This is a genomic window from Roseovarius carneus, assembly GCF_020141465.1.
Lineage (GTDB): Bacteria > Pseudomonadota > Alphaproteobacteria > Rhodobacterales > Rhodobacteraceae > Roseovarius > Roseovarius carneus.
In genome coordinates, this window is sequence record NZ_JAHSPD010000001.1 from 2794802 (window position 1) to 2852472 (window position 57671).

51 protein-coding genes, 3 tRNA genes, 1 pseudogene and 1 CRISPR repeat array (2 of these 56 running past the window's edge) are annotated in these 57671 nt (G+C 59.1%); of the genes and pseudogenes, 32 read left to right on the forward strand and 23 right to left on the reverse strand.

Going from position 1 to position 57671, the window contains the following annotated elements; genetic code table 11:
• A protein-coding gene (locus tag KUD11_RS13850) for a hypothetical protein (RefSeq protein WP_109384149.1) crosses the window boundary here: on the forward strand, positions 1–127 show its final stretch. Its footprint begins 143 nt before the window's first position; 127 of the gene's 270 nt are visible here — the last part of the coding sequence; its start codon lies beyond the left edge, outside the window; it ends in the stop codon at positions 125–127.
• Between the two features lie 14 nt (positions 128–141).
• On the opposite strand, the gene KUD11_RS13855 is transcribed toward KUD11_RS13850, so the two are convergent.
• Positions 142–813 carry a L,D-transpeptidase gene (locus KUD11_RS13855; protein ID WP_109384148.1) on the reverse strand — a complete coding sequence of 224 codons (672 nt, stop codon included), beginning with the start codon at positions 811–813 and terminating at the stop codon, positions 142–144.
• Between the two features lie 226 nt (positions 814–1039).
• Here KUD11_RS13855 and KUD11_RS13860 point away from each other — a divergent pair, with 226 nt between their 5' ends.
• Positions 1040–1876: a GNAT family N-acetyltransferase gene (locus KUD11_RS13860; protein WP_109384147.1), complete on the forward strand. Its 837-nt coding sequence runs from the start codon at positions 1040–1042 to the stop codon at positions 1874–1876.
• A 69-nt stretch (positions 1877–1945) separates the two neighbouring features.
• Here the strand turns inward: KUD11_RS13860 and fabA are convergent, their stop codons facing one another.
• Positions 1946–2455, reverse strand: a complete 510-nt coding sequence (gene fabA, locus KUD11_RS13865; protein WP_109384146.1) for a bifunctional 3-hydroxydecanoyl-ACP dehydratase/trans-2-decenoyl-ACP isomerase — start codon at positions 2453–2455, stop codon at positions 1946–1948.
• A 186-nt stretch (positions 2456–2641) separates the two neighbouring features.
• On the opposite strand from fabA, the gene irrA reads away from it, so the two are divergent.
• Both irrA and KUD11_RS13875 read left to right on the forward strand, forming a co-directional pair.
• Positions 2642–3091, forward strand: coding sequence for an iron response transcriptional regulator IrrA (gene irrA / locus KUD11_RS13870; RefSeq protein ID WP_109384145.1), 450 nt, complete (start codon positions 2642–2644; stop codon positions 3089–3091).
• Positions 3091–4077: an NADPH:quinone reductase gene (locus KUD11_RS13875; protein WP_109384144.1), complete on the forward strand. Its 987-nt coding sequence runs from the start codon at positions 3091–3093 to the stop codon at positions 4075–4077. The genes irrA and KUD11_RS13875 overlap by 1 nt, the downstream gene beginning before the upstream one ends.
• On the opposite strand, the gene KUD11_RS13880 is transcribed toward KUD11_RS13875, so the two are convergent.
• Positions 4074–4502, reverse strand: a complete 429-nt coding sequence (locus KUD11_RS13880; RefSeq protein WP_109384143.1) for an FKBP-type peptidyl-prolyl cis-trans isomerase — start codon at positions 4500–4502, stop codon at positions 4074–4076. The genes KUD11_RS13875 and KUD11_RS13880 overlap by 4 nt on opposite strands.
• Before the next feature lie 180 nt (positions 4503–4682).
• Between KUD11_RS13880 and KUD11_RS13885 the strand changes: the two genes are divergently transcribed.
• The 8 genes from KUD11_RS13885 (at position 4683) to KUD11_RS13920 (ending at position 12642) form a co-directional block, all read left to right on the forward strand.
• A complete protein-coding gene (locus KUD11_RS13885) occupies positions 4683–5372 on the forward strand; it encodes a haloacid dehalogenase type II (RefSeq protein WP_109384142.1) in 690 nt (229 codons plus the stop codon).
• A complete protein-coding gene (locus tag KUD11_RS13890) occupies positions 5372–6202 on the forward strand; it encodes an alpha/beta fold hydrolase (RefSeq protein WP_109384141.1) in 831 nt (276 codons plus the stop codon). Before KUD11_RS13885 ends, KUD11_RS13890 begins: the two co-directional genes overlap by 1 nt.
• On the forward strand, positions 6199–7182 hold the full coding sequence (locus tag KUD11_RS13895; RefSeq protein WP_109384140.1) for a threonine ammonia-lyase: 984 nt from the start codon (positions 6199–6201) through the stop codon (positions 7180–7182). The genes KUD11_RS13890 and KUD11_RS13895 overlap by 4 nt, the downstream gene beginning before the upstream one ends.
• Before the next feature lie 145 nt (positions 7183–7327).
• A complete protein-coding gene (locus tag KUD11_RS13900) occupies positions 7328–8500 on the forward strand; it encodes an MFS transporter (protein ID WP_397545220.1) in 1173 nt (390 codons plus the stop codon).
• Between the two features lie 78 nt (positions 8501–8578).
• A complete protein-coding gene (locus KUD11_RS13905) occupies positions 8579–9670 on the forward strand; it encodes a zinc-binding dehydrogenase (protein ID WP_109384138.1) in 1092 nt (363 codons plus the stop codon).
• A gap of 25 nt (positions 9671–9695) precedes the next feature.
• Positions 9696–10838, forward strand: a complete 1143-nt coding sequence (tmpA, locus tag KUD11_RS13910; protein WP_109384137.1) for a 2-trimethylaminoethylphosphonate dioxygenase — start codon at positions 9696–9698, stop codon at positions 10836–10838.
• Positions 10835–11416: a (R)-1-hydroxy-2-trimethylaminoethylphosphonate oxygenase gene (tmpB, locus tag KUD11_RS13915; RefSeq protein ID WP_109384136.1), complete on the forward strand. Its 582-nt coding sequence runs from the start codon at positions 10835–10837 to the stop codon at positions 11414–11416. The genes tmpA and tmpB overlap by 4 nt, the downstream gene beginning before the upstream one ends.
• A complete protein-coding gene (locus tag KUD11_RS13920) occupies positions 11413–12642 on the forward strand; it encodes a mandelate racemase/muconate lactonizing enzyme family protein (protein ID WP_109384135.1) in 1230 nt (409 codons plus the stop codon). Before tmpB ends, KUD11_RS13920 begins: the two co-directional genes overlap by 4 nt.
• A 26-nt stretch (positions 12643–12668) precedes the next feature.
• On the opposite strand, the gene KUD11_RS13925 is transcribed toward KUD11_RS13920, so the two are convergent.
• Genes KUD11_RS13925 through KUD11_RS13955 form a run of 7 tightly spaced genes read right to left on the reverse strand, consistent with a single transcriptional unit; the run spans position 12669 to position 19080 of the window.
• Positions 12669–13598, reverse strand: coding sequence for an AEC family transporter (locus tag KUD11_RS13925; protein ID WP_109384134.1), 930 nt, complete (start codon positions 13596–13598; stop codon positions 12669–12671).
• A 5-nt stretch (positions 13599–13603) separates the two neighbouring features.
• Positions 13604–14416, reverse strand: coding sequence for an MBL fold metallo-hydrolase (locus KUD11_RS13930; protein WP_109384133.1), 813 nt, complete (start codon positions 14414–14416; stop codon positions 13604–13606).
• On the reverse strand, positions 14413–15219 hold the full coding sequence (locus KUD11_RS13935; protein ID WP_109384132.1) for a TatD family hydrolase: 807 nt from the start codon (positions 15217–15219) through the stop codon (positions 14413–14415). Before KUD11_RS13935 ends, KUD11_RS13930 begins: the two co-directional genes overlap by 4 nt.
• A 26-nt stretch (positions 15220–15245) precedes the next feature.
• A complete protein-coding gene (locus tag KUD11_RS13940; protein WP_109384131.1) occupies positions 15246–16367 on the reverse strand; it encodes a DNA polymerase III subunit delta' in 1122 nt (373 codons plus the stop codon).
• Positions 16364–17011: a dTMP kinase gene (tmk, locus tag KUD11_RS13945; RefSeq protein ID WP_224380253.1), complete on the reverse strand. Its 648-nt coding sequence runs from the start codon at positions 17009–17011 to the stop codon at positions 16364–16366. Before tmk ends, KUD11_RS13940 begins: the two co-directional genes overlap by 4 nt.
• Positions 17008–18189 (reverse strand): D-alanyl-D-alanine carboxypeptidase family protein, encoded by a 1182-nt coding sequence (locus KUD11_RS13950; RefSeq protein ID WP_397545221.1) that lies wholly within the window; start codon positions 18187–18189, stop codon positions 17008–17010. The genes tmk and KUD11_RS13950 overlap by 4 nt, the downstream gene beginning before the upstream one ends.
• A gap of 3 nt (positions 18190–18192) precedes the next feature.
• Positions 18193–19080, reverse strand: coding sequence for an SPOR domain-containing protein (locus tag KUD11_RS13955; protein WP_109384129.1), 888 nt, complete (start codon positions 19078–19080; stop codon positions 18193–18195).
• 240 nt (positions 19081–19320) lie between these two features.
• Between KUD11_RS13955 and KUD11_RS13960 the strand changes: the two genes are divergently transcribed.
• The 6 genes from KUD11_RS13960 to KUD11_RS13985 all read left to right on the forward strand — a co-directional run bounded on the left by KUD11_RS13960 (position 19321) and on the right by KUD11_RS13985 (position 23826).
• Positions 19321–19410, forward strand: a tRNA-Ser gene (locus tag KUD11_RS13960).
• 578 nt (positions 19411–19988) lie between these two features.
• Positions 19989–20759 (forward strand): FkbM family methyltransferase, encoded by a 771-nt coding sequence (locus KUD11_RS13965; RefSeq protein ID WP_109384128.1) that lies wholly within the window; start codon positions 19989–19991, stop codon positions 20757–20759.
• A 21-nt stretch (positions 20760–20780) separates the two neighbouring features.
• Positions 20781–21731, forward strand: a complete 951-nt coding sequence (locus KUD11_RS13970; RefSeq protein ID WP_109384127.1) for a glycosyltransferase family 2 protein — start codon at positions 20781–20783, stop codon at positions 21729–21731.
• Positions 21732–21741: 10 nt separating this feature from the next.
• Positions 21742–22848, forward strand: coding sequence for a DegT/DnrJ/EryC1/StrS aminotransferase family protein (locus KUD11_RS13975; RefSeq protein WP_109387763.1), 1107 nt, complete (start codon positions 21742–21744; stop codon positions 22846–22848).
• A gap of 23 nt (positions 22849–22871) precedes the next feature.
• Positions 22872–23576, forward strand: coding sequence for a WbqC family protein (locus tag KUD11_RS13980; RefSeq protein WP_109384126.1), 705 nt, complete (start codon positions 22872–22874; stop codon positions 23574–23576).
• A gap of 52 nt (positions 23577–23628) precedes the next feature.
• Complete coding sequence (locus KUD11_RS13985) at positions 23629–23826, forward strand: hypothetical protein (RefSeq protein WP_109384125.1); 198 nt, start codon at positions 23629–23631, stop codon at positions 23824–23826.
• Between the two features lie 19 nt (positions 23827–23845).
• On the opposite strand, the pseudogene KUD11_RS13990 reads toward KUD11_RS13985, so the two are convergent.
• Positions 23846–25014, reverse strand: a pseudogene (locus KUD11_RS13990) (IS3 family transposase).
• A 912-nt stretch (positions 25015–25926) separates the two neighbouring features.
• Here KUD11_RS13990 and KUD11_RS14000 point away from each other — a divergent pair.
• The 7 genes from KUD11_RS14000 to KUD11_RS14030 all read left to right on the forward strand — a co-directional run bounded on the left by KUD11_RS14000 (position 25927) and on the right by KUD11_RS14030 (position 33880).
• Positions 25927–26142 carry a GNAT family N-acetyltransferase gene (locus tag KUD11_RS14000; protein WP_109384124.1) on the forward strand — a complete coding sequence of 72 codons (216 nt, stop codon included), beginning with the start codon at positions 25927–25929 and terminating at the stop codon, positions 26140–26142.
• A 116-nt stretch (positions 26143–26258) separates the two neighbouring features.
• Positions 26259–27542: a flavin monoamine oxidase family protein gene (locus KUD11_RS14005; protein WP_181375238.1), complete on the forward strand. Its 1284-nt coding sequence runs from the start codon at positions 26259–26261 to the stop codon at positions 27540–27542.
• Positions 27543–27855: 313 nt separating this feature from the next.
• A tRNA-Ser gene (locus KUD11_RS14010) sits at positions 27856–27945 on the forward strand.
• Between the two features lie 117 nt (positions 27946–28062).
• The gene (locus tag KUD11_RS14015; RefSeq protein WP_181375237.1) at positions 28063–29481 is read left to right on the forward strand and encodes a site-specific integrase; all 1419 of its coding nucleotides are present in this window, start codon (positions 28063–28065) and stop codon (positions 29479–29481) included.
• 300 nt (positions 29482–29781) lie between these two features.
• On the forward strand, positions 29782–30645 hold the full coding sequence (locus KUD11_RS14020; protein ID WP_181375236.1) for a ParB/RepB/Spo0J family partition protein: 864 nt from the start codon (positions 29782–29784) through the stop codon (positions 30643–30645).
• A 578-nt stretch (positions 30646–31223) separates the two neighbouring features.
• Complete coding sequence (locus KUD11_RS14025) at positions 31224–31790, forward strand: recombinase family protein (protein ID WP_109384120.1); 567 nt, start codon at positions 31224–31226, stop codon at positions 31788–31790.
• A 689-nt stretch (positions 31791–32479) separates the two neighbouring features.
• Positions 32480–33880, forward strand: a complete 1401-nt coding sequence (locus KUD11_RS14030; protein WP_224380255.1) for a tyrosine-type recombinase/integrase — start codon at positions 32480–32482, stop codon at positions 33878–33880.
• On the opposite strand, the gene KUD11_RS14035 is transcribed toward KUD11_RS14030, so the two are convergent.
• Positions 33877–34143 carry a helix-turn-helix domain-containing protein gene (locus KUD11_RS14035; protein ID WP_397545222.1) on the reverse strand — a complete coding sequence of 89 codons (267 nt, stop codon included), beginning with the start codon at positions 34141–34143 and terminating at the stop codon, positions 33877–33879. The two genes, KUD11_RS14030 and KUD11_RS14035, sit on opposite strands and share 4 nt — an antisense overlap.
• A 108-nt stretch (positions 34144–34251) precedes the next feature.
• On the opposite strand from KUD11_RS14035, the gene KUD11_RS14040 reads away from it, so the two are divergent.
• Positions 34252–35280, forward strand: a complete 1029-nt coding sequence (locus KUD11_RS14040) for a hypothetical protein (protein WP_146190813.1) — start codon at positions 34252–34254, stop codon at positions 35278–35280.
• A gap of 1021 nt (positions 35281–36301) precedes the next feature.
• Here KUD11_RS14040 and KUD11_RS15325 read toward each other — a convergent pair.
• From KUD11_RS15325 to cas9, 4 genes are all read right to left on the reverse strand, one after another.
• Positions 36302–36682 carry an IS630 transposase-related protein gene (locus KUD11_RS15325; protein ID WP_109384115.1) on the reverse strand — a complete coding sequence of 127 codons (381 nt, stop codon included), beginning with the start codon at positions 36680–36682 and terminating at the stop codon, positions 36302–36304.
• A gap of 92 nt (positions 36683–36774) precedes the next feature.
• Positions 36775–40766: direct repeats of the CRISPR family, unit length 36 nt; unit sequence GTTGCGGCTGGACCGCGGATTTTGAACAGCTACAAT.
• A gap of 73 nt (positions 40767–40839) precedes the next feature.
• Positions 40840–41184, reverse strand: coding sequence for a CRISPR-associated endonuclease Cas2 (gene cas2 / locus KUD11_RS14050; protein WP_224380256.1), 345 nt, complete (start codon positions 41182–41184; stop codon positions 40840–40842).
• The gene (gene cas1, locus KUD11_RS14055; RefSeq protein WP_109384114.1) at positions 41181–42092 is read right to left on the reverse strand and encodes a type II CRISPR-associated endonuclease Cas1; all 912 of its coding nucleotides are present in this window, start codon (positions 42090–42092) and stop codon (positions 41181–41183) included. Before cas1 ends, cas2 begins: the two co-directional genes overlap by 4 nt.
• A gap of 68 nt (positions 42093–42160) precedes the next feature.
• On the reverse strand, positions 42161–45376 hold the full coding sequence (cas9, locus tag KUD11_RS14060) for a type II CRISPR RNA-guided endonuclease Cas9 (RefSeq protein WP_109384113.1): 3216 nt from the start codon (positions 45374–45376) through the stop codon (positions 42161–42163).
• A 1184-nt stretch (positions 45377–46560) separates the two neighbouring features.
• Here cas9 and KUD11_RS14065 point away from each other — a divergent pair.
• The 5 genes from KUD11_RS14065 to KUD11_RS14085 are packed head-to-tail and all read left to right on the forward strand — an operon-like array spanning position 46561 to position 49435.
• Positions 46561–47046, forward strand: a complete 486-nt coding sequence (locus KUD11_RS14065) for a hypothetical protein (RefSeq protein ID WP_224380259.1) — start codon at positions 46561–46563, stop codon at positions 47044–47046.
• A 53-nt stretch (positions 47047–47099) separates the two neighbouring features.
• Positions 47100–47711, forward strand: coding sequence for a MotA/TolQ/ExbB proton channel family protein (locus tag KUD11_RS14070; protein WP_109387755.1), 612 nt, complete (start codon positions 47100–47102; stop codon positions 47709–47711).
• Between the two features lie 28 nt (positions 47712–47739).
• Complete coding sequence (locus KUD11_RS14075) at positions 47740–48090, forward strand: biopolymer transporter ExbD (protein WP_109384112.1); 351 nt, start codon at positions 47740–47742, stop codon at positions 48088–48090.
• Positions 48087–48473 (forward strand): ExbD/TolR family protein, encoded by a 387-nt coding sequence (locus KUD11_RS14080; RefSeq protein WP_109384111.1) that lies wholly within the window; start codon positions 48087–48089, stop codon positions 48471–48473. The genes KUD11_RS14075 and KUD11_RS14080 overlap by 4 nt, the downstream gene beginning before the upstream one ends.
• A complete protein-coding gene (locus KUD11_RS14085) occupies positions 48470–49435 on the forward strand; it encodes a cell envelope integrity protein TolA (RefSeq protein WP_109384110.1) in 966 nt (321 codons plus the stop codon). The genes KUD11_RS14080 and KUD11_RS14085 overlap by 4 nt, the downstream gene beginning before the upstream one ends.
• 24 nt (positions 49436–49459) lie before the next feature.
• Here the strand turns inward: KUD11_RS14085 and KUD11_RS14090 are convergent, their stop codons facing one another.
• The 4 genes from KUD11_RS14090 to KUD11_RS14105 are packed head-to-tail and all read right to left on the reverse strand — an operon-like array spanning position 49460 to position 53298.
• Positions 49460–50248 carry a heme ABC transporter ATP-binding protein gene (locus tag KUD11_RS14090; protein ID WP_109384109.1) on the reverse strand — a complete coding sequence of 263 codons (789 nt, stop codon included), beginning with the start codon at positions 50246–50248 and terminating at the stop codon, positions 49460–49462.
• Positions 50245–51315 (reverse strand): FecCD family ABC transporter permease, encoded by a 1071-nt coding sequence (locus KUD11_RS14095; protein WP_109384108.1) that lies wholly within the window; start codon positions 51313–51315, stop codon positions 50245–50247. Before KUD11_RS14095 ends, KUD11_RS14090 begins: the two co-directional genes overlap by 4 nt.
• Before the next feature lies 1 nt (position 51316).
• Entirely contained in the window at positions 51317–52189 is an 873-nt protein-coding gene (locus KUD11_RS14100; RefSeq protein ID WP_109384107.1) for a heme/hemin ABC transporter substrate-binding protein, read from the reverse strand.
• 32 nt (positions 52190–52221) lie between these two features.
• Positions 52222–53298 carry a hemin-degrading factor gene (locus tag KUD11_RS14105; protein WP_109384106.1) on the reverse strand — a complete coding sequence of 359 codons (1077 nt, stop codon included), beginning with the start codon at positions 53296–53298 and terminating at the stop codon, positions 52222–52224.
• 226 nt (positions 53299–53524) lie between these two features.
• On the opposite strand from KUD11_RS14105, the gene KUD11_RS14110 reads away from it, so the two are divergent.
• The gene (locus tag KUD11_RS14110; RefSeq protein WP_224380260.1) at positions 53525–55525 is read left to right on the forward strand and encodes a TonB-dependent receptor domain-containing protein; all 2001 of its coding nucleotides are present in this window, start codon (positions 53525–53527) and stop codon (positions 55523–55525) included.
• Positions 55526–55787: 262 nt separating this feature from the next.
• Here KUD11_RS14110 and KUD11_RS14115 read toward each other — a convergent pair.
• The 3 genes from KUD11_RS14115 to KUD11_RS14125 all read right to left on the reverse strand — a co-directional run.
• Positions 55788–55877: transfer RNA gene (locus tag KUD11_RS14115), tRNA-Ser, on the reverse strand.
• Between the two features lie 79 nt (positions 55878–55956).
• Complete coding sequence (locus tag KUD11_RS14120; RefSeq protein WP_109384104.1) at positions 55957–56676, reverse strand: alanyl-tRNA editing protein; 720 nt, start codon at positions 56674–56676, stop codon at positions 55957–55959.
• Positions 56673–57671: the end of a DUF3772 domain-containing protein gene (locus KUD11_RS14125; RefSeq protein WP_224380261.1), read on the reverse strand. It continues 1422 nt past the right edge of the window; 999 of the gene's 2421 nt are visible here — the last part of the coding sequence; its start codon lies off the right edge, out of view; it ends in the stop codon at positions 56673–56675. Before KUD11_RS14125 ends, KUD11_RS14120 begins: the two co-directional genes overlap by 4 nt.

Sequence of the window (57671 nt, forward strand, 5' to 3'; positions counted from 1 at the left end):
CGATGCCGTGCGCGTGCGCGAGGATGGGTGCCTCTGGTATCGCCATCAAGGCCCCGTGGAGACCACAATGCTGCCCCTGCGCACGGGCGAAGGTCGCCCGATCTGCACACAGACCGCAGAGGGCTGATCCCTCAGCTCATCTCAGCTCTGGGCGGTGGCGTAGGTCTCGGACGGGTAGAGAACCGCCGTCGATCCAGTCTGCACCTTGCCGTAGAGCCCGTTGATATGGGCCATCACCATGCGCACGCAGCCCGAGCTTGCCCGCCCGCCGATAGACCGTGGGCTTGGCGTTCCGTGGATGCGCAGATAGGTGTCGCGATTGCCCACATAGAGATAGAGCGCGCGGCTCCCCAGAGGGTTGGTCGGCCCGCCCGGCACGCCATCGGCGAATTGTTCATATGTGGCTGGCTCGCGCTTGATCATGGACGCGGTGGGCGTCCAAGTGGGCCATTTGGCCTTGCGCCGGATCGTATAGGTGCCGGGCTCATAAAGGTTGCCGCGCGCAATCGCCACGCCATAGCGCATCGCAGTCCCTTCAGGCTCGATAAAGTAAAGATAGCGGGCAACCGCGTCCACATGGATATCTCCAGGGCGCAGGCCAGCATTCGCCTCCACCCGCGTGGGTAGGAAACGCGGTGCGATGCCCCAAGGGTTCGACGTCTCAGGCACGTAATTGGCGGGCGTGACGCGCGCATCCCATTTGGACCAGCTTCCTTGGGCCGAAGCAGACGCAGCGCTTGGAAGGATGCCCGGCAAAGCCGCTGCCCCGAAAAGCGCGGTTGATGTCTGGATGAAATGGCGTCTGGTCAGCATTGGGTCGTCTCTCCTTGCCCGTTTCGGGCGTCATATGGGCATTTTGAGCGTTATAGCCCAGTTTACGCCGATTCGCTGAATAACGGGCAAGACTCACGCAATTGTGCGGCTGAGGGTGGCGGATTGGCCATATTGGAGCGGCTCTGACGCATCAGGAGCGGGTGCTTGGCACGCAGATCGCCCCCAAGGTTCCCTTTGACGCTCACGGCCAAGCTGTGCAGTGTGATTGAAATTCATCGCGCGGGGTCATGCAGTGGCGCAACACGAGGTCTTTGGGGCCGCCGATCAACAAGCCGTGCTGAGGCGCGGCCGGGCGATGGCCGAAGTGCTCGGCGATGACCCCCGCTTCAGTTATTATGGCCGCGTCGTGGGTTTGGTCGGCCCGGATGACGGGCCTATTGATCAACTCGCGGCATTGTCCATCGTTCAGGGCAATTCGAACTATTCCGCCGTGCCAGCGCATCAGGCTGCATCGGTGGTGGCCGATCTGGAACGGCGCGGCCTTATCCCGATGCACTATGCCAAATGGGAGGGCGGCACCGAGAGCTTGGCGGCGACGCGCGCCGTGATAGACGCCTTTCCCCTGCCACAAGACTTGAGGTTGACCCGCCTGGAGGCCTCAACACCGGGTCACCACCTCGCATCCATGGCCGAAATGGCGTTGCGCTGCGGGGTATTGCCGCTCTGTGGTGAGGTTCTGCGCGGCCTCTACAAACCAGCCGTTTGCATGATCGCCCTCGACAAGGACGACAAGGTTGTGTCCTGCGCCGCCACGTCCGCCTTCGCGCAGGCCTCCCACGCCACACTTGGCCAGCAGGCATGGTGGGGGATGCTCGCCACCGATCCTGCGCGGCGCGGAGAGCGGCTTGCGCTCATTCTGGGCGCTCATGCGATGCTGGAAATGGAGGCGCGCTTTGGCTTTCAGGACGTCATGACCGGGGTGGAGCCGGGAAACGCACCGTCGGAGGCGCTGTGCGCCCGGATGGGGATGGCGCCGGGTGCGTTCGCAATCATCAGCTGCGCCGATCCGCGTGCGCTGACCTCGGGGCGCATGACGAAATAGCGCCTTTGAAGTCCGCTCTGGCAATACGAAGGGCTGGCCCGCGTCATTCAGGACGAAACCCCTGCCCGCTCAACTTTCGCTGAGCGCGACTTTCATATCCTTGACCATATAAATCACCTCACCATCCGCCTCAACGATGCCATCGGCCACACCCATCGTCAGGCGACGTGTCTGGATCGCCTTGGTGAAATCAATCTTGTAGGTCAGCATCTTGCGATCAGGCCGCACCATGCCCGTCAGCTTGACCTCACCCACGCCCAGCGCATAGCCCCGCCCCTGCCAGCCACGCCAGCCGAGGTTGAAGCCCGTAAGCTGCCACAGACCATCAAGGCCAAGGCAGCCGGGCATGATCGGGTTGCCGGGAAAGTGGCAATCGAAGAACCAAAGCGACGGGTCGATATCGAACTCGGCCAGAACATGCCCTTTGCCATGTGCGCCGCCATCGCCGGAAATCTCGGTGATGCGGTCCATCATCAGCATGGGCGGCTCGGGCAATTGCGCGTTGCCGGGGCCGAAAAGTTCGCCGCGCGCACATTTGAGCAGGTCTTCTTTTCCGAAAGAAGTGGGGTATTCGGACATGGAGGAGGCCTTTCTGGTGGTGTCTTGAATTGCTCCTCCCCCTCTAGCACCGCCCCCAGCACAGGAGCAAGCCCGCCGGAACGCGCGGAGGCATAGCAGCGGCCCATACGTGCCCTCGCAGCGTCACGGCGCGACATTTGAGAATTTTATTTGAAATCCACCCCCTAAGCGCCCTATATCTATCTCATGGAAGATATTGCTCAAAACACCCTCGCGGACGGCCCACTGACCCCATCCGAGCGCGGAACCGCGTGGCTGGCGGGGGCAGGGTTGCGCCCGACACGGCAGCGCGTGGCGCTTGCCGCCCTTCTGATTGGCGATGGGCAGCACCGTCACGTCACGGCCGAAAGCCTTTTTGGCTCGGTGCAGAGCGAGGGGGAAAGCGTGTCATTGGCCACGGTCTACAACACCCTGCGCGCGTTTTGCGATGCGGGGCTGATGCAGGAAGTTCTGGTGGACGGTGCCAAGAGCTATTTTGACACCAACACGCATGATCACCCCCATTTTTTCTGGGAGGATGAGAACCGGCTGACCGACGCGCCAGCGGATCAGCTTGAGATTACGCGCCTGCCCGATGCGCCCGAGGGGGCAGAGATTGCGTCAGTTGATGTGGTGATCCGCCTGCGCCGCCGCTGATGCGCGCAGCGAGTTATGCGCGCTTTGGCGCAGCCTCCGACGTTCTAGAAATCACCGAGATAGAGATGCCGACACCCGGCCCCGGTGAGGTGCGCGTGCGGCTGGCCTTCAGCGGCGTGAACCCGTCGGATGCCAAGGCCCGCGCCGGGGCGCGTCCCGGTGTGACCAAGCCCGCCTTCCCGCGCATCATCCCCCATTCCGACGGCGCGGGCGAGATCGATGCCGTGGGCGCAGGCGTGGACGCCGCGCGCATCGGCAGCCGCATTTGGATCTGGAACGGTCAGTGGCAGCGCGCCTTTGGCACGGCGGCGCAGTTTATCTGCCTGCCCAGCGCCCAAGCCGTGGATATACCCTCCAGCGTCTCTCTGGAAACCGGGGCCACTTTGGGTATTCCCGGCCTCACGGCGGCGCAGGTTGTCTTTGGCGGCGGCGATATCGCCGGCAAGACCCTGCTGATCTCTGGTGGAGCGGGTGCTGTGGGCCATAACGCTGTGCAACTGGCCAAATGGGGCGGGGCCAAGGTCATCGCCACGGCGCGCGGTGCAGGTCTGGCCCGCGCGCTGGAGGCGGGCGCAGATTCGGCGCTGGATTACACCAACGCCGATCTCGCGGCGGAAATTCTGGAAGCCTCAGGTGGTGGCATAGACCGCGCCATCGAGGTGGAGTTTGGGGCCAACATCCCGCTTCTGGCTGAAGTAATGCGCCCTCTTGGGACCATCGCGGCCTATGGCTCGGGCGCGGAGATGATGCCCACGCTGCCCTTTGGCCCGTTTCTCTTCAAGGCGCTCAAGATTGATATCACGCTGATCTATCTGCTGCCCGAAGCAGAGCGTGCGGTGATCATAGAGCGGTTGCACTCTGCGCTCACCACAGATGCGCTGCGACCAGCGATCCAAGCGGTGCTGCCGCTTGAGAACTGCGCCGAGGCCCATGACGCCGTGATGACGCCGGGCAGATCCGGCGCCATCCTGTTGGACATGGCTTAACCGATCGCCACGACCTCAATCGCGAAGGTCAGGTCTTTGCCCGCAAGCGCGTGATTGGCGTCAAGCGTCACTTCCGTTTCCGTGACCTCCACAACCGTCACAGGCATGACTTGCCCCTCTTGCGTCTGCACCTGAAGCATCGTGCCTGGATCGAGCGGGATATCGTCGGGGATACCCTCACGCGGCACGACTTGCAGCGCCTCGGGGTTGGTGGGGCCGTAAGCCTCATCGCACGGCACCTCGACCACTTTCTTGTCGCCAAGGGTCATGCCCGGAAGCGCCTTGTCGAGACCCGGAATGATCTGGCCCGAGCCCACCTCAAAGCGCAGCGGATCGCGCCCCTCGCTGCTGTCAAAGACGGTTCCGTCCTCCAGCGTGCCTTTATAGTGAATTTGCACAGTATCGCCGGGTTTCACCTCGGACATGGTCACTCCAGTTCTGATTGGGGGATGGGTTGCAAGGCCGCGCCGCGCGCAGGTGCTTGGATTCGCAACACGCTAACAAGCGTGCGCGCGGGATGCAAACCGGCCCTTCCATCGCCTCGCGCGCCGTGCAACTCTACGCGTCAAACACCCCCCGGAATTGCGCCAGAAGGGAAGGCCCGGATGCCCATCACCACCTGCATATTTGACGCCTATGGCACGCTTTTTGATGTGGCCGCGGCCGCCCGCAACGCCGCCGCCGAGCCGGGGCGCGAGGCGTTTGCCGCTAAATGGCCCACGATTGCCGAGCATTGGCGGCTCAAACAGCTGCAATATTCATGGCTGCGCGCGATCACGGGAGAGTATTGCCAATTCTGGCAGGTCACGGAAGAGGCACTTGATTGGACGCTGGAGGCCGAAGGGTTGGACGGGGACGCCGCTCTGCGCGACCGGCTTTTGCAACTATACTGGGAGCTTGAAGCCTATGCTGAAGCCCCGGCGATGCTCATGGCCCTGAAAAATGCAGGCCTGAACAGAGCGATCTTGTCCAACGGATCGCCCGCCATGCTGGGGGCGGCGGTGCATTCAGCAAAGCTCGGCGATCTGTTGGATGGCACCTTGTCGGTGGAATCTGTGCGCATCTTCAAGCCCGCCGCACTCGTCTATGACATGGTCGGCACGCGCTTCGGCTGCGCCCGCGACGAGGTGCTCTTTGTATCAGCCAATGGCTGGGACGCGGCGGCGGCGGCGGGATATGGCTTTCACGTCGCATGGATCAACCGCAAGGGCGAGCCTGTGGACCGCCTGCCCGCCCGGCCCGGCCATGTGCTGCCCGATCTCAGCGGCATTCCCGCCCTCGCAGCGGCGCTGTAATGGCAGGCTTTACCACTTCCGACGGGCTGCGCCTGCATTACACTGACGAGGGCACAGGCGATCCGGTCCTGTGCCTTGCGGGCCTCACGCGCAACAGCGCAGATTTCAAATTTGTCCTGCCGTTTCTTGCCGGGCACCGCGTCATCCGCATGGATTATCGCGGGCGGGGCCTGTCAGATCATGCGCAAGATTACATGACCTACTCCATCCCGCAGGAGGCGGCAGATGCCGTGGCCCTTATGGATCATCTGGGGGTGGCACGCGCCACGATCCTCGGCACGTCGCGCGGTGGCCTTATTGCCATGGTGCTGGCCGCAACTGTGCCGGACCGTCTCAACGGGGCAATCCTCAATGATATCGGCCCCGAGATATCCCCCGAGGGGATGGAGCGGATCATGGATTATCTGGGCACACGGCCCCGGTTCGCGGATTACGATTCTGCCGCCACGGGGCTCCGCACCGCTTATGCCACGCAGTTTCCCGGCGTGCCCGAGACACGCTGGCGCGTGCAGGCCGAGATGATGTGGTGCGAGGCCGAGGATGGTCTTGATCTGCGCTATGATGCCCGCCTGCGGGACGCGATGGTTGCGCAGCGGGATGCCGGGCCTGCGCCCGATCTCTGGCCGCTTTTTGATACGCTCGCGTCTGGCCCGCTGACCGTGATCCGGGGGGCGAACTCGGACTTGCTGACGGCCCAAACCCTCGCCAAAATGCACGCCCGCGCGCCCAGTATGCGCAGCGCCACGGTGCCGGATCGCGGCCATGTCCCGTTTTTGGACGAGGCAGAGGCGCTGGCGGCCATCCATGAGCATTTGAAGGATTTTGCATGAATATCGAGCGTATCCGCGCGGCGGCCACCCGGCTTGCGGGCCATGCCCGGCAAACCCCGCTCCTCGGGTCGCCCTTTCTGGACGAGATCGCCGGGCGGCGGGTCTTGGTGAAGGCGGAATGTCTGCAACATACCGGCAGTTTCAAATATCGCGGCGGGCGGGCGGCAGTCTCGGCCCTTGGCTCAGAGGTCCGCGCGCGCGGCGTGCTCGCGTTCTCCTCGGGCAACCATGCCCAAGGTGTGGCGCTGGCGGCCCGCGAAATGGGTGTGCCTTGCGTGATCATCATGCCGATGGATGCGCCCGCGCTCAAGATTGCCAACACGCGCGCCCTGGGGGCCGAGGTGATCCTTTATGATCGCGCAGGCGGCGAGAGCCGCGAAGCCTTGGGCGAGGCGGTCCGAACCGAGCGCGGCATGACCCTGATCAAACCTTATGACGAGCCGGAGGTGATCGCGGGCCAAGGCACCACAGGCCTTGAGATCGCAGCCCAAGCCGCGACGATGGGCATCCGCGCGGCGGAGGTTCTCGCGTGCTGTGGTGGCGGGGGCCTAACCTCCGGGATCGCGATGGCGCTGGAGGCGGACGCGCCCGAGATGCGTGTGCGACCAGTGGAGCCTGAAGGGTTTGACGACGTGGCCCGCTCGCTTAAATCAGGCCAGATCGAGAGCAATGAGGGTCCGGCGAAAGGCCTCTGCGATGCGATCCTGACGCCTGCGCCGGGCGAGATCACATTCCCCATCATGCAGCGCCTCTGCGCGCCGGGGATCGTGGTGAGCGACGACGAATGCCTGCGCGCCATGGCGCTGGCTTGGGGGCGGCTCAAACTGGTGGTGGAGCCGGGTGGCGCTGCTGCGCTGGCCGGTGCCTTGTTCCATAACGACAGCTTTGAAGGCGATACCGTGATTGCAACCATCTCTGGCGGCAATGTCGATGCGGATGTGTTCCAGACCGCGCTCACACGCTTCGGCACGCTCGTCTAGGGCGCCCCCATGCCTGCGGCGTACCCCCACGTGGACGCCCGCGCCCGGTTGCAAACATCCCCGCCCACCCGCATAACGGGATGAGCGCAGCCGCGCGCCGCCCGGAGCCTTGATGCAATCCCGCCTGCCCCTCCTCTTTATCCTGATGACTGTGACGATAGATTCCATGGGGATCGGCCTGATCATGCCCGTGATGCCGGATCTGATAACCGAGGTGAACGGCGGCACATTGGCCAATGCGGCGATCTGGGGCGGGATCCTCTCAGCCAGCTATGCGGTGATGCAATTTGTCTTCGGGCCAATATTGGGCAGCCTCTCGGATCGCTTTGGGCGGCGCAGGGTGCTGCTCGTGTCGCTTGCGGTGATGACGGTGGATTACGTTGTGATGGCGCTGGCGGGCTCAATCTGGCTTTTGCTCCTTGGGCGGCTCATTGGCGGGATCACAGCCGCCACGCAGGCCACCGCAGCCGCATACATTGCCGACATCACACCCGCCAATGACCGTGGCGCACGCTTTGGCCTCTTAAGTGCGGCGTTTGGGATGGGCTTCATCCTCGGCCCGCTCATCGGCGGCCTGTTGGGGGATCTGGGCACGCGTGCGCCGTTTTGGGCGGCAGCGGCCCTTGCGGGCGCGAACCTTATATTCGGGATGATCATCCTGCCCGAAACCCTAAAACCTGAGAACCGCCGCGCCTTCTCGCTTGCCCGCGCCAATCCGCTGGGCGCGCTGCGCAGCGTGCGCAAGCTGCCGGGGCTCGCGCCGCTTTTGGTAGTGCTTTTCCTCTATCAGGTCTCGTTTCACGTCTACCCGGTGATCTGGTCCTATTTCACCCAAGCACAGTTCAGCTGGGACCCCGGCATGATCGGCCTGTCGCTGGCCGCTTTTGGCGTCTCTATCGCAATCGTTCAGGCGGGGGTGATCCGCCTCAGCCTGCGCCACTTGGGCGAGGTGGGCACGGTCATCGCAGGGCTTTGCTTTGCGGCGCTGTCTTTTGTGCTGCTGACGGTTGTGACAAGTGGCGCACTGGCCCTTGCGCTTACGCCCATTGCGGCGCTTGCTGCCATTGCCACACCTGCGCTGCAATCCATCATGTCGGCCAAATGCGCCGATGATGCGCAGGGCGAATTGCAAGGCGTGATCGCCTCGGTCAATGCGCTCGCGCTGATCACCTCGCCCTTGTTGATGACAAGTGTGTTCGCAAAATTCACGAGCCCCGGCACAGCGTATTACCTGCCCGGCGCGCCGTTTCTGGCCTCGGCCGCGCTTTGCGTCTTGGGCCTTGCGCTTTTCCTGCGGGCGCGGCGGCGCAAGGGCTGAGGCGCGGGTCGTCTCAATTCCTCCTTGCAGCGGCGCGCGAATCCGGGTCAGCCTTGGGCAACAGCATACGGAGACATCATGCGCACAATCAAAGCCGCCGTTTGCCACGCCTTCTCCTCCCCTCTTGTGATCGAGGATGTAGCCCTGCGCGCCCCCCTTGCAGGCGAGGTTTGCGTCGATCTCTCCGCCGTAGCTATATGCCACTCGGATATTTCCTTTGCGGAAGGTGCGTGGGGCGGCTCTCTCCCTGCGGTGTACGGCCATGAGGCGGCGGGTCGCGTGAGCGCGATCGGCCCCGGTGTGCAGGGGTTTGCGCCGGGTGATCCGGTGGTGGTGACGCTCATCCGCGCCTGCGGGCAATGCGCAAGCTGTGGCGGCGGCGCGCCCACGGCCTGCGAAACGCCTTATGATGGCGACCAGGGGCCGCTGAAAACAGCCCAAGGCGGCATGCTCCATCAGGCGATGGCCTGCGGCGCTTTTGCCGAGGCGGTCGTGGTGGATCAAAGCCAGATCGTACGCATCCCCGAGGACATGCCAATGGACGCGGCGAGCCTCCTGAGCTGCGGTGTGATCACCGGCGTGGGCGCGGTGGTCAATTCAGCGGGCCTGCGCGCGGGCCAAGACGTGGTGGTAATCGGTGCGGGCGGCGTGGGTCTGAACGCGATCCAGGGCGCGCGGATCGCAGGCGCGCGGCGCATCGTGGCGGTGGATATGAGCGACGAGAAGCTGGCGACAGCGCAGGAGTTTGGTGCAACCGACGGCGTTTTGGCAACGCAGGGCAAGCCTTGGCAGGCCGCGCGCCAGGCGATGGGACGTGGGGCCGATGCGGTCATTGTCACCGTGGGTGCGATCCCGGCCTATGACCAAGCGCCCAAATACCTCGCTTCCGGGGGGCGCGTGATCATGGTGGGCATGCCCCATTCCGGCGCGCAAGCCTCGTATGAGCCGGTCAATCTCGCCGCAACGGGCCAGGGTATGATCGGCTCCAAAATGGGTGACGCGGTGATCCGGCGCGATATTCCGTGGATGATCGACCTCTATGCCCAAGGGCGGCTGAAGCTCGATGAGCTGATCTCGGGCCGCTGGGACCTTGCGCAGATCAATGAGGCCATCGCCGACACCAAGACCGGTGCTGCGCGGCGTAATGTCATCACTTTCGAGCGCACCTGAACCCCGGCCACCAAAGGAGCCCGCCATGCCCGAGATTTCCGCAACCCTGGACGAGGCAGGGCATGTTTTGCGCCTTGCAAATGCAAGCGCCGAAGGCGGCGATCTTAGGTTTCACGCGATCTGGCTACGCGACAATGCGCTGGACCCCGCGACGCGCGATCCGGGCAACGGCCAGCGGCTGATCACGCTTGGCGATATCCCAGAAGAAACCCACCTGACCGAGGCGCGGATTGAGGCGGGCCAAGTCCTCTGCCGGTTTGCCCCCGATGGTCACGCTTGCGCCTTTCCCATCGCATGGCTACGCGATCACGCGTATGACCATGCGCCCGCACGCGGGCCTGGCGCGCTGCCCGAGGGGGCCGAAACTTGGGATAGCTCCTTTAACGGGGACGTCCCTACCGAAGCCCTACCCGCGCTCCAATCGGGCGGCGTGGCTTTGCACACATGGCTGGACGGAGTGCGCCGATACGGCGTGGCGCGGGTGAGCGATATGCCTGCCGTGCCCGGCACACTCTTTGATCTGGTCGCGACCTTCGGCCATGTGCGCGAGACGAATTATGGCCGCCATTTCGAGGTCCGCACCGAGGTGAACCCCACCAACCTCGCCTATACGGGCCTCGGGCTTCAGGCCCATACCGACAACCCCTACCGCGACCCAGTCCCGACCCTCCAAGTGCTTGCCTGCCTTGAGAATTCTGCCGAAGGCGGGGAAAATATGGTGGTTGACGGCTTTGCAGTTGCGCAAAGGCTTTTAACCGAGGGCCCACGAGGCTTTGCGCTTTTGTCGGGCCACACCGCCCGTTTCGCCTATGCCGGATCGGGCGGTGTGAACCTCAAGTCCCGCCGCCCAATGATTGAGCTTGCCCCGGACGGCACGCTCCAAGCCATCCGCTTCAACGCCCGGTCTGCCGCGCCGATCACCGACGTGCCCTTTGCGGATATGCAAGATTACTACGCCGCATATCGCCGTTTCTCCATGCTGGTTGACGCACCCGAGATGCAGGTCAGCTTCAAACTCAGCCCCGGTGAGGCGTTCATCGTGGACAACACCCGCGTGCTGCATGCAAGGCGCGGATATAGCGGGGCCGGCAGCCGCTGGCTTCAGGGATGCTATGCCGACAAGGACGGGCTCCTGTCGAGATTGGCCGTATTGGAGGCAGAGATATGAGCACGCTCAGCACAGACACGATTGTGGAGTTCATCGGCGATATTTTCAAACGCCGGGGGGCGGAAAGTTATCTCGGGGAGAATGTCACCATGTCCGAGCATATGCTCCAAGGAGCCGCCCTCGCGCAGGCCGCGGGCGCGCGTGATGATCTGGTGGCCGGGGCATTGCTGCACGATATTGGCCACTACACCAACGAGTTTCCCGAAGACGCGCTGGCGCAAGGTACGGACAATCACCACGAGGAGGCGGGCGCGCGGGTGATGGACGGGTTTTTCCCGCCCATCGTGACCGATTGCATCCGCTGGCATGTCGCGGCCAAACGGTATCTTTGTGCGACGGACTCCGCCTATTTCGGGCAATTGTCCGAGGCGTCGGTGCAATCGCTGAACCTGCAAGGCGGGCCGATGAGCGATGCGGAAGTGATCGAGTTCGCCAAACAGCCCAACCTCAGGGACATCTTGCAAGTGCGCATCTGGGATGATCAGGGCAAGGTGCCGGGGATGGAAACACCTACGTTTGATGACTACGCACCAATGCTTCAACGCGTAGTCGATGCGCATGCAGGGGCCCACACATGAAACTGCAAGACCTTGATATCATTGTCACTGCACCGCCTGCGCCGGGCTGGGGCGGGCGCTACTGGATCCTTGTGAAGCTGACCACAGCTTGCGGCATCACCGGCTGGGGCGAGGTCTATGCCGCGTCCGTGGGACCGGAGGCAATGCGCGGTGTGATCGCGGATGTGTTCGCGCGCCATATGCAAGGCGAGAGCCCTGAAAATATCGAGCTGATGTTTCGCCGGGCCTATTCTTCGGGCTTCACCCAGCGGCCCGACCTGACCGTAATGGGCGCGTTCTCAGGGCTGGAAATTGCCTGCTGGGATATTTTGGGCAAGGCGCGCGACCGGCCCGTCTGGGCGCTTCTGGGGGGCAAGGTGACGCCCCGCGTGCGCGCCTACAGCTATCTCTACCCCCTGCCCCATCATGATCTGACCGCCTTCTGGTCCTCGCCTGAGATGGCAGCCGAAAGCGCTGTTGATCTGGTTGCACGCGGCTATACGGCGGTGAAGTTCGACCCCGCAGGCCCTTACACATTGCGCGGCGGCCATAGCCCGGCGCAAAGCGATATCACCCTCTCGGTGGCCTTCTGCAAGGCGATCCGTGCGGCCGTGGGCGACCGTGCGGACCTGCTCTTTGGCACCCATGGGCAGTTCACCACCCAAGGTGCGATCCGTATGGGCAAGGCTATCGCACCTTATGATCCGTTGTGGTTTGAGGAGCCTGTGCCACCTGATAACGTTGGTGCGCTGGCCCGTGTGGGGGCAGCCACGGGCCTGCCTATCGCGGTGGGAGAGCGCCTGACGACGAAGGCCGAATTCGCACCCGTGTTGCGCGATGGTGGGGCCGCGATCCTGCAACCCGCCCTTGGGCGCGCGGGCGGCATCTGGGAGATGAAGAAGGTCGCGGCGATTGCCGAAGTCTATAACGCGCAGATGGCCCCGCATCTTTATGCGGGCTCCATGGAGTGGGCCGCGAACGTGCAGTTCGCCGTCTCCATCCCCAATCTTCTGATGGCCGAGACGATCGAAAGCCCGTTCCATGATGCGCTGATCAAAGGCAGTATCCGTGTCGAGAACGGCTATATCGAAGCGCCTGAGGCGCCGGGCCTGGGCATTGACGTGGACGAAGATCTGGCCCGTGCGCATCCCTATACCGGCACGGGTCTGCATCTGGAAATGACGCAAACACCGTGCAGCTATCACGCGCCCAACGCCTTCACGGGAGGCGCGCCGCCCGAAGAGTGATCTAGGGTCGTTTGGAAAGAATGCCCTTAGGGCAGAAGGCCCAGCCAGACCCAAGCGCTCAGCACCGAGAGCGCTGTGCCGATCAGCACCGCCGAGGCCGCTACCCGCCGCGCTGCGCCATACATATTGGCGAAGATATAGGCATTCACCCCCGGTGACATGGCCGCGGTGATCACGGCCGAGCGCATGGCGGCATCGCTCACTTCAAGCGCCCCTCCGAGGGTCAGTGTGATCGCCGGATGCGCCACGAGTGCCACCGCGCAGACATAGAGGATGACGCGCAGGTCGCCCTCGGGACGGTAGCGCACCAGCACCCCCCCAAGGCCAAAGAGCGCCGCCGGAAGAGCCGCCGCCGCCAAAAGCGTGAACCCGTCGCGCAGAAACTCCGGCAAGGGCAGCCCGCTGAGGTTCACCATAAGGCCAAGCACGATACCGATGATCAGCGCGTTAGAGAACATCGCCTTGAGCACTTTTACCGCCACCTGTCCGCCGGGCGCGCCGCGCGCGCGGGCAAGCTCCATCGCGGTGATGCCAACGCCATAGCAAAACGGCGAATGGAGCGCGATGATGGCGAAGTTCGCACTCAGCGCGTCTGCCCCATAAGCCCGCTCGGTCAGGGGCAGGCCCAAGAGAACCGAGTTGGAGAAGAGGCAACAAAACCCGATGGCGATGGAATCCTCCCATCCGCGCCCAAAGATAAAGCGCGCACCAAGAAGGCCCAAACAGAAACCGCCAAACGCACCTGTGTAAAAGGCGGTGAGCAAGCGCCAGTCAAAGACCTGCCCCAGATCAAGCCGGGTGAGTGCGAGAAAAAGCAGGCAGGGGATCGCGAAATTCTGCGTAAACCGCATGAGCCCATCGACGCCCGCCTCGCTGAACCAGCCCTTCCAGACTGCGAGGTAGCCCGCGCCGATCACGACGAAAACCGGCAAGATGACGTCCAGAAGCGCTTGCATAGGGGTTAGAGTGCCACCCGCAGCACCATGCCGTCATAGGCCGGGCGCACGGTCTCGGGCAGTTCGGCCTCCAGCGTGCGATAATCCATATCCACATGCATATTGGTCAGCACGGCCGCTTTGGGAGCGGCGCGCGCGATCCATTCCAGCGTGCGCTCCAGATGCGCGTGGCTGGGATGTGGCGTGCGGCGCAGAGCGTCAACGATCCACGTATCCAGCCCGTCGAGAACCGGCCAGACATCCTCGGGAATTTCCGCCGCATCAGGCAGATAGGCGATATCGCCCACGCGAAAGCCAAGCGCGTCGATTGAACCGTGATTGACCTCAAAAGGCGTCAGCACAATCGCCCCGCCTGCGCCCTCAATCGTTACGTCGCCGTTGATCGTATGCATGTTGAGAATTGGCGGATAGGGTGAGCCTTCGGGCTGCACAAACGCATATCCAAAGCTGGAAAAGAGCTTGTTCTGCGTATCGCCATCGGCCCAGACAGGCAGCCGCTCGCGCCGGTTGAAGACGACCATGCGCAGATCATCCAACCCGTGGACATGGTCCGCATGCCCATGCGTGAAGAGCACCGCATCCAGCGTGCCGACCCCTGCGGTCAAAAGCTGTTGGCGCATATCGGGCGAGGTGTCGATCAACACGCGAGTGATGCCGCCCGGCCCTTCTTGCTCGATCATCATGGAGCAGCGCAGGCGACGATTGCGCGGCTCATTCGGGTCGCAATCGCCCCAAAGCCCGCCAAGGCGCGGAACGCCGCCCGACGAGCCGCAGCCAAGTATAGTGAAGCGGCGCTCAGAGACTGCATTGGACGTCATGATGCCCCCTCATAGGCCGCAGCCTTCCAAAAAAGCCGGTCAAAATTTGCCTGCGTCTGGGCTGCGAAATCAGCCCAGTCCATGCCGAACACGTCGGCCCCTTTTTGCGCGGTATGAACCGTATAAGCAGGCTCGTTGCGCTTGCCGCGATAGGGGGGCGGCGCAAGGTAGGGCGCGTCGGTCTCCACCAAGATGCGCTCCACCGGGGCGGCGGCGAAAATCTCGCGCAGCTCTGCGGATTTGGGGAAGGTGGCGATACCCGACATCGACAGATAAAACCCAAGGTCCAGCGCCGCCTCCGCCAATGCGGGCGAGGACGAAAAACAGTGCATGACGCAAGAAAACGCGCCCGCCGCATGCTCCTCACGCAGGATCTTTGCCATATCGTCATCGGCGGCGCGGGCATGGATGATCAAAGGCAGGCCCGTCCGGCGCGCGGCCTCGATATGCACAAGCAGGCTTTCACGCTGCACGGCGGCGCTCTCGGCGGTATAGTGGTAATCAAGCCCCGTCTCGCCAATGCCGACAAATTTGGGATGCGCGGCCAAGGTCACAAGCGCCTCCAGCGCCACAACACCCTCGTCTGCCACGCTCATAGGGTGGGTGCCTGCGGCATAGAACACAGGGCCATGCGCCTCGGCAATCGCACGCACCTGAGGCTCGCAGCGCAGCTTGGTGCAGATCGTGACCATCCGCGTGACGCCTGCGTCTACGGCGCGTGTCACCACGGCTGGAAGCTCCTCTGCGAAATCGGGGAAATCAAGGTGGCAATGGCTGTCTGTGATCTGGATCATGTCGCGCATATTGGCCCCGCCAGCATGGGGCAGGATCAGCCCGCCGCCGTCTTTTGAATGTTGAATACGGTATCTAGGACGAGGGCCGCAGGGTCAAGGTTCACCGCCCTGCCGCGACGCACACGCGCCAGCGTATCGGCACCACAATCGGCATAGGCGCGCGCCTCGGCCACACTCGGTGCGATGCGTGCGAGCAACGCCGCCTCGCCCGGTGCCGCCTCGGGGCTGGGGGGGGTGCCCGTTGTACCCGTGCGCGCGGCGCGGGCCAGAAAGAGATCAATCAGCGCGATCAGCAGGTCGAGCTTTTGCTCTGCGCCACGCCCTGCCGCCGCATTGGCCAGCGCCAACGCGCGGGGCCGATCAATCTGCGGCAATTGCGCAAAGAGGCCAATGATCTCGGCGTAGATCTCAAGCCCGCCTTGGAGCGTCATCTGCACCGCCGTGCCGACCGAGCCATCCGCCAGAACGGCAAGCGCCTCTTGCGCCGCACGAGTCTCTGGCAAAGCGACCTCGGCCTGAGCCAGTGCGGCGGCCATATCATCGGCCCCGAGGGGGGCAAGGCGCAACACCCGGCAGCGCGAGCGGATCGTGGGCAAGAGCCCTGAGGGCTGGTGCGAGATCAGCAGCAAAGTTGTGCGCGCAGGCGGCTCTTCCAACATTTTCAGAAGCGCGTTGGCAGCTTGGGTGTTCATTTCATCGGCGGCGTCGATGATCACCACGCGGCGGCCCCCATCGGCGGCGCTGAGATGCAGGAACTGCCCCAATGCGCGCACGTCATCGGCCACGATCTGATCACGCAGCCGCCCGGTTTTATCGTTCACACTCCGGCGGATGTGGAAAAGGCCAGGTTCCGCCCCGGCGGCCACACGGCGCGCGACCGGATGCTCGGGGTCCACCCCGAGCGACGTGTGCACGGGCGCGTCAAACATGCCGCCCGTCTCATCCATTGGCGTGGCCAGCAAAAACCGCGTGATACGCCATGCGAGCGTCGCCTTGCCCACGCCACGCGGTCCAGTGATCAGCCACGCGTGGTGCAACCGCTCGGCGCCGTAAGCCTCAAGGAAGGCCGCCTCGTGCGCGTCCTGCCCGATCAGGCGGGGCGTGTCGCGCGGATGGGGCGCGCCTTCAAGGCGGTCCGGCTCAGGCGCGTCGCTCATATCCCGCGCGCCTTCAAGGCTTTGCGCACACGGGCGGCCACATCTGCCTCGGAGCCAGTGCCGTCCACAACCTCAAAGCGCGGATGGGCGCGGGCAAGCTCAAGAAACCCGGCGCGCAGCCGCTCTTGCAGGCCCAGCCCAAAAGACTCAAACCGCTCCTCCCCGGCCCCGCGCCCAAGGGCGCGTTCCAGACCCGCCTTGGGATCAATGTCGATCAAAACGGTCACATCCGGCTCTTGCCCGATCATCAGATCATGGAGCGCATCGACCTGCGCGCGGATATCTTCGCCACGCAAGCCCTGATACATCCGCGTGCTGTCGGCAAACCGGTCACAAATCACCACCTGCCCCGCTGCCAGAGCGGGCTGGATCGTGCGCTCCAGATGGTCGTGCCGCGCGGCGGTAAAAAGAAGAAGCTCCGTCTCGGGCGACCAACGGTCGGCGGCCCCCTCAAGCACCAATGCGCGGATCTCTTCCGCACCCGAACTGCCCCCCGGCTCACGCGTGAGGATCGTGGCGCGCCCCTCGGCCTCAAGCGCCGCGTGGAGACGGCGCGCTTGGGTGGATTTACCGGAGCCGTCGATACCCTCAAAGGAAATGAACACGCCCGATTTAGGATCAGCCGCAGGCGAAGACACTGTCAAAGCGCGCCCTCGGGCCCCTGTTGCAGCCGCTTGAGCAGAAGGTTGGACACGGTTTTGAGCCGTACACCAAATCCGCCCCGCGCTACATCCGTGCCCGCCAGAAGCGGCACGCGCGCCTCGGGCAGACCTTCCGGACGGATCACCAATTCCGCCAGACGGTCGCCCGCCGCAATGGGGGCCTCGAACGGCCCGGCATAGATCACCTCGGCCTGCACAGTCTCTCCGCCCAGCACAGGCAAAAGCATGGTCACATCCTGCGCCGCCACAAGCGGCACCTGCGTTTTTTCTCCCATCCACACATCGGCGCGGGCAAGCTCCGCACCGCTTGTTATCAGCCGGTTCTCGGTGAATTGGCGAAAGGCCCAAGACACAATCGCCTCGGCCTCGCGCGCGCGGCCTGCTGCCGTCTCAATGCCGGAGATCACGAAAATCACCCGCCGCCCGTCCTGCGCCGCCGAGCCGACAAGGCCGAAGCCCGCCTCGCGCGTGTGCCCCGTCTTGAGCCCGTCCGCGCCGATGTTCAAACCCAAGAGCGGATTGCGGTTACGCGTATTTTGCGGCGCGCGCCCGTCAAAGGCGAACTCCGTCTCGGCGAACATCGGGTAATATTCGGGAAAGTCCTCAATGATCCGGCGCGCCAGCAAGGCCAGATCACGCATGCTCATCCGGTGGCCCGCTTCGGGCCATCCGCTGGAATTGGTGAAGACGGAGCTTGTCATCCCCATCTGCTGCGCGCGCTGGGTTGAGAGGCGCGCAAAGCCCGCCTCGGTTCCATCAGGGCTCAGCGCCTCGGCCAAAACCACGCAAGCGTCATTGCCGGACAGCACGATAATGCCGCGCAGAAGATCCTCGACGCTGACCCGGTCGGTGGTGTCGAGAAACATGGTCGAGCCGCCAAAACTCATCGCGTGCTCAGATACCGGCAGCTTCTCATCAAGGCTGAGCCGCCCATCGCGGATCGCCTCAAACGTCACATAAAGCGTCATGAGCTTGGACATGGACGCAGGCGGCAAAGGCACATCCGCGTTCTTGTTGAGAAGCACTGTGCCCGTACCAACATCCATCACAAAGGCCGAGCCTGCCTCTGTCTCAAACGCCTGGGCCGGGGCGGCGCTGGCGAGGATCAATGCGGCAAGACCCGCTTTCAAAGTGCGGAACATGGGCAGCTCCCGTTTCATGGCCTAGTTGGTCACAGCATAGGCATCGTCAAAGCCCACGCCCTTGATTTTCTTCAAAAGCGCCGCACGCTCGGAGGTCGAGGTGGCGGGGCCGACAACCACACGCCAGAAAGTCTTGCCTTGCGAGGATTGCTTGATCACGGTCGGCACCATACCCGCCTGTCGCATCGCGGTGGCGGTGTTGTTGGCGTTTTGCTCAACGCTGAAAATGCCGATCTGGATGAAGGGCCGCGTGAGGCTGCTGGCCGCGCGAGGTGCGGGGGCCGCGGCAGGAGCCGTCGCCGGTGTCGGGTCGGCTGTGGCCGTGCTGTCGTCAATCTCGGCGCTTTCAATCGCGGCGGCGGCGGCCCCGGCCACCGGATCAAGCGTGGTGGCTTCAATCTCTGCGGGGGTCAGCGCCTCAGCTTCTGGCGCGAGCTCACCTTCGGGCGTGGGGGCCGGGGCGGCCTCACGGCGCAGCGCGGTCACGTTGAGCTGACCTGGCGCGCCCGCGAGCATCCCGAGGGCTGCGGCGGCATCCGATGACATCTGAAATGCCGGGCCGGGTGCAGATCGCTCGCGCTTGAACAGCGCGCCGATCACGAATTTGGAATTGGCCGTGTTGCGGATGATCACCCGCTCAGGCTCGATCACATCAGGATGGGCTACCCAGACACCGCCAAGCGACGGCCGCCCGTCCCAGAGACCCATATCGGTTTTCTGGAACACATCAGGCGCTTCGACGTCGCGCTCGACCAGACGGGTCGACAATGTATCAGCCGCGTTCGCCTGTGCCTCGGGGCGGGTTTGAAACGCGCCCTCTAGGCCCTGACAGCCCGCCAAAGCCATCACAGCGGCGCTGCACAACAGCGCGACACGCCCCTGCCTGTAGCCCAGTTGTAGAGTTGTCATGCCCCTGCCCCTTGCCTTTAACCTCTAATGAAAGCCCATTTTAGGACCCCGCTCCGCCGGTTGGCCCGGCCTGTTATCGTCACACCAAATTGCGCGCGCAGACAGATCATAGCTGCAACCCATAGCCAAGAAAAGTCCGCAGACAATCATTCGGCGGAATTCCCCTTCTTTCGGGCCCCAAAGCACCACATCAGACAACACTTTCAGAATCGCTCAGGCCACGCTAGGGACAGTTTACGCGGAGGAGTGGCAGAGTGGTCGAATGCACCGGTCTTGAAAACCGACGTAGGTGAAAGTCTACCGTGGGTTCGAATCCCACCTCCTCCGCCACTGAGCATTGTTTAATTATCGTTATTTAATTTCAGCTGCTTTGCTGCGCAGCGTAATCCTGAACCACGCAGGCTCTGTCTCTATAAAGCGGCGCGCTTGAAGCGTTTAACACTTCATAACCCATTAAATTCAAATTTAGCTAACATATCAGACAAGCTGCGCGGCGATGCGACCACGGCTAGAATGCTAGATGGTGTTCAAGCCGCACAAAATATCTGTTGGTTTGAAACAGGAGTAACCTTCTTTCGTTTTCTCAAGACACCCGGTCTGGAATTGGCTTTGAGGTTGCCCCGCCCCTGTCACCTTGGCTAAACAACCTTGTCCGAACCATTGCGCCCGGAAGAAAAGGGGTCTATTTTCTGCGGGCGCAGTGCGATGCTGTTTAACGGCAAGCCTTTTAAATCTGATTAAGCTTGGAGTCATCTGGTTCACACATGAGCCGACTCTGACACAAGCTTGACCTGAAAGATGAAACGCCACATATCACCTCCTATCGTCAAAGGGACGTATATCTTTCGCTGGCCTTGCGTTAAGGCTCTGGAGATATCGCAGAGATATGACTTAGAGATTGGCTGAAAATGTTCCGTATCTTCAAGAAACGCGTATGCAATGCTTTGGCGTTGCAAAATACAACACAAGGTGCTCATCGCTTGACCGAGCACGACAAACGGCAACAGCTTCTCTCTTCACCAACCGGCAGACTGTTTAGCACGCTTGCGTCGCTAGATTTTGCCCCCACTCATATCGTGGACATAGGCGCCAATCATGGAAACTGGACCCGCACAGCTCGTGCCGCCTTTCCAGATGCTAATATCAGCGCCTTTGAACCACAAAATATGTTGGCAGACAAACATACAGATCTGGCACGCGACCCACGCATAGAGCTTCACTACAAAGGCGTTGGCGATTTTGATGGCACTGCACCCTTTACCATCCACGGGCGAGACGATAGTTCTAGTTTCATCTACTCCGCGAGCGAAGCAGAGGGTCAGGGTCTCACCCGGGGTGAGGTCGCAATATGCAGGCTCGATACAGCGATGGCTGAGTCCGCCTTTGGGGCGCCGGATATCGTAAAAATTGATGCAGAAGGCTTGGATCTGAACGTTTGCGAGGGCGCGCCTGAAACGCTCGCACAGGCTCAGATTTTACTGATCGAAGCGACTGTAGCTTGTCCAACATATCCCAACACAGCAAACGCTGTATTTGCAAAAATGGAGTCACTTGGGTATCGACTATTCGACATCACAGACCTGAATAGACTCCCAGAAAACGGTGTGTTGTGGTTGATCGAAGCCGTCTTCGTTCGGAAGGGCACGCAGCTTGATATAGCGTCCAAAGCTTATGACTGATAAATTTAGGGGTACATCGCAATGACGGCGCAACTCCGTGACCGTGAATTTTCCGCTGATGAACCAGTCAAGGTCTCAATTTGCGCTATTACCTTCAACCATCAAGACTATATCGCTCAATGCATTGAAGGCTTTTTGGATCAGGTTTCTGATTTCCGCATCGAGGTTTTGATCCATGACGATGCCTCGACAGACGGCACAGCCGATATCATTCGCGACTATGCCGCTCGGCACCCGACAATCTTTCGGACAGTTCTTCAGACCGTAAATCAGTACTCCAAGGGCGTGAATCCCTATTCAGCATATTTAATTCCCGATGCCGCAGGCAAATACATCGCATTTTGCGACGGCGACGATTACTGGTGCGACCCACACAAGTTGGCTACACAAGCAGCTGCTCTCGATGCTGAGCCGGACGTCGTTCTTACATATGGCCCTGCCCAAGGCATTTCAGAGGTTGGCGACCCGGTGCCGTATTTGGGAGGCATTACGCACGACCTATCCCCAGCGGCATTGAAGAAAGCGCCGCCGATCAACACGCTCACGGCCTGCTTTCGAAACGTATTTCGTGGCACCAAAGGCTCGCTGTTTACAAACACGGCCACAATTGGAGATCTCATGGTCTGGGGGATGTTGGGGTATCATGGTGGCGGGCGCTACCTAAGCAATCTAAAGCCCGCTTTCTATCGCATCCGTCCCGATGGTTTGCTTTCCATGAAGACACCCGAACGGCAAAACAGCATGACAGCGGTTGCGCATATGCACCTTGCTGCATACCACGAGGAACAATCCGACCCTGAGGCCGCCACCGCAGCCTTCAATGCGATGCTACAACATAGCGGGTCGCTCCTACACGATCTGCCCGCAGATCAAATAATACAGCACTTCGAAACACAACTGCGAGAAATGTCTCCGCGCCAGTTGTTCACGCTTTGGCGCCGTTCCGTTAAAAACAAACTGCTCGGAGGTTAAGGCCACCATGATGGATGATATCTTCGTAACCAAACCGTTTCTTCCGCCACTTGAGGACTTCACACCCTACTTGCAGGACATATGGGACACTGGAGTTTTGTCGAACTGCGGGCCATTCCACCAAGAGCTCGAAAGACAGTTGGCAGAATATCTTGGCGTTCCTCAAATCTCTCTTTTCAACAACGGGACTATTGCCTTGGTGACCGCCCTTCAGGCGATGGAAACCGATGGTGAAGTCATCACCACTCCGTTTTCATTTGTGGCCACCTCACATGCTGTTTTGTGGACCCGTCAAACCCCGGTCTTTGTAGATATTGAAGCAGACAGCATGAACTTGGACCCTGAAAAGGTTGAGGCCGCGATCACGCCACGTACCAAAGCAATTTTGCCGGTGCACTGTTATGGAAACGTTGCCCGCGTAGCGGAATTTGCCGACATCGCAAAGCGACACAACCTAAAGCTGATATATGATGCCTCACATGCGTTTGGGGTCGAAGATGCACAAGGGAGTATTTTGAATTACGGTGATTTGTCGACGCTCAGCCTGCATGCGACAAAGGTGTTCAATACTTTTGAAGGCGGGGCTATCATCAGCAAGACGCCTGAAATGAAAGATAAAATCGACAAGCTCAAGAACTTTGGCCACCAGGGTGAAACCAGTGTTGTTGCAACCGGTATCAACGGCAAGATGAGTGAGATCAACTCCGCATTTGGCCTCTTGCAACTCAAGCATATCGACGGCGTCATCAACCGCCGTGCGGAAATATCTACCCACTTCCGCAGAGAGATCGACACGATTAAAGGGCTCGACTATCCTGCACCTAGCCTGGGTGGAACCCGGCCAAACCACGCCTATTTTCCTATTCTAGTGCGACCAGATTATCATATGCATCGCGATGAGCTGTATCACTGGATGAAAAGCAAAGGTGTTCACCCACGACGCTATTTTTATCCTTTGATCACCGACTTCGACATGTACAAAGATTTGCCGTCCGCCAAACCAGAAAATCTACCCATCTCGAAATCTATTGCAGATCAAGTGCTCTGTCTGCCAATCTATCCAGACCTGAGCACGGCAGATATGTCCCGGATTGTTGATCTTCTTCGGCCCACATAAGATACCGCGTGAGAGAGCCCCCTATGCAAGCCGCGATCATGCAACCTTATTTCCTGCCCTATCTTGGATATTTCCAACTGATCAAGGCAGCAGATGTTTTTGTTGTTTATGACACGATCCAATATACTAAAAAGGGCTGGATAAATCGAAATCGCCTGTTGCGAAACGGTGAAGCGGCAGTATTTTCGATCCCACTCAAGAAGGGATCTGACTATCTAGACGTGGTAGACCGCCAGCTTTCTGAGTCCTTTGATAGAAAGAAGCTGTGCTCCCAAATCGAAGGGGCCTACCGCAAGGCACCCTTCTTCGCAGAAACTATGCCCCTCATTACGGAAATTGTTTCATACTCCGCAGGCAATCTATTTGATTACATTCAGAATTCTCTTCGTCTCACCTGCGCACATCTAAGTATCCTGACACCTGTCAGAATATCGTCGGAGATTGAAGTGGGCGCATCGAATCTGCGCAATGCAGACAGAGCTATCGACATCTGCACACGCCTTCAGGCCACAGGCTACATTAATCCCCCCGGCGGCCGCGCCCTCTACGAAGCAGAGGAGTTCCGCGCGCGCGGGCTTGATCTGCGCTTTCTTGAACCGCAGCTTGCGACCTACACCCAATTTGGCGCAGATTTCGTCCCGGCACTTTCGGTTCTTGATGTGCTGATGTTTAATGGTCAGAACCACACGTCGAATGTACTGCTAAAGGAATACAAACTCGCTGATTGATAGTTCCAGGCCACCGCTTAAATAGGAAAAACTCGGCAAGGTCTTTAGTCCTATGGATTACACGCTGGCAGACGCCTGTAGAGAGTTTGCCCAAAGCCCTCAGGCGCTGGAGTTTAACGACTTCATCCGGGTCTATTTCTGCACCGGATCAATCGAGCCTGATAACGAAACCTTTCGCAGCTATGTTTCATACGCCAACATGGAAAAGGACTTCTCTTCAGTTCTTCGTGTTGGACCTGTCACGCTTTAGTGCCGCCCCAAGTGCTCGTTTAAGCGACCTTTCGCTCGAAGGCGACAGGGCTTTGCCAGCCCAGTGCTGAATGACGGCGGCGCGGATTGTAGAAGCCATTGATGTATTCTAAGATCGCCATCTCAGCCTTCCGCCGCGTTTCCCAAGTATGCCGCCAGATCAGTTCGGCCGTGTTGGTTTTGAAGAAAGTCTCGACGGCCGCGTTGTCATAGCAATTACCCTTGCCGCTCATCGATACCTTGAAGCCGTGCTTGCGTAGGATCTTCTGGTAATCGTGCGAACAGTATTGCGATCCACGGTCCGTGTGATGGATGCAGTCTTTGGGCGGTTGCCGCAATGCGATGGCCATCTCCAATGCCCGGATTGCGAGGTCCCGTTTCATCCGGTTCGAGACCGCCCAACCAATCACGCGCCTTGAATGCAGGTCGAGGATCACGGCCAGATACAGCCATCCCTCACGCCCCTCTCATCGTTTGCAAGCAAACGACTGCCGGGCAATGGTCCAGACATAGCTGATGTCACCAGCCCACTTCTGATTTGGCGCATCAGCTTTGAAGTCCCGATCCAGCAGGTTTGGGGCGATGTTGAACTTGTGGTCACTGTCCGTGGTGACCTTGTGTTTGCGGGTTCTCACCACGGATATGCTGTTCTGGCGCATCAGTCGTCCGACGCTGCGGTGACCCACGTTCAGGCCGATCTTTTTCAGCTCTGCAGTCATGCGCGGCCTGCCATAGCTGCCCAGACTGAGACGCGACTGCTCTTTGATATGCGCCAGCGTTACCAAATCAGAACGTTGCCTGCGGCTGGCAGGGCGGTTGCGGAACGCACGCAAGCCGCGCGAACTGACATCCATGACATGGCACAACCGATCTGTTGGAAAGCTGCCTGCTTGTTCTTCGATGAACTTGAACCTCATGGCTTTTGGCCCGCGAAGAACTGCGTTGTTTTTTTTAAGATTTCCCTCTCCTCCTTGAGAATGCGGTTCTCACGTCGAAGCCGATCATTCTCTTGGGCGAGGCTCAAATCCTCTTTCGAAACCACATCGGTATCTCGGTGTGCTGTGATCCATTTGTTCAGCGTCGACATCCCAACGCCAAGGTCATGGGCCACCTGCTTACGCGTTAGCCCGCTGGTCAGTGCGATACGCACCGCATCCTGGCGGAATTCGTCCGTCCGTTTCAGTCCTATAGTCAGTCTCCTTTGTTGCAATAAATGCTATCAAAGGAGCGGCATCAAACCGTGACAGGTCCAATGTGGGGTCAGGCGCATACCGGGGATCACGTAACCACTTGAAGATCATGTTTGCGTTCATCGCATAGCGGCGGGCAAACTGCGCCACCGAAACACCCGCTGCCGTCGTCTGAAAGCAGATCGACCGCTTCTCTTCATCCGTCCAAAGCCGCTTCGTTCGACGCGCCATCCTTTGCTCCATAGTGTCCGCTATCCTAAGTAGACACTATCGATCACTCTCTATGCGCGGCAGAGCAGTCAGGCCGGACGCTTACAGTCTGGGGCTATACATGCGGCTGGAACCGCCGCGTGTCGGCCCCGGCTCAATCCTGGGCCCCTCCCTGCGTGAGCTGTTTTTGGTGGCTGCTATCACATTATTTTCTGTTATCAGGACGTGCACAGGTTTCGAACCGGTCCCACAAAGGGATATCGCATCGGCTATGCACAAAGTGATGACCTGATCACTTGGGTGCGGGATGACACCGCATTGGGGTTCGAAACAGAGCCTGAAACGTTGGATTGCGAGATGCAATGCTACCAACACTTAACCGCTTCACCAGACGAGCCCTATATGCTCTACAACGCAATGCATTTGGCCGATACGGGCTTGGAGCAGCAAAGTTATCTTTGCTTAAATTCTGACCTACACCCAAAATCTGGCAAGCGAAGAAGATATTCTGAACCATCTTGCCGCGTATAATAAAATTTTCGCTCTTCCGTTGAGTACACAAACAGGTTTGCACACTTATGCCAGAAAGCTGCACGCCAACGCTATTAGGTTCGAAGTCTGGAGCGAAACGCTCCTGGTCGGGCTCGTTGCCGCATATTTCGATACTGCGCATCACGGCACCGGCTTTATATGCAATGTGAGTGTTCTCCCGGAACTTTACCGGCCAAGGTATCGCAAAAAAGATCATGTCAAACGGTATCGCGCATGCCCTCAATCTGGGGTTCACACGGCTCGAATTGGACGCCAGCATTGATGCACATGCTGCGATGAAGCTTTACGATGGGCTTGGCTTTGCTACGGCCAGTGAGCTTCCGACGGGCAGCCAGAGCCGACGTCTGGTACGCGTTATGGCCTGAAACCTGTCAACTGTGGCAGAACACGCAGGCCCGGCCGGTATTGCGTAGACAAGCACGGCTGGCCCCGTGCATTATGCATGAAATACAATTTGTTATGCCCCACAAGGAGCGCCCCCATGCCTGACCAGAAGATTATCATCCTGGGGGCAGGTTTCTGTGGCCTCGGTGCGGCGCGCGCTCTTGCGGAGGTCGGCATGCCGGCCACAGTTATCGAGGCGAAAGACAGGATCGGGGGGCGCGCTTGGACGAGTGATCTTTGGCCCGACCTGCCCGTTGATATGGGGGCAAGCTGGATTCACGGGGTGACGGGCAATCCTCTGACGGAGCTGACCGAGACGCTCGGCATAAAGCAGTTCCCCACCAGCTCTGAAAATGCGGTCGCCTTTGACGCAACGGGCCGCAAGATCGACTATATTGCAGCACTTGAGGAAATCGAGACGCTTATCGAGAAGGCGCGCGACGCCATTGATGACAATGACGACGATATGTCACTGAAAGCCGCCGTGGAGCAATCCACCGGGTGGCTGGCGCTTTCGCCGGAGCGGCGCAAGCTTTTGCGCTTGGCCCTCCATACCAGCGTTGAGCATGAGTATTCGGGTGATTGGGCGCGGCTGTCGGCGTGGTACTATGATGACGGGGATGATTTTCCCGGTGGTGATGCGGTGATGCAGACGGGCTATGCGCCGCTGATCGCGCATCTTGCCGAAGGTCTGGACATTCATCTGGGCGAGCCCGTGTTGCGGCTTGAGCCGTCGGGTGACGGTGTGCGTCTGGAGACGACGCGTGAGAGCTATTTCGCGGATAAGGTCATCATGACCCTGCCGCTGGGCGTGTTGAAATCAGGGGATATTCAGTTTGGCGCGCCTCTGAAGAAAAAGCGGCAAAAGGCTATCAACCGGCTGGAAATGGGTCTGCTCAACAAATGCTGGCTGCGGTTTGATGCCGCGTTTTGGCCAGAGGGCTTTGACTGGATCAATTACCTCGGCGATTGGCAGGACGACACGCCGGGACATTGGACAGAATTCACGAATTTCTCCGGCGCGGCTGGCGTTCCCTTGCTGGTCGGCTTCAACGCAGCGGCCTCTGCGCAGACGTTGGAAAAGCTGTCGGATGAGGCCACAGCCGCGTCGGCGATGGCAGCGCTGCGGTCGATGTTTGGGAGCGCTATCCCCGACCCTATCGGCTATCAGATCAGCCGCTGGCAACAGGACCCATTTGCCCAAGGTGCCTACTCCTTTCAGCCGGTCGGCACGCGGTCCAAAACGCGCAAGGCCCTCTTTGGCAGCGATTGGGACGACCGCTTGTTCTTTGCCGGAGAGGCAACATCGCACGAGTATCCCGGAACCGCCCATGGCGCGCTGATGACAGGCCGCGCGGCAGCCGCGCTGAGCATTACGTAGATCGGCTTCTGCGGCGTGCGCTCACTAATCTCGCAAAGGCGTCAGATGAACCACTTGAGACAGGTCGCCATCCACAAACCCTCCTCGGAGCTTTGAGCGCGGGCCAGGTCTCCCGCTTAGGTGCTTTGCAGAGGCCGGGACATTGAGGCCGCAGAAACCCGCCCCGATAGTCGCAGCCTCAAGCCACCTCACCCATGCTCAGAAAGCCCCATAACCTCCTGCGCTTTTCAAAATACAGCCCTTGGCGCACTCTTTTTGACCGAAGGCGATTTCTGCCTTGTTTCTCAGACATCACATCTCTAAACGGATCAGCGGAGACGTGGCCGAGTGGTCGAAGGCGCTCCCCTGCTAAGGGAGTAGGCCCGGAAGGGTCTCGAGGGTTCGAATCCCTTCGTCTCCGCCACCATACATAAGTCATTGATTTTGTTGGTTGTTGCACCCTGTGGTACAGGGTATCTTGTGGTACATGACGGACCACAAACCCAAGCGATTATCACCAACGCCAACGGAAGGCGCTGACATGCGGAACCTCAAGAGGCCGCGTGGCAAAGGCTATTCGCTTCGTATGGCAACACCCGAGGCTCTTGTCGGCACGGAAAGCCCGTGGACAGGGAAGGCATTTGGCAGGGAGATCACGCTGGGCCTGAACACGCGCGGACACGCTGAGGCATTGCGCATTCGGGACGTGAGGATTGGCCAGATCAGACAGCTGGAAGCGGAGGCGCTGGCGGCAGGTGGCATTGGCGGCATCATCGACTTGTCCCCAGAAGCCGCCGAAGAATGGCGGCAGATGCGGGCGGACGCGAGCGACGATGAACGCGGGGGAATGGACCACGTGCTTGTTGACCAGCTGGAGGCAGCAGCTAAGGCAGGGCAGGGCAGCGAGGCAAAGGCGTTCGGGGCAAGGGTCTTCAAAGGCGCGATGCCGTTGCAGGATGCGCTGGAGAAGTACCTGACTGAGCGCGAACCGGGAAACGTCTTTGGGTTTGATCCGCTGGCCAAGACTACTGCATTGAATGTCCGTTCGACTGTCCGACACCTCAGGGAATTCTTGGGTGGCCAGCAAGCGCACTTGCAAGACGTGACGCCAGATCAAGCATTCAGGTTCCGCATCGAGTACTTGCCTGTTGAGAAAGGCTTAGCTGCAGGCACGGTGGCGAAGCATGTCACGTTGCTGCGGGGGATGTGGGCATGGGCTATCAGGGACAAGGGGTATCTTAAGACCCGCTCAGGGAAGCCCATCAGGAACCCTTGGGATGTCGCGCCGGGAGGGACGCCAAAGAAGGCAGCTTCGCGAAGAGAGGAAACTAAGCGATCCATCTATGCGCCAGAACAGGTCACGAAGCTGCTTGAAGGGTACCCAGAGTGGGGAACACGACAAGGCGACATCCTAAGGCTGCTATTGGTCACTGGGTGCAGGGCTGACGAGATCGGGGCGCTCGCCCTGCGCGACGTGGCAGAGGACGGCACAGGTTTCGACATTGTGAAGGGCAAGACTATGAACGCGACCCGGCACGTCCCGCTGGCAAGCAAAGCACAAGACCTCCTGAGATACCGGATAGGGGTAGCTATGGAGTTGCAGGTTGAGTTGGACAACGACGAGCGAAGGCTGTTTCCTGAGTGGTCATTGAAGCCATCAACGGGGAAGGCGAACGGGCTGTCCCAGTGGTTCACACGGTACCGCCGTCAGAGGCTTGGCGCACAGAGTGACGGAGTTCTGGCGCTGCATTCGTTTCGACACACGTGGCGAACCGTAGCACGGAGGGCTGGTGTGGCCGATGATCGGGTCCGAGACTTGGGTGGTTGGGGGGACGGGACCGACGACAGGCGAAGCTCGGCAAACACCTATGACCACGGTCTCGAACGGCAGCAGCTTCACGATGCGCAGCAGTCAATCTGGGACGGTCTGGAGGAACGCGGATACCTCGGAGCTTTCTGAGCGACCGAGAGCTTGAAAGGTGACACCATTGAGAAGAACGACGACGAGATGCTGCCATACGCAACCATGCCAGCGTCTCAAGTCACTCCTTTGACTGGTCCGCAGTCTCGTGTCCCCGTGGGTCTCTTCTGAGGTCTGCGGGGGCGCAACAGTGCTTCTTGGGTTGTCATGGGCTACCCTTGGTCTTGTCGACGAGGTGAAGCCTCATGAGGGACACTTGCGTATGCAACTATGGGGCATGCAAATTGCACAGGCGTTCTGGACCAGTTTCAACAAGCAACAGCAACCGGACCAGAACAAATGACCACTCCAAAACAATGGCTTAAGAAGCCCAAAGTTACACTTGTGGCGCTTGGCGACATAAGCACCGACACCAGCACCTTCCAGTTTCGTGACGAAGACCTTTTCGAGCCACATGCGGAAGAACTGCGCTCTCACCTGAGGCCCGGCGAACCTTTGGACGCGATGACGCTATGGCGAAACCCAGAGACATCGGCATTGGTCGTAATCGACGGCCACCACAGGCTGGAAGCATACAGGCGTTTCGGCTGGCGCGGGAAGGTGCCTGCGCAGGTGTACTCGTGCAGCCTAAGCGAGGCTCGCAAACTGGCACTTGAGGAAAACGCCAAGACCCGACTTCCAATGACACCGCAGGAGCGAAAGAACGCTGCGTGGCGCTTCGTCTGCACCTGCGATGGAAAGGGACTGGTGTACTCCAAGAGCGAGATTGTGGCTTTGCGTCTGGCAGGTGACGGCACGATAGCGAAGATGCGCCGGACGCGACTGCAGCTGATTGAAGCAGAGGAGACTCTACCAGACACTTGGTTGGAGGCGGTGGAATTGCTCAAGGGCTTGGTGCGGACGGACAAAGACTGGGATGCTGATGAGTGGGTGCAGGCAAGAGCGGCGGCATTCGACAGTGTCGCGGGAAAGTCTATCGGAGATGAGTTTCAAAAGTGCGGGGACGCTGCAGCGATGGTCATTGACAAGAGGGCCGGGCGGCAGGGGCAGCGACGCATGTTGGAGCATTGGGGTGGCGCGGTGGTCAGTGGTGACGCTGAGGCCATGCTGACTTTAGCTGCGCTGATGGCCGAGAACTTGACGCCCGCGCAGCTCAAGCAAGTTGTGGAGATGGCGCAAACACAGACGGAGTTATCCATATGAGAACAGGCCTCATTTTGGGTCACACATCTGAGGGGCTTACTACTAACGGCGCAGGACGGCGATTGCCCCCACCGCTTTAAGGGGGGGTGTGTCCCCGCTATGATCATCAGTACCATAGCAGGGCCACAGGGGCTGTTAGAGGGGCCGTGCAGCGCGGGCCACATACAGCGAAGCCGAACACACGGACAGGCGCAGTTCATCACCCATTGGACCCCTCAGGCGCTCTACGGCTGGACAGGAGGGTGACAGTAGCGGGTCATAGCGAATGAACGTCAGTGTGACTGGGGGGAGAAAGGGTAGTTGGATAGTCATCGGGGTGGTGTTCCTTGCGTGTTGATAGTCCGCAAGGTCTTGTTATCAATGCCACTTTGCATAAGATTGCCTTGCTTTCGTGGCTATCGCCTTCCAATACACAGTGCAACAGCCAATCGGCACGACCACTTGAGTGTCTCACAGGGCTTGCCCATGTGGGACGTCTCAAGGCGCTCGCCGAAGTGTCTCACTGAAATGGATGTTGACACTGTGAGACGGATCGTCTCTAACGTTTAAGACTTCATTGAGACACAGGAGAAGCACAGATGATCGTCGGATACGCACGAACCAGCACCACAGAACAAGAGGCGGGTCTGTCCGCTCAGTTGCGAGACCTCGAAGCGGCGGGGTGCGACAAGGTCTTTCGAGAGCAAGTATCCTCCGTTGACCGCGAAGCGAGGCGCGAATTGGAGGCGGCGATTGATTACGTCCGCGACGGGGACACACTGATTGTCACAAAGCTGGACAGGCTGGCGCGGTCGGTCCCGCATCTGCTGGAGGTGATCGACGGGCTAAAGGCAAAGGGCGCGACCCTGCGCATTCTGGCCATGGACATCGACACCGGGACGCCTACCGGGAAGCTGATGGTGTCTGTGCTTGGCAGTGTCGCGGCGTTTGAACGTGAGATAATGCTGGAGCGCCAGCGAGAAGGCATCGCCAAGGCGAAGGCGGAGGGGAAGTACAAGGGTCGCAAGCCCACGGCGCAGGCGAAGTCTGAGGAGGTCTTAAGGCTGCTTGGTGAGGGCCACGGAGCGACTGAGGTGGCAAAGCTTACGTGCATTGCTAGGGCGTCGGTGTATCGGATCAAGAACGGAGGCGACGCGGCGCGATGAGGGTTCCAAATGCGCGACGAACCGAGGGGCTTGCATTGATAGGCGTCATGCGTTTCCTTCGCATTTATGTTTCGTGTCGCAAATGAAAGGAACGGAAGTTCAATGGCTAGAGCAATGATAATTCTTGGGTGGGTACTATTGGCGGGGGGCGTCAGTTTGGTGTTGCTAGGCCTCTTTGGCATTGCGATGGCTGACGGTGTTTGGGCAGCGTTGCAAACCCTCAGCCCCTTCAATATCGCCAACTTCATTGTGACAGCTATTACCCTTGCTCCCGGCATTCTTTTGATCACTTGGGGGCAGAAGCTAAAGGACGCACGGGGAAGCTAACCCGGAAGAAGGAGTTTCTGTGGTCCGGGAAGGCATACATGCTAGTCTGGACCACATTTCAACGCTAACACCAAGATATATAAGGATTTCTTTTAATTGAGATCGTATCCCTTCGTCTCCGCCATAACACGCTAAAACAATGACTTAGGTCTTGGACAGGCAAGTGCGACACAAAGTGGAACGCACAGCCAATGAAACTCTCCGCCTATCTGTCACCATCACGTCACGGGGTTTACTACTTCCGCTGGCCCCTTCCTCGGGCTGAGGATCACAAGCGCCGCACAGTCAGGATATCCTTACGCACAAAGTGCCCGGATCGGGCTGGCGATCTTGCCCGACATCTTGCATCCTGTGGCAGATTGGTGCGCGAGAACAAGACTTTGGCTAGGCTCAGACAAGACGAGATGCGGGACATCGTGCGGAGTTACTTTGCAGCTTCGCTGGATCGGTATTTGGAACGGTTGAACGACACCGGCCTGCCAGATCGGTCCCTTGAGGCCCTACGCCAAGAGTTGGACGTCCACGAGGACGCTATAGGCGGCTTTGACGACCTGTCAGACCTCTACCTTGACGCGGGCACCTTGGACAGCTTCCGGGCCTCAGCGGGCGTGACAGACGCTCAGTGGGCCGAAAATGCGTCGTCCCTTCGCCAAGAGATGCGCAAGGCCCGCCGGGATCAGATCAAAGCCATTCTGAGCGCCGCTGAGAGCCTTGAGGGCTATTCCTTCACCAAGCATTCCGAGACAGCGCCAGCGCCGTCACAGGCCCGCTCTGCGTCTCTGGGAGAGGCAATCGAAGATTTCATGGCTGAGCCGCAATGGTCCGACCAGGTGGCCGCGAAAGCAAGAGCCTTCTTGTCTGTGCTGTTGGAGTATTTCGGGCCGGATCGCAGGATGGCGGATATAACGCGCCATGACGCTGCCGAAGTCAAAAAGGTGGTGCAGTCCCTGCCGCTCAATCGGAAAACTAAGACTGAAACGAAAGACTTAACGCTGCTTGAGGCGATAGAAGTGCCGGGAATGAAAAAGGTATCTGTTGAGACGGTGAATAACCATATGGCCATGTTCTATCGCTTCTGGAAATGGGCGGTTACGCATGGACAGGCAACTGAGAAGCTGTTTGAAGAAATGAAAATCACGGCGCGGAAAAAGCCGGATGACGGACGCAAGGCATTCTCGCCAGCCCAAACCAAGCGATTGTTTCAAGAACTGACTGAGAACAGGTCCGGGTTTGTGAAGTCAGACGAGTACAAGTGGGCAACGCTTCTGGCGCTTTATACAGGCGCAAGACGAGGAGAAATCGCGCAGCTATTCCTCACAGACGTTCAGCAGGAAGGCGACATTTGGTATCTGGACATCAATGCAGATGGAAAGAACAAGAGCCTCAAGACAACCGCTGCAAAGCGCCGGGTTCCCATCCATTCTGAGTTGATCCGGCTTGGCTTCCTTGACTGGGTACAAGCCTTACCGCGACAAGAGCGCCTGTTTATGTCCTTCTCATACAACGTCAAAGAAGGCTATGGCCGCAATCCGGGCCGATGGTTCGGCACCTTCCTAAAGCGGCTTGAGATGAAAGAACCGGGCTTGGTACTGCATAGCTTCCGTCACACGATGATAACGCGACTGGCGCAGGCTGGTGTGCCCGAGCCGCTTTATCAGGACATTGTGGGCCATGAACGCGAAGGCGTGGCGCAGCAGGTCTATTTCAAGGAAGGGCATACGCTGGCACAAAAGCAGGAAGCCCTTGAGAAGTTTGAGGTTTAGGGGCGTTGTTCTTCGGCGTGCGAGCCGCTTGCAAGTACTGTGATGGTCTGGTGTGCCTCGTCAATACCATCGCAAGCCATCATCCACTTGGCGAACTCGATCACGTCCAACCTGCGTTCCTGTGTCTCGACCTTGGCAACAAAAGACTGTGGCTTGTCCAAACGCTCTGCCAAGTCAGCTTGGGTCAGACCTGCATCAAGGCGCACCTGCCTGAGCCGCTGGCACAGATAAACTGTGTTCAGGTGTGCGAAGTGTTTTGTCAAGTGACTGCCTGTTGATCGAATGCAGGCAGTCGGGTAATCCCAAGTCAGGATAATACCATTTTGGGATAACCGTGTTCAGAAGCGCGGCGTATAACTCTGCACCTTCAAATGTCGGGATTTGATATGAAAACGGTTTACAAAGTCGCCGTTGCCGCCACCGCGTTCGTGCTGGTTGGCGTTGCCACTAACAGACTGAATAACGATGGGGGCATTCAGCCCGTCATGAAAGACGAAGTGCCCGCGCTTCTCGATGAATGGGGCTGGGCAAATGAAAGCGAGTTTGCCCGTTATGCTGCGCATATTCCAGCCAGCTTGGCTGTAATCGTCGGACTTCGCGCCGGTAATGCTGACTATGATCGAGCAGAACATAGGGATGCATTGACAAATGGTATTCCATTGCACCTTCACCGCAATGTCATGCGCCACGACAACTTAGCTGCCGCACAACGTGCGAGAAGTCGCCAGTTGCGGAGGCTAGCCGCTCAAGATACCGAACAACGCTTCTACGATTTATTCCCCGAATGGCGGGCATCACATACCGCCTGCATGACGGACGCCGAAGCCTTTGAGAGCCTTCAGCAGTTTGCACCAGACATCGCATCGCGGATTGAGGCCACGAATGCGGAGTTTGCGGCATTGGCGGCAAGAGAAGCCGATGGTACTTTGACAGTCTCAGAACGAGAAGCCTACCTTGCTCACCCGTTCCGGGTGCCGCATTTAGTCCAGACCGGATCAGAATGGTACCAATGGACCGAAGTTGACCCTAGCGAGCCGCTTGCTCTGCACCGAAGCGAAGGGCCACTTGTGCGAGAATGCCCCAGTGACGACCATTCATACGGCTGGCACATCAAAGCGTGTTTTGGCTATGTCAACATTGACTTGGGATATGTCGGATCGCATCCCGGAGGCGGGCATCTCGCTCCAACGGTTGTGGGTAGAGAGGTATACCGCAACTTAGAACAATCGGGCCAAACCCTAGATTTCGTGTTTCAGATGATGGACCATCAAGCTGAGCAAGCGGCATTGCGCAGACAGGCTGAACAAATCGTGGCCAGTTTGCCTGCACAAAACGTGTCGGCTGCGTCGGTCGAATGGCGCGTTCGGGCTGAGTATGAAAGGCTTCGTTGCTCACAATAGCATTTTGCGGCTCATTTTTCTGAGCGCGTATCTCTGTATTGGCAAGGCCACAACTTCCCCCGTGGCCCCTTTTCTCTTTGGGCCTAACCCTACGCCTTGGCGGAGCATTAGCAGCTTCTCCCGTGCGGTATCTGTCTGTTTTCCATTGGCTTCACTTGCCCGCCCACATGGCAGCGGGGCGAGAGGTGGGGGCTTTTCCTCACATATAGACAGAGAAAGCCCGTCTACGTACACCACTCGCGCCACCTATAGGATAGAACGAGGTCGGGCAATCTTGCGCCCCTCGGATTATCCGTTTGTTTTTCTTGGATAAATCTATCGCCCTACCTATAGGACAAGAGGCGGGGCATATTCTGAGATTATTTATCAAATACAATAACTTAGCCAAAGCCGAGTATCTGTCTGGCCAGATAATCAATCTTCTTTCTTATTAAATCATTTATAATCAATATCTTAAAATATATACTCAAAACCGATTGCTTTCCTGCCTCATCTCAATCTTCGATGTATTCAGCTTTCCAATAAGCAATCCGAAACGAATATCATGCTAATATGTTTTAAAAAATGCTCATATCCTTCATATACTTACCCTGATACCATGAAAAATATCCACTCTGGTTGCCAACACAGATACCTTTGACTTCTTCCTAACATCCGGGTTATAAACCGGAACACAAAGTGAGACACACAAGCAACCTTCGCTCTTGTATGTCCAGTTAAGTCAAAGACTTAGATTTGTGGTGGAGCCTCCCTTCGTCGCCGCCACCTATCTTTATCAAGCTTTATTGCAATATATTAGATCGATTTGCGTTAATCTGAGTTATATCCGGCAGTCTTGATAAAGCTCCAACCTTCTTGCGATCGCAGAGATCGCATATGCCTCCAAGGGCTTCTAACAAGGCGTAGAAGGTTCTGATCCCAATCCACCGCAAGTGGGCTTTAAGCTTTGAGAAGACCATCTCGGTAGGATTGAGGTCGGGGCTCTAGGGCGACAGGAACCAGAGCCAGCTACTATGTCTTCTCAGGACCTCGGCGGCGCGCGGGCTCTTGCGGGTGGAAAGGGTACCCCTTGCCCGGCAACCGCTGCTTGCCGCCATGAAAGTTGCACCAGCACCCCTTTCGTTTCAGACAGTGCGGCGGCCAGTTCCTTCAAAGTAATGTCAGGTTCAGCACGCAAGATGACGAGAAAGACGTCGCGATGCGGGGCAAGCCTGCCAAAACGTCCCAGCGACCTGCCTTGTCGTTTTGCAGCGACCAAGCCCCGCGTCCGATACTCCGCCGCAAACCGCACAGCCGTAGCAGGACTGGCACAAAACACCCGTCCGGCAGTGCGCGCCGAGTGCCCTTTCGCCACATAATCACAAATCCGTTGCCGAAGGTCCAAAGAATAAGGCTTGCCCATGATCCACCTTCCAAAGGAAGTGGAGCAGAAAATGCCACATTGTGAATCCCCGTTCGCCTCACATCAAACGCAAAACGCTTTAGAAGACGGACGGGGCGGCTGGACCGCGGATTTTGAACAGCTACAATTTGTTTGCGTTAAGGCCAATCACACTCATTGTTGCGGCTGGACCGCGGATTTTGAACAGCTACAATACCGGAATGACGCGAAGCGTTCACTGGTCAGTTGCGGCTGGACCGCGGATTTTGAACAGCTACAATGGTGTCTCAGCGCATCGCGGAGGTTGATACGTTGCGGCTGGACCGCGGATTTTGAACAGCTACAATGACCACCCCGCCGATCCCAGTGATGAGCTCGTTGCGGCTGGACCGCGGATTTTGAACAGCTACAATACGCGACATCGCGGGCCAATATTCTGAATGGTTGCGGCTGGACCGCGGATTTTGAACAGCTACAATGTTCTTCATCTACACGGGACAATGCGGTTTGTTGCGGCTGGACCGCGGATTTTGAACAGCTACAATCTCAGCGCCCGTGCGAAACAGCGCATCAGTGTTGCGGCTGGACCGCGGATTTTGAACAGCTACAATAGATGCAAATGCAGCTCGCGAGTGTCACGGGTTGCGGCTGGACCGCGGATTTTGAACAGCTACAATCTTGACGGGCTGCACGGCCCAGCCGGTCCAGTTGCGGCTGGACCGCGGATTTTGAACAGCTACAATAGATTGAACCGCAGACCGTTGTGAAGATCAGTTGCGGCTGGACCGCGGATTTTGAACAGCTACAATTTGATCTTTGTCGTGGATGAAATCGCTTCAGTTGCGGCTGGACCGCGGATTTTGAACAGCTACAATTTGAAAAGCTGGTCCCCGCGCACCTGCCCGTTGCGGCTGGACCGCGGATTTTGAACAGCTACAATGACGGTCCCAGAGGTCGCGGTAGAGCCTTTGTTGCGGCTGGACCGCGGATTTTGAACAGCTACAATGACGTGGTAATCAATGCCACCGCCCTCGTCGTTGCGGCTGGACCGCGGATTTTGAACAGCTACAATAGCGTTTTATAACCGGCGTCGGTGACTTCAGTTGCGGCTGGACCGCGGATTTTGAACAGCTACAATGGTCATGCCCAGCGGAAGCTGCACCGATGGTTGCGGCTGGACCGCGGATTTTGAACAGCTACAATCGGCGGCGGTGTGATCAGGTGTTTCATGAGGTTGCGGCTGGACCGCGGATTTTGAACAGCTACAATTTATTCATGCGGTCGCCAGCGGTCCAGCCAGTTGCGGCTGGACCGCGGATTTTGAACAGCTACAATCTGGCGAGGCTCACATGATCTACCGCACCAGTTGCGGCTGGACCGCGGATTTTGAACAGCTACAATCCACGGGAGCAGCTCCTCGGGGCACGTGTCGTTGCGGCTGGACCGCGGATTTTGAACAGCTACAATGCCACCCGCAAAGTGACATTCACGGCCGGCGTTGCGGCTGGACCGCGGATTTTGAACAGCTACAATATACGCCGAGGAGGATGCGCAGTTTAGCGCGTTGCGGCTGGACCGCGGATTTTGAACAGCTACAATGGTCGAGCCTCAAACCGTTGTGAAGATCGGTTGCGGCTGGACCGCGGATTTTGAACAGCTACAATCGCCTACCAAGAGGGCCGTATGAGCGATACGTTGCGGCTGGACCGCGGATTTTGAACAGCTACAATTTCGCAGATGATGAGGAGGATGCCTAATGCAGTTGCGGCTGGACCGCGGATTTTGAACAGCTACAATCGCAAAGCGCGGCTGATGGAGCTGGAGCCAGTTGCGGCTGGACCGCGGATTTTGAACAGCTACAATGACACCCGCAAAGTGACATTCACGGCCTGCGTTGCGGCTGGACCGCGGATTTTGAACAGCTACAATTGCAGTCCAGCCATCATGCTACTCCGTGTGGTTGCGGCTGGACCGCGGATTTTGAACAGCTACAATTCGAACCGATCCGCAGCGGCCCTGGCAAAATGTTGCGGCTGGACCGCGGATTTTGAACAGCTACAATCGGCAATGATCGCGGCGGTGCGCCGCTTGCGTTGCGGCTGGACCGCGGATTTTGAACAGCTACAATGAAGGCCCCGTGCGGCGGAAAGATCGCGCTGTTGCGGCTGGACCGCGGATTTTGAACAGCTACAATTAAATTATGGCGCGCAGGGCGCAGGCGATCGTTGCGGCTGGACCGCGGATTTTGAACAGCTACAATCACGAGCCTGTAGACATAGCTGCGCCCCTTGTTGCGGCTGGACCGCGGATTTTGAACAGCTACAATTGGCGCTTCACACTGATCGCTGGACGGGGGGTTGCGGCTGGACCGCGGATTTTGAACAGCTACAATCGACCACCCTCCTCGTGGGACTTGCCCTCAGTTGCGGCTGGACCGCGGATTTTGAACAGCTACAATACCATGCAACTGAAAGACGCGAAACCCGGTGTTGCGGCTGGACCGCGGATTTTGAACAGCTACAATGCGCGGGGTGCAGGAGCTCGAGGCTCACCTGTTGCGGCTGGACCGCGGATTTTGAACAGCTACAATCCGCGAGGTTGTCTCAAGAGCAACCGCCCCGTTGCGGCTGGACCGCGGATTTTGAACAGCTACAATGGCGGCTGATAGCATCCGCCAGTGGGCGCAGTTGCGGCTGGACCGCGGATTTTGAACAGCTACAATACATGAAGGCGACCGTCTATGCTGACGGCAGTTGCGGCTGGACCGCGGATTTTGAACAGCTACAATCACGCCCCTGCGCCTCCAGTGCCTCGCGCAGTTGCGGCTGGACCGCGGATTTTGAACAGCTACAATGGTAAAGGCCGGTGATGCAGCGGCATCGCTGTTGCGGCTGGACCGCGGATTTTGAACAGCTACAATAGTGATCGCACTGGATCAGGGCACCTATCAGTTGCGGCTGGACCGCGGATTTTGAACAGCTACAATCTGGCGTGTAATATTCAGCAAGGCGCTTGGTTGCGGCTGGACCGCGGATTTTGAACAGCTACAATCCCATAATCTCCGATTCTTCGGTCTTGCCGTTGCGGCTGGACCGCGGATTTTGAACAGCTACAATAGTTGTCTAATGGCAAAACCGACTAAACCTGTTGCGGCTGGACCGCGGATTTTGAACAGCTACAATCGCCGTGAAACCATCATCTTCGGCACTGGCGTTGCGGCTGGACCGCGGATTTTGAACAGCTACAATAAGGCATTTGTCCCGGCCACGTTGCAGACCGTTGCGGCTGGACCGCGGATTTTGAACAGCTACAATTGGATGAAGAACGGCAGATCCGTCGATGAGTTGCGGCTGGACCGCGGATTTTGAACAGCTACAATCCGAAATGCAGCCTTTACATGTGCGCGCGCGTTGCGGCTGGACCGCGGATTTTGAACAGCTACAATAAGTGCATCCCTTTCCCGTTGCAGTGCCAGGTTGCGGCTGGACCGCGGATTTTGAACAGCTACAATGCGCAAAACGGTGATGCTGTCGGGTCGGAAGTTGCGGCTGGACCGCGGATTTTGAACAGCTACAATCGAATCACCAGCGAATCGGGGGTGTTTCTAGTTGCGGCTGGACCGCGGATTTTGAACAGCTACAATGGCGCCTTGGGAAAACTGCACGAACTTATAGTTGCGGCTGGACCGCGGATTTTGAACAGCTACAATTTTGATCGGGCGCGCAACGATATGCAGACGGTTGCGGCTGGACCGCGGATTTTGAACAGCTACAATTTTTCGTTTGTGCGGTCCTTCTATGTGGTTGTTGCGGCTGGACCGCGGATTTTGAACAGCTACAATTGTGACGGTTGACCAGTTTCTTGGCGAGGCGTTGCGGCTGGACCGCGGATTTTGAACAGCTACAATGCAAAAAATCCAGGCAAGTCAGCTCATCAAGTTGCGGCTGGACCGCGGATTTTGAACAGCTACAATGCCTCTAACGCCCGCACCGGCGGCTGGTCAGTTGCGGCTGGACCGCGGATTTTGAACAGCTACAATCAATGGTCTCCGCATGGCTCATTTCTGGAAGTTGCGGCTGGACCGCGGATTTTGAACAGCTACAATAGATCGCCCGCTATCTTCTTGGAGTTAAAAGAAAATAGCGGGGGTCTATTGTGGTTAATCCAAGCGAATCGCATCAAAACATTACCAGTTGTTCCGGATTCTTTCGGGCCTTACGTCGACCCTGATCCGAGAAGTGAACGATATCACGATATTGTCGATCCGTAAAATTCAGAATCTGCACGTCCCCCGAATCGGGTAAATGGCGTGAAATCCGGTTCACACGGGTCTGAAACGCCTCTTTGCCGTTTACGAAACGGGCATAGACGGAAAACTGGCTGCGCTCGAAGCCCTCATCCAGCAAAAAATTACGGAATTTTCCGGCGGCCTTGCGCTGAGGTTTGGTGTCGGTCGGAAGGTCGAACATCACAAGAATCCACATCAGACGATACCCCGATAAAACTTTGATTTCATGGTTCATGCCCCCAACCCCGCAAGTGTCAGTGGGCCGGGCGTGTTTGGCAGGGCCAGCGCAAGCCTGCCCTCCTCGAAACTTTGGCCCAGTGACGTGGCCAGCTTCATTACCGCCACAGAGACAGGCGTGACACCCTCCCCCAAAGGCAGGTCCGTGGCAATCAGGCGTGCGAGTGCCTGCTTCGCCGCTGTGTCGACCTCTGCACCACGCGTCACGACGATGTTGCGCACCGCGCAATCCACCAGCGGGCGGAAGGGTTCCATCAGGTCATCGGCAAGTGCAAAGGCGTTGGATCTGTTGGAATGAAACAACCCGATCGTCGGGTGCAAACCGGCAGCAACAACAGCTCGCGCAGTGGCAGCGCGCAGCACGGTATAGCCATAGTTCAGCAGAGCGTTCTCCTCCCCTGCCCCCGTATCGCGGCGAAAATCCGGGCCCATCATCCGGGGCCAATAGTGGCGCGCAGCCTGCGCTTCGATATTGGTCGTGTCGCCTGATGTGATTTTGCGGATCATCATTTTCAAAGGCGCGTCAGGTTCCCCAATTGAATCCAACGCCGCTGCCTGCATCAGCACCTTAGCGGTGACAACCTGTTTCCACGCCTGTTTGATGAACGGGGTTTTTGCCTGCCATTGCGCTCGCATCCGCGCGCCTTGCCCGTGGTGGCCATCCAGCGGCATCAAAACTGATTTGGGCGCATGATTAGCCGTGCACAACACAACAGGTACCCCGCGATCGGCCAATTCCGTCAGCAGCGACGTGGTCCAGGTGGTGCCATGCGCATGCACGATCACACCAGCAATCTGGTCAAGCGGCGTGCGCCCAACCTCAGCGCTATTTTCACTCACTTTCAAAAAGCCACGATCACGCGACAGATGCCGCCCGTCGGTGGCAATGTCGATAATCTGGTCCATATGTCACCCCTCACGCCCCCACGCGAATCGCTAACACCTTGGATTTTAGACAAGTTTGCGAAATTCTCCTAACGGGGCGGGCCCGGGTCGCGCATCCGGCCCATTTCATCAACGTGAACGCGGCGGATTCTGGCCTTAATCAAAGACGCCGCAGACATCTGGATGAATTTGAAATCATCCTCCTTGTCGCGGTTGCGCGCATCGGCATTCCCCTCGGTATGCGGCACCAGAAACAGGCCGTTGGCAACGTCCATTTTCTGGACGTAGCAGATCACCGTTATCCCTTTACGTTCAATTACCACCATATCCCGCTTGAACACCCGCAAGAGCCGTTTTGCAGCCGGATGGGGCTTGGACCCATCGCCGGATTGGTGCGCCTCAAACGTTGAGATTGCCCAAGGCTTGACCTTGCCATCAGGCATCCGCCACACCTCGTAGCAATGGTTGCTACCTGCCTTGTAGGCCTTGTAGATATTGCCTGTGGCGTTTCTAACCGGCACACGGGCACTGTCTTGCAAGGCATCCAGAAGCCGCACACGTCGCAGCCCGAAATAAGGGTTTTCGCTTTGGTCCGGCAGTTTGCGCGACGCCGCAAAAGAGGCCAGAGCCTGTTCAAATTCCTTCTTGTCCAAACCGCGCGTGACACGCGTGAGATGACGCTGCAAATCGGGATCGCGGATTTTCCTGATATCACCTGCACCAAGCGACATCAGCGGTTTGCGGCTGACCACATGCCCACCGTCAACGATCCCGTAAGCCGTATCCATATGCAACTGCCCCGCTGTCGTGTCACTGCCTTGTGCGCGCGCGGTCGGATCAATGCGCCCGTGATCTGCCCTGTGGCTGACGATGATCCGCCCGATCTGTCCGGCGACATCATCACGGAAACCGTCCCAAGGCGGCGGGACGGACCGCGCGACCTGTTCGGCGCCCGCCTGTTCGTCGTGCTTGGCTATCTTGCTGATCCGCTGGATCAGGCTGCGGTCGGTGGCTGCGACCACGGCGGCGTCGATGGCGTGATGCCGGTGGTCCTGCCGGTTCTTGGATTTCACGGTTTGCGCGTCGCTGTCCGTCAGCACCTCGATCCCGTTCAACCCCCAATGGCGGCGCAGCATTTCCGTCAACCGGCCCGGCACAACCCAAACATGGGATTTGCCGTCCGCCCCGTCATACAACGCATCCAGATAAGCCCGTGCCACACGAGACAGGTATTGGGTATCTTTTAGTGCACGGGCGGAAAAGTCGTTCTCGCCCTCAAACCGTTCCACCGCATCGGGGGCAAAGCGCCATGCCTGCTTTCTATCAAGATTCTTGAGGTTGGCGACGATCACGTCCCACTGGTCTGTTTCGCCCCAGACCTCCCACGGCGTCTTGTTAGCCTTTTTCCGATTTTCCTCTTTCAAGCATAGGGTCTTGTTCCAAATGCTATCATCCAACGTACGTGAGAAAGGAAGGATATGATCAACATCACACGACCCGTCAAACAACATCGCCGCACTGATACGCTTGCCAGAATAGGGGCATTGGCGGGTCATAACGTCATTGCCAAGGTTTTCCCACAGCCGCAGGATTAACCGGTTTGCGCCTGTGTCTTTTTGCCCCAGTTCTTCAACCAGCTTTTTGCCGCGCTTGATCGCGTCATCCGTATTTTTCCTGATCGTCTTCTGAATCTCACGCTTTTGATCCTCGGAGTTCTTTAGGTCGCGGGCAACCTCCACCACGATCTGGTCCGGCTTGCCGTGCACACAAATGATCCGGTTCACCAGTCGCCTGATCTGGTTCAACCCGATATGGACCGTAGGGTTGGTAATACGACCGAAGCGTTTGACGTCCTCGTCAGTTTTCACACCTGTTCCCGGGATTACATGCCGGTCCAGAATTTCACCGTAGTATGGCAGAGCCTCCAACACCTCACCCGTTGGTCCGCCAGAATGGGACCAACCACAGGCGGCCACAGCATCGCTATAGGACATCACATCAGCCTCCAATGCCGCCAGAATCTTGCGCGTTGCCGTCAGCCCAAGCCGTCCGTAACCTTCGGGCAGCGGCGCATTCGCCGTTGCTTGCGCATAATCCTGGCCAAGCCCGTGGGTGGCCATCAACCAATCAACCAGCGCCTCATGCTCGGTATCACTCTGCACCGCACGGAGGCGTTGCACCACGTCCCATTGAGCGTCTTCGTCCAGTGTGGTCCAGACCCCGCCCATCCTTTCTGGATGCGACAGGCTAGCACGGACGGGGTCGCAGGCAATGGCATCCCGGTTGGCAGTCTCCAACGTGAAACTTTGGTCACTCCTAAGTTTGATCACCTTGCCAATTGCCCTGAGTTTCATCGACATTCCCGACAGGGTTTTCGTATGTCCTTTGTTATCTAGCCCATGAACGATCTGGTCACGTTCTTCACGAGTCAACCCACGTGCCGCCTCCCCTCGCGCAACAATTCGCAGCCCATTCACCGTCTCCAACAGGATCCGCCGCTGGTTCAAGGGATGCGCAGACGGAATACGCCGTTCATCCGTGAATAGACACAGACCGACCTCAGGCGCCTTCAGGGGGCGCTGGTGAAAGATGATCGTCTTGATCTGGTCGCGCAGATCGTCCGTCAGGGTGGTGTGATGTTCCGCCTGTGCGGCCCATAGCGCGTCAAACTCCTCTGACAGGTGCCGCCGGTCGGGGTAAAAATCATACCCTGCCTCCTCTTTTTCGGCATTGTCACGCCGCGCCACGGACAAGCGCGTGCGCACCGTCGGGACGCGACGCGGATCATCGGCCTTGTCCTGCCGCATATGCAGAAACTCGCCATAGGTGCGTGCGCGTGCATCGCGCATCGCCCAATCCAGCCGTGCAGTCGCATCCTTGATCTTACCACTTTCGTTATCGCCGCGGTCGGCCTTTCGATTGGATTTGAACCCACGTCGCTGGTTGAGGTGAAACAGCGCCCGCCCGAAATGCGCCAGCGGCAAAGCCTCATCGAGCCCCCGTGCCCGAAGGTCATAGGGATCAAGAGCTTGCAACGCTTTGGCCTGCACGGGATCGGCTGGCATCAAGCCTGCCTCAGCCATCCGTTTCATCAAAGCAGCCTTGCGGCGCAAGTATCTGTCACGGCGACGGCGCTGCGCACGGGCCACGCGCCTATCGACGGCCAGCGACTCCTTTGACTGCGGATCCCGCCCATCCGAGAAAACCCTCACTCCGCCATCGACGACGCACGTTATCTGGTCATTTTCCGTCCGGTAAAGCCACCAGCCGATGGAGTTCGTTCCAATATCAAGGCCAAGTCGCATGTAATTTCCCCACTAAAATATCCTTTAGAAGTTAATAAACATTGGCATTTAGTTAATTACAATCCATTGCGCGATTGACAATGCACGCAGATGGGGCGACCAATAGGGTGTTCAAAATCCGCGTCGAGCTGTTAACAAGCATTCGATTGCACCACATTGAAGCGCAGGGCCACGGCCCTGCGTTTCCATTATGACCTCAAGGCACAGAGCTTTAAATTTGTGTACTGGTGCGCAATTATGGACAGAAACAGCAAAGTATAATGACAGCCGCATTTTTTGCTATCTCCGACCGAGAGTCCAGTTTTCTGCGTCGCCTCCTGAGCTGGCTTTACCCTTACGCTGCAGGTTTCGCACATGCCCCGCAGGGCTTATTTGCGCACTCTCTTCAGGGAAAGCTAGTTCAGCAAACCGCCAAACTGTCTTAGCAGTCTCCGGTTCAAAGCTGTTTCCAACTCGTCCAGACCATCCACGGCATCCCCTACATGCTCATCATCCGGTTTTCGTTCTAAACCGATTGCAAACACCTATCTCTCAAAATCCGTCCCGATCTGACGCTATTTCTCGGCGACCACAGCATGAACACCATTCGCACAGCACACTCGCGGACTTCTGGTGAATACCAACTTCAACATGTGTTCTTTTCCATAACCCAATATCCTTAACTCCGGGCCTCCGGCAAACAAGGGGCGGCTCAACCCTTCCAAAGAGCAGGGCTCTCACCTGACCACCAGCCTTTGACCTTGGCAACAGAAAGCACATGCTCAATACGCCCTCAAAGTCTGAATGCGGTTTTTGGTTTTGGTGCCCAATAGGGCTTAAAACCTTCAAGACGTCGTCCAAACCAACATCACCAATTCTACGATTAAATATGGGGCTACGGTCATCAATCTGGCGCTTGGGCGGCTTCATATATTGAAAATTTTACACGAGACCTGACCTAGACACTAGGCGCTGATCGACATGACGTCTCCTTTGACACTCGACACCGAACGCCTCCCGATCTTCTCACGTGGCCAAGGCTCAATTGCCTGATAGTTTTTATCGGGTATTGATTTAAAGTGCAAACTATGGTGAATCGGCGCCATCACACCGAGCCGCACAATGCCGTGCATGCCAGGAAAGCTTCAACCTGACTCTCATGCTGGTGCCGCTCAATGTCACATCAATTCATCTGCCCTTCATCTATGCCCAAGACCCTTCAGCCGCCCGCGCGCCTCCATACCAAATACCGAAGCGCCCTGATCGCTGCAAAGAACGCACTCACTGCGATTGCGATTGCTTCTATCGCTACCCCACTGGCCGCGCAGGAAAGCGATATCGAGGCAGTAATCGCGTTGGAGCTAAACGCCATAAAGACCACCGAGGCAGGGTGCACATTGAGCTTCATGATCATCAACGGGCATGGCAGCGCGATTGATAAGCTGGTTTACGAAACGGTGCTTTTCGACGCCGCTGGTCAGGTTGATCGCCTGACGCTCTTTGACTTTGGCGCGCTGCCCCCTGCACGCCCGCGCGTGCGGCAATTTTCCGTGCCCGGCGTGGCCTGTGAGGGGCTAGATATGCTCCTGATCAACGGGGCCAATACCTGCGAGAGCGCGGATCTTGGGCCCGCCGCCTGTGAAACGGGGCTGACTGTCTCCTCGCGCACCGAAATCGAGGTGCAGGGGTGAGCGCGCTCTTGGAACCGCTGCGCCAGATCGCAGAACTGGGCGGGCCAGTCGTGATGCTGCTGATTGCGGTGTCGGTGATAACGCTTGCGACGATTCTCTACAAACTTTGGCAATTCGCCGCCGCGGGCGTCGGACGTCACACGGCGCTGAGCGAAGCTGTGGCCGCTTGGGACACCAATGACCGCACCGCCGCCCGAGTGGCCCTCGCCCGCTCCAAAAGCTATTTGGCACCGGTGGTGGAAATGGCGCTCAGTGCGCCCACGCCCGATATGCCCCGTCTCGCCGCAGAGGCCGAAAGTCGCTTTGCCCGGCTGGAAAGCGGCTTTCGGCTTCTCGATTCCGTGGCACAGCTGGCCCCGCTTTTGGGTCTTTTCGGCACGGTATTGGGGATGATCGAGGCGTTTCAATCCATGCAGGACGCGGGCGCACAGGTGGATCCATCCCTTCTTGCAGGGGGCATCTGGGTCGCCCTTCTCACAACCGCCATTGGCCTCGTCGTCGCGATGCCTACGGCGCTGGTGCTGAGCTGGTTCGAGGGCCGGATGGACGCCGAACGGGTCACGGCGGAGCACGCGCTGACCACGATCCTTGCTCCGCGCGGGCGGGGTGCAGATGGCGTGCAAATGCAGGATGCGGCGGCAGGGGCCGCGCTGCAAGGTGCTTAGGCGGCGAACAGCACGGCGCAAACTCTCGATGACATCGCTCATTGATGTGATCTTCCTATTGTTGCTCTTCTTCATGCTCAGCTCGACATTTTCCAAATTCTCCGAGATCACGTTCAGCGCCGCGAACGGTGGCGCCGTGATCACGACAGAGGTGAAACCGCTCTTTATGCAGCTTGGCCCGGACGCCCTGCGCCTCAATGGCGAGACGATGACGATGGACATGCTTTTGCCCACGCTCAGTGCACTGCCCGAAGTGGACGGACCGCTGGCGTTGCTGATATCGCTCAAAGGCAATGTGACTTCGCAACGCCTCACCGATCTGCTGGTTGTATTACACGCCTTGCCAAACATCGCACCTACGGTGCTGGAGGCGTCATGAGACAGTCCCGCCCCCGCACCAAACGCGAACCTACGATTGCGCTCATCAACATCGTCTTTCTGATGCTGGTCTTCTTCATGGTGGCCGGCACGCTATCGCAGCCGCTCGACACGGACCTTCGTCTGATTTCCACTTCCGATCTTGAAGGCCGCGCACCGCCCGATGCGCTGGTGATCCGCCCGGATGGCACGCTGATCTATCGCGGCACCGAGATTACCTCTGCCGCCTCCTTCCTGCCGCGCCGTGAGGATGAACCGGAGCCGGATGTCAGGCTGGTGCCGGACCGTGATCTGCCTGCCGCGGATCTGGTGCGTATCGCACGCGATCTGCGCCGCGCCGGGGCGGGTGCCGTGATCATCGTGACCGAACGGGAGCTGCAATGATCCCTGCCGCGCGTGTTGTGAAAATAGGAGCTGTAGCCAGCGCACTCGCCATACATAGCGCGCTTGGCTGGGCGTTGATGGCGCGCACAGATGTGCAGGTCGATGGGAGCGCGGGAGCCGCGGAGGCACGGCTTGGCACGCGCTTTGCGGAGATGGCCGCAGGTACGCTGAAGGCGGAAAACAGCACCGAGACGCTGACGCCGATGCCGCCTAAGGATGCGCGCGAAAATCCGGAGGATTTGGAAAGCGTCCCGCCCGCGCCACAAGCGCAGGCCGACGCAACGAAGGTCCCTGTTATAGAGCCTGACGCGCCGACGCGCGCACTTGAGGCGGACGCGGTGCCAACCATCACAGCCCTGTCTGCGCCGAGCCCAGCCAAACTACTCACCCCTCAACCAGAGGCCACAGCGCTCTCCTCCATGACACCAGAAAACATCATCAAAGCAGAAGAAGATAGCGCGAACGCCCTGACCCGCTCCCTACGACCACAACCACGCAGCGAGGCTTTCGAGGCGGAGCATAAGAAAGCCGCTGCCCCCGAACCTGCCAAGCCCGCCAAGCCGCAGCCTAAACCGAAATCGGCCGCCGCAGCACAAGGCAACTCCAACCAGAACGCACGCGCCGGAGCTGCCACCGGAACCAACACTGCGACGGCGGCAAGCGCAGGCACCGTGCAGGGGCAGTCGAATACTGCGGGCAATGCAGCGGCCAGCAACTATCCCGGTCTTGTTATGCAAAAGATATCGCGCGTGCCGCGACCACGCTCGAACACCACGGGCACGGCTGTGATATCGTTCAGCATCGCCTCCAGCGGGGCGTTGGCGGGCCTGTCGGTCGCCCAAAGTTCAGGCTCGGCGCGGTTAGATCAGGCAGCGGCGCAAATGATCCAGCGGGCGGCCCCCTTCCCGCCCCCACCCACAGGCGCACGGCGTAGTTTCTCGATCAGTATCAAGGGCCGCTAAGGTTCAGCATTTCAGCCCAGACAATCAATCTCCGAGCCGCGCCATATGCGGCAAGATATAGGGCAAGCCTGGTGGCGGCGGCGCATTGACCCGAAGGTGACAGCCATAAGCCTCCGACAGGATTGCATCGGTCAGCACGTCAGATGGCGCACCTTCCGCCGCGATCTGCCCGTCCTGCATCAAGGCCACGCGATCCGCATAGAGCGCTGTGAGGTTAAGGTCATGCATCACGGTCACAACACCACCGCCCGCATCGCCGTATCGGCGCGCAAGTTCCATGATAATCAGCTGATGGCCGATATCGAGGCTCGCCACCGGCTCGTCCAGCAAAAGCCAACTGGGCGTGCCGTCCAGCACCGGCTCCCAAACCTGGCATAGGACACGGGCAAGCTGCGTGCGTTGCTGCTCTCCGCCAGACAGCTCGTGATAATACCGCCCGGCATAATCTGTGAGGCCAACCGCGTTCAACGCCTCTTCCGCCACGCCCTTACGCAATGCATATGGCCCGGCCTGAAGGCCGATGCGCAACACCTCAATCACGGTGAAGGGAAAAGCCATGTTGGCCGCCTGCGGCAAAACTCCCCTGATGCGCGCCAGATCGCTTGCGTTGCGTGCCGTCACGGCCATGCCGTTGAGGGTGACGGCGCCACCTGCGCTCTCCTCACCCGACAGGATGCGCAAAAGGGTGGACTTGCCCGATCCATTCGGCCCGACGATGGCCGTCACCGCACCGGGCCGGGCGGTGAAGGCCACATCGCTCAGGATTGTTTTGCCACCCAAGGCAAAGGTTATGTCGCGTGCAATCAAGCTCATGCCATGAGGCTGCCGCGTTGACGCAGCAAAATCCAAAGGAAAACCGGCGCGCCAAGGATTGCCGTGATGATGCCGATGGGCAATTCCGCCGGAGCCACGATCAGCCGGGCAATCACATCCGCCCAGACCAGAAACGCCGCGCCCAAAAGGGCCGCGTTAATCAAGAGCGGTCCATGATCAGGGCCCGTCGAGAGGCGCAGAAGATGCGGCACCACGATGCCGATGAACCCGATCGCACCCGAGACGGCCACAGCACTTCCCGTCGCCACCGCAACGCAGAGGATCGCCCCGCGTTTCACCCGTTGCACCGGGATGCCAAGGTGATGTGCCGCAGCCTCGCCCAGCGCCAAAGCATTGAGCGACCCTCCAAGCAGCGCTGCCGCCACAATGGCAAGCGCAATCATCGGCCCCGCAGTCGCCACCTTGATCCATGTAGCACCACCCAGCGATCCAAGGCTCCAGAACGTGAGGTCGCGCAGCTGCGCATCATCCGCAATATAGATCAGGACGCCCATGCAGGCCCCTGCCAACGCCGCGAGCGCGATACCGCCCAAAAGCATGGTAATCACAGAGGTGCGGCCCCGATGCGTCGCCACCTGGTAGAGCACGAAAACAACAATCCAGCTGCCAAGAAAGGCGGCGAGCGGGATTAGCGCATTGCCCACGATGTTTTGCACCGCTAGCGGCAGCATTGCGCCCAGCACGATCGCGCTGGTGGCACCCAGTGCCGCGCCTGCACTGACACCGACAATGCCGGGATCGGCGAGTGGATTGCGAAAAAGCCCTTGCAACACAGCGCCCGACACAGCGAGCGCCGCCCCCACAAGGGCGCCGAGAACCATGCGTGGCAAGCGGATATCACGCAGCACGACCTGATCCAGCGTGCTCAGTACCTCCCCGCGCATAAGCTGCCCAAGCGCGCCCCACAGAGACGTCCCCGCTGGGCCAATCGCAAGGCTTGCCACCATAGAGGCTGCGCAGAACAGCCCAAGCACAATATGCGCACGCCGTGCTACAGTGCGGCGGTCAATGTACGGAAGGGGGGAAGCCGCGTCGATCACCACCATGCTACGGGTCGCCATAGAGCGCAGCACTCAGCTCGGCCACGGCATCAGGCGTCCGTGGCCCAAAACCGAGCAGATAGAGCCCGTTCATTCGCACCACACTTTCGGACACAGCCGCAGGGGTCGGGCGGATCGCAGGCATCGCAAAGAGCACATCATCGGCCACCGAATGATCGCCACCACGATCCATCATCAGGATCACATCCGGTGCGGCGGTGCTTACGGCCTCATCACTCAGGGGCTTATAGCCCTCAACACCGTCAATCGCGTTCACCCCGCCCGCAAGACGGATCATCGCATCGGCCTGCGTGCCGGTACCCGACGCCATGATACGGCCACCTTGCGTGCTGAGGATGAAGAGAACGCGCTTGGGCGCGTCCCCGGCCAGTTTGGCCGCACTTCCCGTGACGCGGCGCATATCAGCCTCCACTTGGCCCGCCAGATCCTCAGCTGCGTCCAACACTTCAAGCGCGCGGCCAACGGCGCGGATCTTGGCCGCGATCCCCTCCCCGTCCATCGCTGGCTCCAACTGCTCAAAACGCACGCCTGCGCGCTTCAACACCTCAATCACCTCAGGCGGGCCCGCGCCATCTTCGCTGAGAATCAGCGCCGGATTGACCGACAAAACCCCTTCGGCGGAGAGCGCGCGAACATATCCCACATCAGGCAGGCCCTCGGCCTCGGGCGGGTAGGACGATGTGGTATCACGCGCCGCTAACCGATCCTGCTGACCAAGCGCATAGACGATTTCCGTCACCGAGCCGCCAAGCGAGACGACATCACCAGGGCTGGCTGCTTGGACCGCCTTCTGAAACGGGAGAACGCTCACGAACAGTGTTATTGCCAGCGCAAGGGCTGTGGCGGTCACAAGCGACATGCGCCCTATCTGTATTGTCGACAAAAGCCGCATCATACCGCCTCCTTCGCCGGTGCGTCTGGCAGCGAACCCACCAATGCGCGCCATGCCGGGCGGCTGTCACGGCCCTCTTTGCCGATGCCGAATATCTGAAAGATCAGGCCACCTTGCGCATCAAATGCCTCAAGTGACATGGCGTTACCGCGCTGCGTGGGCTTGTCCACCGCCCAGACCTCGGCCACGTGATCGAGCCGCAAATGCAGATTGAAGCGCGGGTCCATCACGTTCTGCCACGGGCCCATTGGGCGCAGCTGCACGATGGGGCCGCTGTGGATCTGGATGCAGCCACGGTTGCCGACGAAGATCATCACCTCGGTGCCATCCTTGGCCAGCCGCTCCAGCGCTGTGCCCACCGCGCCGGGGGCCAACGCGCGAACGAACGGCGCGCCTGCAATGCGGTAGGCCCCGAGCCGGTTCATCTTCAGCTTCGAGGTCAGGCGCATGAACTGGTGCGTGTCGGTCATCCGCGCCCACTCCTTGCGCAGCACGTCCACGCGGGACATGTCGGATTTCGCGGCCTCGGGAGGCTGTCTGTCGCTGACCTCAAGCGATTGGCTCTGATCCCCGATGGGCAAGTCATCGCGCAACGCGTCCCAAGCGGCCAGATCAGACCCGTCGCGCAGGAAAATCTTGTGGACCGCATCACCCGCCGCATCGAACACCTGAAGCGATCGGCGCAGGCCCGCGTCGGTTTCCTTTTCTACCATGAAGGCATGTTTCCAATGGCTTGGGAACATCCGCAGGTCAATCTCGTCGGCAAGCACCATGCACGCATGGCCACCGGAATGATAATTTTCATAGGTGCCGACCCGCTCATGCACGCAGCTTTCGTTACGGGTGAGTGCCATCACCTCGCCCAATTTTTGCGCCGCATCCATGATCCGGTCGGGATGCGCGTCGATGCGCGTGGCGGTGATACCGCAGGAAGCAGCGACAAGCTGTGCCTCGCTGATACCAAGCCTACCTGCCAGATCACGATCCCTCAGCTTTGGGTGATCGGCCTGAGCTGCGCGGATATCTTCAGGTGCGGGTGCTTGAAGGGTGTGTGTTTGAGCAATGGTATCAGCCATGGCGTCCTCTTGTATTGAATGTCTGAGAAATATGGCTGCGCAGCGTGCGAAAGCGCTTGCGTGGCGAACCGGCGCATATCAACTGCGCAGATTATTCTTGACTAATTTAGTCTGATTCATCTATCCGGCACAAGACCCGATTTTCCCGGGCAGACGACGAATTACCGCGCCAGCTTCTGCGAGCCACGGTTTCAGCCAAACCAAAGCATCTCAGAAGGACACCATAATGACACGAAAAATGCGCGCGCCCCTATGGGGGACAACAGCCCTTTGCCTGACACTGGCCGCCGCCCTCCCCGCTGCGGCACAGGAGGAGGATGGATTTCTTGGGACCATCATATTGGGCGAAAGCAAGCGCGATGTGCGCACCGACACCGCCGTGCCAGTGACCGAAATCGACCAGACCGAGATCGACGACCGGCAGGCGGGAACCGTTGCCGAGTTGATCGACACTGTACCAGGGGTGACATTGGTCAACGGGTCTACCCCGCAAGGCTCAGGCATCACGATCCGCGGCTTCGGTGCGACAGGTTCGTTCGGCACCGATCAAAAGATCCTCATTCAAGTCGATGGCGCCACCCGCGGCAGCGAAGAGCTGTACCGCATCGGCAATCAGCTTTTCACCGACCCCGCGCTTTACAAACAGGTCGAGGTGCTGCGCGGCACGATCGGCTCATTCGAGTTCGGCTCGGGCGTGGTGGGTGGTGTTGTGCGGCTTGAGACCAAGGACGCATCGGACTTCACCGGCGGCGAGGTGGGCTTTGCCGCCCGCCAGATGCTGGAGTTCGCAACCAACGGCAGCGGCATAACCTCATCGAGCATCCTTGCGTGGCAACCCACGGAAAACATTGAGTTCCTCGCCAACTACACCCGCCGCACCACAGAGCCGCAAGAAGACGGCAACGGGGGTTTGATCAACCCTGCGGGCGGCGCGACCAACGACCCATCGTGGTTGGTTAAAGGTAAGCTGACCTTCGGCGAGGGCGATGCGCAGTCCGTAACCCTCACACATACGGAGACGGAATCGTCCCAAAGAGACGTGCCATATGACAGCTTCGGCCTTGCCAATTTCGGCAATGTCGACCGCGATGTGCGCAGCGCTACGACAATCCTGCGCTACGGCTTCAACCCGGTGGGCAATGATCTGCTTGATCTGACGTTGCAATATTCCTACGCGGATGAAGAGATCACTCAGACGGCTATCGGACGGGCCAGCCCACTGAACGATGCTGACCACCGCTATGAGACGACAACCCTCACCCTCAAGAACACCGCCCTTTTCCAGACCGGAGCGGTTAACCACGACCTCACGGCGGGGATAGAATATATCCTTCGCCAGCGCCAGAACGCGGCTTCCGCACCGGGCGGTGAAGACAATCGCTGGGCCATCTTCGCGATCAACGAGATGTCGTTTGGAGATGGCTGGACCGTCACGCCGGCCTTTCGCTATGAGACATCGGATGTGAAGGGCAGCACCGCGCCCAATAATGGCCGGTTCAAGCATGACGCGTTGATGGGTGGGCTGTCGCTGCGCTATGCGTTCCAGAACGGATTTTCGGTATTTGGCTCAGCCGCCTACACGGAGGTCCTGCCCCCGATTGACGATCTGGACAATGTGGCGCGCATGGAGGATAGCGAAAAATCCCGCACCTTTGAGCTTGGCTTTGCCTATGAGGCCGAAGGGGCGTTCCGCGAAGGCGACAGCCTGTCGTTCAAGCTCAACGCCTATGACACGGAGCTTTGGGACGTGACCTCCTATGTCACCAACACAGCCGCATTCGGGCCGCCCGTTTTCCTCGCTCTGGATCAGGTCAACACCCAAGGGATCGAGATTGAGGCCGCCTATGCTACGGCCACCGGCTTCTACATGGATCTCAACGCTAACATTGCCGATGGCCAAGAGACCACAGGTCGAGGCGTCCGTCAGGATTGGCGCAACCTCGCCGCCAACAGCCTGCGGTTTACATTGGGTCAGAAGTTTGCCGAAGCCTATGACGTGAGCTGGGAAGTGGTCGCGAATGATGGGATCACCGTCAATGGAGAGCGCTCATCCAGTTTCGTAGCCCACAACCTGCGCGCGACGATCGCGCCGGAAAGTGGCGTCTGGGCAGGCACCGAAGTGCGTTTCGGGATCGAGAACCTGTTCGACACGCAATACACCCAACGCCTCTCAACCCGCCCCGCCGCAGGCCGGAACTTCAAAATCACACTGGCCAAGACGTTCTGACCAAGGCGCGGGTGCTCTCATGGCACCCGCGCCGTTCACTCCAGAGCCCCCGCAACAGCATTTCTCAGGGAGCGATGTATCGTTGTTGGCCCGACCGAGGCCCTTGGTTTGGCTCCCATTGAAACCTCCACCGCACAATTAACCCGTGCGAGGCATAAAACGCCCTTCTGACGCGCCGAGTACGCTTACCTGCCTACCCGCGCCAAAAGCACGGAATAGCGGCCAAAGTGCCGACAGTTGTTTAAAAAATCAGGTAGAGTATTGGCGGAGCGACAGGGATTCGAACCCTGGAGACGGTCTCCCGCCTACACACTTTCCAGGCGTGCGCCTTCGACCACTCGGCCACCGCTCCGTTGGAGGGCTTCTAGCGTCTGTGCGGGGGGGGCTGCAAGGGGAAGGTTGCGTTTTTCGCGAGCACCCTGCGCTTTGTATCAATCGTCCAGATGAAGATAGACGCGGCGGTTCATGCGGCCTTTGCTTTCGATCTTGCCAAGGCGCAACGCGCCGACCTCGGAGGTGCGTGCCACATGGGTGCCGCCACACGGTTGCAAATCCACTTGGTCGGTGCCCTCGCCGATCCTTACGAGGCGAATTTTGCCAGCATTTCGGGGCGGCGGCGCGGAGAGGGTTTTGACCAGAGAGGGCTGTTGGTCCAACTCGGCATGGGTGATATAGCCGTCGGTCACCGGCAAATCGCGATCAACCATTTCGCCCAAATGCGCCTCGAATGTTTCGCGGTCCACCGACATATCGGGCATTTCAAAATCAAGCCGGCTGCGCGTCTCACCGATCATGCCCCCCGTCACCGGGAGCGGGATCACGACCGACAAGAGGTGTAGCGCCGTGTGCATCCGCATCAGCCGCAGACGGCGTGGCCAGTCCAGCGTTTGCTGTACTTGGCAGCCAATGGGCGGCAGGGACTGCGGCGCGGCCGGGACGAGGGCGATCTGTGCGCCCTGCCCTTTTACCGTCGTGGCCACAGTCATCCCCCCGCCGGACCAATCGATGCGCCCGCTATCGCCGGGCTGACCACCGCCGGTGGGATAAAAGACGCTCGCATCCAAAACCACACCGCCCTCTGGCGTGTGTGCAACCACCATGCCCACAGCCTCGGTGCGGTAGGCATCCGTGCGAAAGAGCGGCTCGGTCACTTATCGCCGCCCCCGTCCCCTTCCACTGATCCCCCTTCGGCAACACGTTGGGCCACTTCGCCCGGTCGACGCTCGCGCGCCTCGGTTGGCGTGTCCGTTTTCGGCTCCGGCGCGTTCGGGGCGATGGGTGTGCCGCCCATGAGCGCCTCGGGATTGCGGATCCAGATGTCGCGCTGCCCAAACGGAATCTCGATGCCTTCTTCAACGAAGCGTTTGGCGATCTCGTGGTTCATGTCGGAATGCACACTCATGATCCAATTCACGTCACGCAGGATCGCGCGGATCTCAAAATCAAGGCTATCGGCCCCGAAGCCTTTCATCAGGATCGTGGGCTCAGGGTTCATCAGCACCATTGGGTGCGCGCGCGCAATCTCGCGCAAGATGCCCTCCACCCGGCGCGTATCGGTGCCATACGCCACGCCCACGGGCACGATGACCCGGCCCACCGTGTTGCCGCGGGTGTAATTGGTGACCGTACCGCTCACCAGATCGGCGTTGGGGATGATCAGATCCGATCGGTCGAACGTTTGGATACGGGTGGAGCGGACAGAGATCTGCTGCACCGTGCCGTGCTGGCCGTTGACTTCGATCCAGTCACCTTGGCTGATGGGCCGCTCGATCAGAAGGATGATGCCGGACACAAAGTTGCTGACGATATTCTGAAGGCCGAAACCAATCCCGACAGAGAGCGCACCCGCAACGATGGCGATGGAACTGAGATCCAAGCCCGCCGAAGTGATCGCGATGAGCGCCGAGAGGAATATACCGATATAGCCCACGCCGGACACGATCGCGTTGCGCCCGCCCGCGTCCATCTTGGTCTTGGGCAGGACGGTGTTCTTGAGCGTGCCCTGTAACAGCCGGGTCAGCACATAGCCCATGGCGAACACCACCGCGAGCATCAGGAAGATCGTGGGCGAAATCGTGATATTGCCCAGCGTGATCCCCTTGGTAAACCGTACCCAAAGCTCTGACAGATCCGCCACCCGCGCGCC

Coding starts and splice junctions, on each gene's coding strand:
- KUD11_RS13855 (WP_109384148.1), bottom strand. CDS start 813: ATGCTGACCAGACGCCATTTCATCCAGACATCAACCGCGCTTTTCGGG.
- fabA (WP_109384146.1), bottom strand. CDS start 2,455: ATGTCCGAATACCCCACTTCTTTCGGAAAAGAAGACCTGCTCAAATGT.
- irrA (WP_109384145.1), top strand. CDS start 2,642: ATGGAAGATATTGCTCAAAACACCCTCGCGGACGGCCCACTGACCCCA.
- KUD11_RS13875 (WP_109384144.1), top strand. CDS start 3,091: ATGCGCGCAGCGAGTTATGCGCGCTTTGGCGCAGCCTCCGACGTTCTA.
- KUD11_RS13880 (WP_109384143.1), bottom strand. CDS start 4,502: ATGTCCGAGGTGAAACCCGGCGATACTGTGCAAATTCACTATAAAGGC.
- KUD11_RS13885 (WP_109384142.1), top strand. CDS start 4,683: ATGCCCATCACCACCTGCATATTTGACGCCTATGGCACGCTTTTTGAT.
- KUD11_RS13890 (WP_109384141.1), top strand. CDS start 5,372: ATGGCAGGCTTTACCACTTCCGACGGGCTGCGCCTGCATTACACTGAC.
- KUD11_RS13895 (WP_109384140.1), top strand. CDS start 6,199: ATGAATATCGAGCGTATCCGCGCGGCGGCCACCCGGCTTGCGGGCCAT.
- KUD11_RS13900 (WP_397545220.1), top strand. CDS start 7,328: ATGACTGTGACGATAGATTCCATGGGGATCGGCCTGATCATGCCCGTG.
- KUD11_RS13905 (WP_109384138.1), top strand. CDS start 8,579: ATGCGCACAATCAAAGCCGCCGTTTGCCACGCCTTCTCCTCCCCTCTT.
- tmpA (WP_109384137.1), top strand. CDS start 9,696: ATGCCCGAGATTTCCGCAACCCTGGACGAGGCAGGGCATGTTTTGCGC.
- tmpB (WP_109384136.1), top strand. CDS start 10,835: ATGAGCACGCTCAGCACAGACACGATTGTGGAGTTCATCGGCGATATT.
- KUD11_RS13920 (WP_109384135.1), top strand. CDS start 11,413: ATGAAACTGCAAGACCTTGATATCATTGTCACTGCACCGCCTGCGCCG.
- KUD11_RS13925 (WP_109384134.1), bottom strand. CDS start 13,598: ATGCAAGCGCTTCTGGACGTCATCTTGCCGGTTTTCGTCGTGATCGGC.
- KUD11_RS13930 (WP_109384133.1), bottom strand. CDS start 14,416: ATGACGTCCAATGCAGTCTCTGAGCGCCGCTTCACTATACTTGGCTGC.
- KUD11_RS13935 (WP_109384132.1), bottom strand. CDS start 15,219: ATGCGCGACATGATCCAGATCACAGACAGCCATTGCCACCTTGATTTC.
- KUD11_RS13940 (WP_109384131.1), bottom strand. CDS start 16,367: ATGAGCGACGCGCCTGAGCCGGACCGCCTTGAAGGCGCGCCCCATCCG.
- KUD11_RS13950 (WP_397545221.1), bottom strand. CDS start 18,189: ATGAAACGGGAGCTGCCCATGTTCCGCACTTTGAAAGCGGGTCTTGCC.
- KUD11_RS13955 (WP_109384129.1), bottom strand. CDS start 19,080: ATGACAACTCTACAACTGGGCTACAGGCAGGGGCGTGTCGCGCTGTTG.
- KUD11_RS13965 (WP_109384128.1), top strand. CDS start 19,989: ATGTTCCGTATCTTCAAGAAACGCGTATGCAATGCTTTGGCGTTGCAA.
- KUD11_RS13970 (WP_109384127.1), top strand. CDS start 20,781: ATGACGGCGCAACTCCGTGACCGTGAATTTTCCGCTGATGAACCAGTC.
- KUD11_RS13975 (WP_109387763.1), top strand. CDS start 21,742: ATGGATGATATCTTCGTAACCAAACCGTTTCTTCCGCCACTTGAGGAC.
- KUD11_RS13980 (WP_109384126.1), top strand. CDS start 22,872: ATGCAAGCCGCGATCATGCAACCTTATTTCCTGCCCTATCTTGGATAT.
- KUD11_RS13985 (WP_109384125.1), top strand. CDS start 23,629: ATGGATTACACGCTGGCAGACGCCTGTAGAGAGTTTGCCCAAAGCCCT.
- KUD11_RS14005 (WP_181375238.1), top strand. CDS start 26,259: ATGCCTGACCAGAAGATTATCATCCTGGGGGCAGGTTTCTGTGGCCTC.
- KUD11_RS14015 (WP_181375237.1), top strand. CDS start 28,063: ATGCGGAACCTCAAGAGGCCGCGTGGCAAAGGCTATTCGCTTCGTATG.
- KUD11_RS14020 (WP_181375236.1), top strand. CDS start 29,782: ATGACCACTCCAAAACAATGGCTTAAGAAGCCCAAAGTTACACTTGTG.
- KUD11_RS14025 (WP_109384120.1), top strand. CDS start 31,224: ATGATCGTCGGATACGCACGAACCAGCACCACAGAACAAGAGGCGGGT.
- KUD11_RS14040 (WP_146190813.1), top strand. CDS start 34,252: ATGTCGGGATTTGATATGAAAACGGTTTACAAAGTCGCCGTTGCCGCC.
- KUD11_RS15325 (WP_109384115.1), bottom strand. CDS start 36,682: ATGGGCAAGCCTTATTCTTTGGACCTTCGGCAACGGATTTGTGATTAT.
- cas2 (WP_224380256.1), bottom strand. CDS start 41,184: ATGAACCATGAAATCAAAGTTTTATCGGGGTATCGTCTGATGTGGATT.
- cas1 (WP_109384114.1), bottom strand. CDS start 42,092: ATGGACCAGATTATCGACATTGCCACCGACGGGCGGCATCTGTCGCGT.
- cas9 (WP_109384113.1), bottom strand. CDS start 45,376: ATGCGACTTGGCCTTGATATTGGAACGAACTCCATCGGCTGGTGGCTT.
- KUD11_RS14065 (WP_224380259.1), top strand. CDS start 46,561: ATGCCCAAGACCCTTCAGCCGCCCGCGCGCCTCCATACCAAATACCGA.
- KUD11_RS14070 (WP_109387755.1), top strand. CDS start 47,100: ATGCTGCTGATTGCGGTGTCGGTGATAACGCTTGCGACGATTCTCTAC.
- KUD11_RS14075 (WP_109384112.1), top strand. CDS start 47,740: ATGACATCGCTCATTGATGTGATCTTCCTATTGTTGCTCTTCTTCATG.
- KUD11_RS14080 (WP_109384111.1), top strand. CDS start 48,087: ATGAGACAGTCCCGCCCCCGCACCAAACGCGAACCTACGATTGCGCTC.
- KUD11_RS14085 (WP_109384110.1), top strand. CDS start 48,470: ATGATCCCTGCCGCGCGTGTTGTGAAAATAGGAGCTGTAGCCAGCGCA.
- KUD11_RS14090 (WP_109384109.1), bottom strand. CDS start 50,248: ATGAGCTTGATTGCACGCGACATAACCTTTGCCTTGGGTGGCAAAACA.
- KUD11_RS14095 (WP_109384108.1), bottom strand. CDS start 51,315: ATGGTGGTGATCGACGCGGCTTCCCCCCTTCCGTACATTGACCGCCGC.
- KUD11_RS14100 (WP_109384107.1), bottom strand. CDS start 52,189: ATGTCGCTTGTGACCGCCACAGCCCTTGCGCTGGCAATAACACTGTTC.
- KUD11_RS14105 (WP_109384106.1), bottom strand. CDS start 53,298: ATGGCTGATACCATTGCTCAAACACACACCCTTCAAGCACCCGCACCT.
- KUD11_RS14110 (WP_224380260.1), top strand. CDS start 53,525: ATGACACGAAAAATGCGCGCGCCCCTATGGGGGACAACAGCCCTTTGC.